Origin of the sequence: Blastococcus haudaquaticus (assembly GCF_900230285.1) — a bacterium.
Lineage (GTDB): Bacteria > Actinomycetota > Actinomycetes > Mycobacteriales > Geodermatophilaceae > Blastococcus_B > Blastococcus_B haudaquaticus.
Genome location: NZ_OCNK01000009.1, coordinates 1 through 54,165, shown reverse-complemented (window position 1 = coordinate 54,165; position 54,165 = coordinate 1). Strand labels below are relative to the sequence as shown.

Annotated in this window: 61 protein-coding genes and 1 pseudogene; 33 read left to right on the top strand and 29 right to left on the bottom strand. The window is 73.5% G+C overall.

The features are described 5' to 3' along the window. Nucleotides 1-330: cbb3-type cytochrome c oxidase subunit I (locus tag CRP30_RS21935; RefSeq protein ID WP_200814914.1), on the bottom strand; the 330-nt coding region annotated here is incomplete at its 3' end. A gap of 227 nt (nt 331-557) precedes the next feature. Here CRP30_RS21935 and CRP30_RS21930 point away from each other — a divergent pair. Then, on the top strand, nt 558-836 hold the full coding sequence (locus tag CRP30_RS21930) for a GlsB/YeaQ/YmgE family stress response membrane protein (RefSeq protein WP_097186157.1): 279 nt from the start codon (nt 558-560) through the stop codon (nt 834-836). A gap of 78 nt (nt 837-914) precedes the next feature. On the opposite strand, the gene CRP30_RS21925 is transcribed toward CRP30_RS21930, so the two are convergent. Both CRP30_RS21925 and CRP30_RS21920 read right to left on the bottom strand, forming a co-directional pair. Continuing rightward, complete coding sequence (locus CRP30_RS21925; RefSeq protein ID WP_439647029.1) at nt 915-1,727, bottom strand: putative RNA methyltransferase; 813 nt, start codon at nt 1,725-1,727, stop codon at nt 915-917. Nucleotides 1,728-1,762: 35 nt separating this feature from the next. Continuing rightward, nucleotides 1,763-2,272 carry a metallophosphoesterase family protein gene (locus tag CRP30_RS21920; RefSeq protein WP_200814913.1) on the bottom strand — a complete coding sequence of 170 codons (510 nt, stop codon included), beginning with the start codon at nt 2,270-2,272 and terminating at the stop codon, nt 1,763-1,765. A 76-nt stretch (nt 2,273-2,348) separates the two neighbouring features. Here CRP30_RS21920 and CRP30_RS21915 point away from each other — a divergent pair, with 76 nt between their 5' ends. Then, entirely contained in the window at nt 2,349-3,947 is a 1,599-nt protein-coding gene (locus CRP30_RS21915; protein ID WP_097186154.1) for an MFS transporter, read from the top strand. 49 nt (nt 3,948-3,996) lie between these two features. On the opposite strand, the gene CRP30_RS21910 is transcribed toward CRP30_RS21915, so the two are convergent. The 3 genes from CRP30_RS21910 to CRP30_RS22875 form a co-directional block, all read right to left on the bottom strand. After that, nucleotides 3,997-4,959, bottom strand: a complete 963-nt coding sequence (locus CRP30_RS21910; protein ID WP_235003616.1) for a cytochrome c oxidase assembly protein — start codon at nt 4,957-4,959, stop codon at nt 3,997-3,999. 98 nt (nt 4,960-5,057) lie between these two features. Then, nucleotides 5,058-5,975 carry a cation diffusion facilitator family transporter gene (locus CRP30_RS21905; protein ID WP_097186153.1) on the bottom strand — a complete coding sequence of 306 codons (918 nt, stop codon included), beginning with the start codon at nt 5,973-5,975 and terminating at the stop codon, nt 5,058-5,060. A gap of 108 nt (nt 5,976-6,083) precedes the next feature. Further along, on the bottom strand, nt 6,084-7,814 hold the full coding sequence (locus CRP30_RS22875; protein ID WP_200814912.1) for a M23 family metallopeptidase: 1,731 nt from the start codon (nt 7,812-7,814) through the stop codon (nt 6,084-6,086). Between the two features lie 288 nt (nt 7,815-8,102). Between CRP30_RS22875 and CRP30_RS21890 the strand changes: the two genes are divergently transcribed. The 3 genes from CRP30_RS21890 (at nt 8,103) to CRP30_RS21880 (ending at nt 11,622) form a co-directional block, all read left to right on the top strand. Continuing rightward, nucleotides 8,103-9,284, top strand: coding sequence for a zinc-dependent alcohol dehydrogenase (locus CRP30_RS21890; RefSeq protein WP_097186151.1), 1,182 nt, complete (start codon nt 8,103-8,105; stop codon nt 9,282-9,284). 204 nt (nt 9,285-9,488) lie between these two features. After that, nucleotides 9,489-10,700 (top strand): MFS transporter, encoded by a 1,212-nt coding sequence (locus CRP30_RS21885; protein ID WP_097186150.1) that lies wholly within the window; start codon nt 9,489-9,491, stop codon nt 10,698-10,700. A gap of 28 nt (nt 10,701-10,728) precedes the next feature. Then, nucleotides 10,729-11,622, top strand: coding sequence for an oxidoreductase (locus CRP30_RS21880; RefSeq protein ID WP_097186149.1), 894 nt, complete (start codon nt 10,729-10,731; stop codon nt 11,620-11,622). 3 nt (nt 11,623-11,625) lie between these two features. Here the strand turns inward: CRP30_RS21880 and CRP30_RS21875 are convergent, their stop codons facing one another. From CRP30_RS21875 to CRP30_RS21865, 3 genes and pseudogenes are all read right to left on the bottom strand, one after another. Then, nucleotides 11,626-12,876 carry an MFS transporter gene (locus CRP30_RS21875; protein ID WP_235003614.1) on the bottom strand — a complete coding sequence of 417 codons (1,251 nt, stop codon included), beginning with the start codon at nt 12,874-12,876 and terminating at the stop codon, nt 11,626-11,628. After that, complete coding sequence (locus tag CRP30_RS21870) at nt 12,873-13,475, bottom strand: TetR/AcrR family transcriptional regulator (RefSeq protein ID WP_097186148.1); 603 nt, start codon at nt 13,473-13,475, stop codon at nt 12,873-12,875. Before CRP30_RS21870 ends, CRP30_RS21875 begins: the two co-directional genes overlap by 4 nt. 1 nt (nt 13,476) lies before the next feature. Then, nucleotides 13,477-14,715: pseudogene (locus tag CRP30_RS21865) on the bottom strand (D-arabinono-1,4-lactone oxidase); the annotation flags it as partial. A 210-nt stretch (nt 14,716-14,925) separates the two neighbouring features. On the opposite strand from CRP30_RS21865, the gene CRP30_RS21860 reads away from it, so the two are divergent. Continuing rightward, entirely contained in the window at nt 14,926-16,155 is a 1,230-nt protein-coding gene (locus tag CRP30_RS21860; RefSeq protein WP_097186146.1) for an amino acid deaminase/aldolase, read from the top strand. A gap of 57 nt (nt 16,156-16,212) precedes the next feature. Here CRP30_RS21860 and CRP30_RS21855 read toward each other — a convergent pair whose 3' ends face one another. The 4 genes from CRP30_RS21855 to CRP30_RS23255 all read right to left on the bottom strand — a co-directional run bounded on the left by CRP30_RS21855 (nt 16,213) and on the right by CRP30_RS23255 (nt 18,844). Beyond that, the gene (locus tag CRP30_RS21855) at nt 16,213-17,832 is read right to left on the bottom strand and encodes an ABC-F family ATP-binding cassette domain-containing protein (protein ID WP_097186145.1); all 1,620 of its coding nucleotides are present in this window, start codon (nt 17,830-17,832) and stop codon (nt 16,213-16,215) included. Between the two features lie 48 nt (nt 17,833-17,880). Further along, nucleotides 17,881-18,090, bottom strand: coding sequence for a three-helix bundle dimerization domain-containing protein (locus tag CRP30_RS21850; protein ID WP_097186144.1), 210 nt, complete (start codon nt 18,088-18,090; stop codon nt 17,881-17,883). Between the two features lie 193 nt (nt 18,091-18,283). Next, the gene (locus tag CRP30_RS21845; protein ID WP_097186143.1) at nt 18,284-18,709 is read right to left on the bottom strand and encodes a DUF1801 domain-containing protein; all 426 of its coding nucleotides are present in this window, start codon (nt 18,707-18,709) and stop codon (nt 18,284-18,286) included. Nucleotides 18,710-18,718: 9 nt separating this feature from the next. Continuing rightward, nucleotides 18,719-18,844 carry a hypothetical protein gene (locus tag CRP30_RS23255; protein WP_255407398.1) on the bottom strand — a complete coding sequence of 42 codons (126 nt, stop codon included), beginning with the start codon at nt 18,842-18,844 and terminating at the stop codon, nt 18,719-18,721. A gap of 98 nt (nt 18,845-18,942) precedes the next feature. Here CRP30_RS23255 and CRP30_RS21840 point away from each other — a divergent pair, with 98 nt between their 5' ends. Further along, complete coding sequence (locus tag CRP30_RS21840; RefSeq protein ID WP_097186142.1) at nt 18,943-20,007, top strand: winged helix DNA-binding domain-containing protein; 1,065 nt, start codon at nt 18,943-18,945, stop codon at nt 20,005-20,007. Nucleotides 20,008-20,010: 3 nt separating this feature from the next. Here CRP30_RS21840 and CRP30_RS21835 read toward each other — a convergent pair whose 3' ends face one another. Beyond that, complete coding sequence (locus CRP30_RS21835; RefSeq protein WP_097186141.1) at nt 20,011-20,457, bottom strand: nitroreductase family deazaflavin-dependent oxidoreductase; 447 nt, start codon at nt 20,455-20,457, stop codon at nt 20,011-20,013. Between the two features lie 103 nt (nt 20,458-20,560). Between CRP30_RS21835 and CRP30_RS21830 the strand changes: the two genes are divergently transcribed. The 13 genes from CRP30_RS21830 (at nt 20,561) to CRP30_RS21775 (ending at nt 30,619) form a co-directional block, all read left to right on the top strand. Further along, nucleotides 20,561-21,250, top strand: coding sequence for an SIMPL domain-containing protein (locus CRP30_RS21830; RefSeq protein WP_159961867.1), 690 nt, complete (start codon nt 20,561-20,563; stop codon nt 21,248-21,250). Beyond that, nucleotides 21,247-22,167, top strand: coding sequence for a KPN_02809 family neutral zinc metallopeptidase (ypfJ, locus tag CRP30_RS21825; protein ID WP_097186139.1), 921 nt, complete (start codon nt 21,247-21,249; stop codon nt 22,165-22,167). The genes CRP30_RS21830 and ypfJ overlap by 4 nt, the downstream gene beginning before the upstream one ends. 16 nt (nt 22,168-22,183) lie before the next feature. Further along, nucleotides 22,184-23,002, top strand: a complete 819-nt coding sequence (locus tag CRP30_RS21820; RefSeq protein ID WP_235003613.1) for an enoyl-CoA hydratase/isomerase family protein — start codon at nt 22,184-22,186, stop codon at nt 23,000-23,002. A 263-nt stretch (nt 23,003-23,265) separates the two neighbouring features. Then, nucleotides 23,266-24,087: a hypothetical protein gene (locus CRP30_RS21815; RefSeq protein ID WP_097186138.1), complete on the top strand. Its 822-nt coding sequence runs from the start codon at nt 23,266-23,268 to the stop codon at nt 24,085-24,087. Nucleotides 24,088-24,090: 3 nt separating this feature from the next. Then, the gene (locus tag CRP30_RS21810; protein ID WP_097186137.1) at nt 24,091-24,609 is read left to right on the top strand and encodes a phage holin family protein; all 519 of its coding nucleotides are present in this window, start codon (nt 24,091-24,093) and stop codon (nt 24,607-24,609) included. Between the two features lie 20 nt (nt 24,610-24,629). After that, entirely contained in the window at nt 24,630-25,298 is a 669-nt protein-coding gene (locus CRP30_RS21805; RefSeq protein WP_097186136.1) for a DUF3618 domain-containing protein, read from the top strand. 203 nt (nt 25,299-25,501) lie between these two features. Continuing rightward, nucleotides 25,502-25,924, top strand: coding sequence for a response regulator transcription factor (locus CRP30_RS21800; protein WP_200814911.1), 423 nt, complete (start codon nt 25,502-25,504; stop codon nt 25,922-25,924). Next, nucleotides 25,921-27,234, top strand: coding sequence for a sensor histidine kinase (locus CRP30_RS21795; RefSeq protein WP_200814910.1), 1,314 nt, complete (start codon nt 25,921-25,923; stop codon nt 27,232-27,234). The genes CRP30_RS21800 and CRP30_RS21795 overlap by 4 nt, the downstream gene beginning before the upstream one ends. Nucleotides 27,235-27,467: 233 nt before the next feature. Further along, complete coding sequence (locus tag CRP30_RS21790) at nt 27,468-28,073, top strand: TasA family protein (RefSeq protein WP_097186135.1); 606 nt, start codon at nt 27,468-27,470, stop codon at nt 28,071-28,073. A gap of 32 nt (nt 28,074-28,105) precedes the next feature. After that, nucleotides 28,106-28,714, top strand: a complete 609-nt coding sequence (locus tag CRP30_RS21785) for a signal peptidase I (protein WP_200814909.1) — start codon at nt 28,106-28,108, stop codon at nt 28,712-28,714. Then, nucleotides 28,711-29,187, top strand: a complete 477-nt coding sequence (locus CRP30_RS22380) for a hypothetical protein (protein WP_143278531.1) — start codon at nt 28,711-28,713, stop codon at nt 29,185-29,187. Before CRP30_RS21785 ends, CRP30_RS22380 begins: the two co-directional genes overlap by 4 nt. After that, nucleotides 29,181-29,858, top strand: a complete 678-nt coding sequence (locus CRP30_RS21780) for a response regulator (RefSeq protein WP_143278530.1) — start codon at nt 29,181-29,183, stop codon at nt 29,856-29,858. Before CRP30_RS22380 ends, CRP30_RS21780 begins: the two co-directional genes overlap by 7 nt. A gap of 44 nt (nt 29,859-29,902) precedes the next feature. Then, complete coding sequence (locus tag CRP30_RS21775) at nt 29,903-30,619, top strand: response regulator (protein ID WP_097186133.1); 717 nt, start codon at nt 29,903-29,905, stop codon at nt 30,617-30,619. A 92-nt stretch (nt 30,620-30,711) separates the two neighbouring features. Here CRP30_RS21775 and CRP30_RS21770 read toward each other — a convergent pair whose 3' ends face one another. The 3 genes from CRP30_RS21770 to CRP30_RS21760 all read right to left on the bottom strand — a co-directional run bounded on the left by CRP30_RS21770 (nt 30,712) and on the right by CRP30_RS21760 (nt 32,861). Beyond that, a complete protein-coding gene (locus CRP30_RS21770; RefSeq protein WP_097186132.1) occupies nt 30,712-31,419 on the bottom strand; it encodes a response regulator in 708 nt (235 codons plus the stop codon). A 135-nt stretch (nt 31,420-31,554) separates the two neighbouring features. After that, complete coding sequence (locus CRP30_RS21765; RefSeq protein ID WP_235003612.1) at nt 31,555-32,070, bottom strand: class I SAM-dependent methyltransferase; 516 nt, start codon at nt 32,068-32,070, stop codon at nt 31,555-31,557. 8 nt (nt 32,071-32,078) lie between these two features. Continuing rightward, nucleotides 32,079-32,861 (bottom strand): isocitrate lyase/PEP mutase family protein, encoded by a 783-nt coding sequence (locus tag CRP30_RS21760; protein ID WP_097186131.1) that lies wholly within the window; start codon nt 32,859-32,861, stop codon nt 32,079-32,081. A gap of 142 nt (nt 32,862-33,003) precedes the next feature. Here CRP30_RS21760 and CRP30_RS21755 point away from each other — a divergent pair, with 142 nt between their 5' ends. Together CRP30_RS21755 and bfr are read left to right on the top strand one after the other, a co-directional pair. Then, a complete protein-coding gene (locus CRP30_RS21755) occupies nt 33,004-33,234 on the top strand; it encodes a (2Fe-2S)-binding protein (RefSeq protein ID WP_097186130.1) in 231 nt (76 codons plus the stop codon). Next, entirely contained in the window at nt 33,221-33,703 is a 483-nt protein-coding gene (gene bfr / locus CRP30_RS21750; protein WP_097186129.1) for a bacterioferritin, read from the top strand. Before CRP30_RS21755 ends, bfr begins: the two co-directional genes overlap by 14 nt. Before the next feature lie 106 nt (nt 33,704-33,809). Here bfr and CRP30_RS21745 read toward each other — a convergent pair whose 3' ends face one another. Beyond that, nucleotides 33,810-34,760: an ABC transporter substrate-binding protein gene (locus tag CRP30_RS21745; RefSeq protein WP_097186128.1), complete on the bottom strand. Its 951-nt coding sequence runs from the start codon at nt 34,758-34,760 to the stop codon at nt 33,810-33,812. A 131-nt stretch (nt 34,761-34,891) separates the two neighbouring features. Here CRP30_RS21745 and CRP30_RS21740 point away from each other — a divergent pair, with 131 nt between their 5' ends. Both CRP30_RS21740 and CRP30_RS21735 read left to right on the top strand, forming a co-directional pair. Next, nucleotides 34,892-35,830: a siderophore-interacting protein gene (locus CRP30_RS21740; protein ID WP_097186127.1), complete on the top strand. Its 939-nt coding sequence runs from the start codon at nt 34,892-34,894 to the stop codon at nt 35,828-35,830. A 59-nt stretch (nt 35,831-35,889) separates the two neighbouring features. After that, nucleotides 35,890-36,114 (top strand): hypothetical protein, encoded by a 225-nt coding sequence (locus CRP30_RS21735; RefSeq protein ID WP_143278529.1) that lies wholly within the window; start codon nt 35,890-35,892, stop codon nt 36,112-36,114. On the opposite strand, the gene CRP30_RS21730 is transcribed toward CRP30_RS21735, so the two are convergent. After that, nucleotides 36,092-36,880 (bottom strand): MerR family transcriptional regulator, encoded by a 789-nt coding sequence (locus CRP30_RS21730; RefSeq protein ID WP_097186125.1) that lies wholly within the window; start codon nt 36,878-36,880, stop codon nt 36,092-36,094. The two genes, CRP30_RS21735 and CRP30_RS21730, sit on opposite strands and share 23 nt — an antisense overlap. A gap of 104 nt (nt 36,881-36,984) precedes the next feature. On the opposite strand from CRP30_RS21730, the gene CRP30_RS21725 reads away from it, so the two are divergent. The 4 genes from CRP30_RS21725 to CRP30_RS21710 all read left to right on the top strand — a co-directional run bounded on the left by CRP30_RS21725 (nt 36,985) and on the right by CRP30_RS21710 (nt 41,112). Further along, nucleotides 36,985-38,832, top strand: coding sequence for a hypothetical protein (locus CRP30_RS21725; RefSeq protein WP_200814907.1), 1,848 nt, complete (start codon nt 36,985-36,987; stop codon nt 38,830-38,832). Nucleotides 38,833-38,867: 35 nt separating this feature from the next. Next, nucleotides 38,868-39,317 carry a cupredoxin domain-containing protein gene (locus CRP30_RS21720; protein ID WP_097186124.1) on the top strand — a complete coding sequence of 150 codons (450 nt, stop codon included), beginning with the start codon at nt 38,868-38,870 and terminating at the stop codon, nt 39,315-39,317. Further along, nucleotides 39,314-40,618, top strand: a complete 1,305-nt coding sequence (locus CRP30_RS21715; RefSeq protein WP_097186123.1) for a hypothetical protein — start codon at nt 39,314-39,316, stop codon at nt 40,616-40,618. Before CRP30_RS21720 ends, CRP30_RS21715 begins: the two co-directional genes overlap by 4 nt. Before the next feature lie 143 nt (nt 40,619-40,761). Beyond that, nucleotides 40,762-41,112: a flagellar FlbD family protein gene (locus CRP30_RS21710; protein WP_097186122.1), complete on the top strand. Its 351-nt coding sequence runs from the start codon at nt 40,762-40,764 to the stop codon at nt 41,110-41,112. A 21-nt stretch (nt 41,113-41,133) separates the two neighbouring features. Here CRP30_RS21710 and CRP30_RS21705 read toward each other — a convergent pair whose 3' ends face one another. Both CRP30_RS21705 and CRP30_RS21700 read right to left on the bottom strand, forming a co-directional pair. Then, a complete protein-coding gene (locus tag CRP30_RS21705) occupies nt 41,134-41,826 on the bottom strand; it encodes an MIP/aquaporin family protein (RefSeq protein WP_235003611.1) in 693 nt (230 codons plus the stop codon). 198 nt (nt 41,827-42,024) lie between these two features. Beyond that, on the bottom strand, nt 42,025-42,585 hold the full coding sequence (locus CRP30_RS21700) for a gluconokinase (RefSeq protein ID WP_097186120.1): 561 nt from the start codon (nt 42,583-42,585) through the stop codon (nt 42,025-42,027). Nucleotides 42,586-42,694: 109 nt separating this feature from the next. Between CRP30_RS21700 and CRP30_RS21695 the strand changes: the two genes are divergently transcribed. After that, nucleotides 42,695-43,942 carry an aminoglycoside phosphotransferase family protein gene (locus CRP30_RS21695; protein ID WP_159961864.1) on the top strand — a complete coding sequence of 416 codons (1,248 nt, stop codon included), beginning with the start codon at nt 42,695-42,697 and terminating at the stop codon, nt 43,940-43,942. 95 nt (nt 43,943-44,037) lie between these two features. Further along, nucleotides 44,038-44,442 carry a hypothetical protein gene (locus CRP30_RS21690; protein ID WP_097186118.1) on the top strand — a complete coding sequence of 135 codons (405 nt, stop codon included), beginning with the start codon at nt 44,038-44,040 and terminating at the stop codon, nt 44,440-44,442. A 51-nt stretch (nt 44,443-44,493) separates the two neighbouring features. Here CRP30_RS21690 and CRP30_RS21685 read toward each other — a convergent pair whose 3' ends face one another. From CRP30_RS21685 to CRP30_RS21665, 5 genes are all read right to left on the bottom strand, one after another. Continuing rightward, entirely contained in the window at nt 44,494-45,156 is a 663-nt protein-coding gene (locus CRP30_RS21685) for a response regulator transcription factor (protein ID WP_097186117.1), read from the bottom strand. Beyond that, nucleotides 45,153-46,688 (bottom strand): sensor histidine kinase, encoded by a 1,536-nt coding sequence (locus CRP30_RS21680; RefSeq protein ID WP_235003610.1) that lies wholly within the window; start codon nt 46,686-46,688, stop codon nt 45,153-45,155. Before CRP30_RS21680 ends, CRP30_RS21685 begins: the two co-directional genes overlap by 4 nt. Further along, a complete protein-coding gene (locus CRP30_RS21675; RefSeq protein ID WP_097186116.1) occupies nt 46,681-46,986 on the bottom strand; it encodes a hypothetical protein in 306 nt (101 codons plus the stop codon). The genes CRP30_RS21680 and CRP30_RS21675 overlap by 8 nt, the downstream gene beginning before the upstream one ends. Before the next feature lie 73 nt (nt 46,987-47,059). Then, nucleotides 47,060-47,680, bottom strand: a complete 621-nt coding sequence (locus CRP30_RS21670) for a hypothetical protein (protein ID WP_097186115.1) — start codon at nt 47,678-47,680, stop codon at nt 47,060-47,062. A 119-nt stretch (nt 47,681-47,799) separates the two neighbouring features. Continuing rightward, nucleotides 47,800-48,414 (bottom strand): LysE/ArgO family amino acid transporter, encoded by a 615-nt coding sequence (locus tag CRP30_RS21665; RefSeq protein WP_097186159.1) that lies wholly within the window; start codon nt 48,412-48,414, stop codon nt 47,800-47,802. Between the two features lie 76 nt (nt 48,415-48,490). On the opposite strand from CRP30_RS21665, the gene CRP30_RS21660 reads away from it, so the two are divergent. Next, nucleotides 48,491-49,363, top strand: coding sequence for a LysR family transcriptional regulator ArgP (locus CRP30_RS21660; protein ID WP_097186114.1), 873 nt, complete (start codon nt 48,491-48,493; stop codon nt 49,361-49,363). A 15-nt stretch (nt 49,364-49,378) separates the two neighbouring features. Here the strand turns inward: CRP30_RS21660 and CRP30_RS21655 are convergent, their stop codons facing one another. From CRP30_RS21655 to CRP30_RS21645, 3 genes are all read right to left on the bottom strand, one after another. Further along, nucleotides 49,379-49,648, bottom strand: coding sequence for an ANTAR domain-containing protein (locus CRP30_RS21655; protein ID WP_097186113.1), 270 nt, complete (start codon nt 49,646-49,648; stop codon nt 49,379-49,381). 104 nt (nt 49,649-49,752) lie between these two features. Beyond that, nucleotides 49,753-50,940, bottom strand: a complete 1,188-nt coding sequence (locus CRP30_RS21650; RefSeq protein WP_235003609.1) for an RNA polymerase sigma factor — start codon at nt 50,938-50,940, stop codon at nt 49,753-49,755. Nucleotides 50,941-50,947: 7 nt separating this feature from the next. Further along, on the bottom strand, nt 50,948-51,358 hold the full coding sequence (locus tag CRP30_RS21645; protein WP_097186112.1) for a YciI family protein: 411 nt from the start codon (nt 51,356-51,358) through the stop codon (nt 50,948-50,950). A 581-nt stretch (nt 51,359-51,939) separates the two neighbouring features. Between CRP30_RS21645 and CRP30_RS21640 the strand changes: the two genes are divergently transcribed. Both CRP30_RS21640 and CRP30_RS21635 read left to right on the top strand, forming a co-directional pair. After that, a complete protein-coding gene (locus CRP30_RS21640; protein ID WP_097186111.1) occupies nt 51,940-53,430 on the top strand; it encodes a SulP family inorganic anion transporter in 1,491 nt (496 codons plus the stop codon). Nucleotides 53,431-53,815: 385 nt separating this feature from the next. Beyond that, nucleotides 53,816-54,165, top strand: a 350-nt coding sequence (locus CRP30_RS21635; RefSeq protein WP_143278528.1) for a SulP family inorganic anion transporter, incomplete at its 3' end; no start/stop codon positions are given.

Below are 54,165 nucleotides of genomic sequence, written 5' to 3'. Positions count from 1 at the left end.
GGGCGCGCCGATCTGCAGCGGCATGATCAGGTTGCCGAAGGCGAAGAACAGCGGCGTCGCGAACATCAGCAGCATGACCGTGCCGTGCATGGTCAGCAGCTGGTTGTACTGCTCCGGCGAGAGGAACTGCAGCTCCGGCCGCGCCAGTTCGGCCCGCATCAGCAGGGCCATCAACCCGCCCGCGATGAAGAACGCGAACGAGGTGACCATGTACATCAGGCCGATGGTCTTGTGGTCGGTCGTCCGCAGCAGGTTGGACAGCCGCGAACCCTTCTCCGCCACGTGGACCGGACTCGGCCGACTCACGATGGGCGCCGGTGCAATCGTCACGCTCCGGAGCTTAGACGGTGCTCGCGCAGCACCTCCGACCGACGAGGCGGGCGCGCCGGTGGTCCTGCCCGCTTCCCGGGCGACAGGCGACGCGGAGGCCGCTCATCGACGTCCGACCGTGATGTCCTGCGAGTTTTCGATCATGGGATCGAGGGAATCCCCACCCCGTGCCCGGAGATCCCGGGTGCCGGTCCGCCCCGGCGGACCACCCACTCGGAGGTCCACACATGTCCATCGGTGGCATCATCATGGCGATCGTGATCGGCCTGGTCGCAGGCCTCATCGCCCGAGCCGTCATCCCCGGCAAGCAGGACCTGGGCATCGTCGCCACGATCGTCCTGGGCATCATCGGGTCCGTCGTCGGCAACCTGCTCGCCGGCCTCATCTTCCGCGGCGAGGCGGAGTTCGACCTGGGCGGCTGGTGGGCCTCCATCATCGGCGCGATCATCGTGCTCGGCATCTACGTGGCCGTGGCCGGTCGCGGTCGGCGGTCGGTCAGCCGCTGACGCACCACCCCCGCGATCGCGGGGGCTCGCCCGAGGGGCCCGGCCGGAAGGCCGGGCCCCTCGGCCGTCCCGGGCCGGTCAGCGGGCCCGGCGGTAGGTGGTGACGTCGACCGACACGGTCACCCGGATCGGCTCCGGGAGGCGGGTCAGCGCCGCCGCGACGGCAGCGGGCGTCGTGTGCCGCGCGTGCGGGCCCATCCCTACCAGCGTCGCGACGGCTGCGCGCGGGAGGAGGAGCTCCGCACGGTGCCCCCCGGTCCCGACCGGCCGGAGGTCGGGCTCGAGCGACGCGGCCAGGCGCGCCGCCTTGTCCGGATCCACCCGCAGCAGGTCGAGTGGTCCCACCAGCTCGCCGAGATGGTCCGGCGCCGGGGTGACCACGACCAGCCGGCCGTCCGGCCGGAGGACCCGCGCGATCTCCGGGCCGTTGCGCGGCGCGAACACCACGAGCACCGCGTCGACGACGCCGTCCCCGACCGGCAGCCGGGCCCAGCTGTCCGCGACGACGGCCACCGCGCGCGGATGCGCACGGGCCGCCCGTCGGGCGGCGTAGGGCGAGGAGTCCAGGACCACCCCGGCCGAGTCGGGCAGCCGGTCGAGCACGCCCGCCAGGTGGTGGCCCGTCCCTCCTCCCAGGTCCAGCAGGCTCGCCGGACGTCCGGCAGCGTCGGCCAGCGCCGCGGTGATGCCGGCGTAGTGCCCGGCGTCCAGGAAGGCCACCCGGTCGGCAACCATCTCGGCCGAGTCCCCCGACGGGGGGCGGTGCCCGGGCGGCAGCAGGGTCACGTGCCCCTGCCGCGCCCGGTCGAACGAGTGGCCCTGGGGGCAGCGCAGGCCCGTCGCCCCCGGCAGTCCGGCCAGGGGCCCGCCGCACACCGGGCAGGCGAGCAGGGCGAGTGCCCGCCCGTCCCACGAGGGGCGTCCGCTCACGGACGCGCGGGGACGGCGTGGAAGACGACGTCGCGCAGCTCGCCGCCGTCCGCGACGGCGGTGACGAAGGTGCCGTGCGGCTGACGGCGCCGGTCCGTCGGCGAGCCGGGGTTCAGCAACCGCAGCCCGGACGGCGCGGTCGTGTCCCAGGGGATGTGGCTGTGCCCGAAGACCAGGACGTCGGTGTCCGGGAACCGGGCGGCGCAGCGCAGCTCGCGGCCCTTCGCGTCCCCCGTCTCGTGGACGACGGCGAAGCGCATGCCGGCGATCTCCGCGCGCGCCACCTCGGGCAGCCGTCGGCGGAAGTCGCCGTGGTCGTTGTTGCCGTACACCGCCACGAGTCGCCGGGACCGGGCCTCGAACAGGTCCAGCAGCGCCAGGTCGACCCAGTCACCGGCGTGCACGACGACGTCCGCCTCGGCGATCGCCGCCCAGAGGGAATGAGGTAGCTCACGTGCCCGCCTGGGGACGTGCGTGTCCGAGGTGAACACCAACGAAACAGGCACGACTCCATGATCGCAGGCCGATACGTTCGCTCGCGGCCGGCGATCCGGTCCATCCGCACGACATGAGGACTTCTCTGTGACCGAACCCCGTCCCACGACCACGGCCGACGGCGCGGCGACCCCCGCCGACGAGCCGTACGAGAGGCGCTGGCTGGCACTCGGCATCATCGCGATGACCGTGCTGCTGGTGATCCTCGACGCCACCATCGTCAACATCGCCCTGCCGGCCGTCACCACGGACCTGGGCATCAGCGCGGCGTCCCAGCAGTGGATCGTCACCGCCTACACCCTGACCTTCGGCGGGTTCCTGCTGCTCGGCGGCCGGATCGCCGACTTCTGGGGCCGCAAGCGCACCTACCTCGTGGGTGCCGCGGGCTTCGCGGTCGCGTCGGCCCTGGGCGGCGTCGCCCAGAACGAGGCGATGCTCTTCGGTGCCCGCGCGCTGCAGGGTGTCTTCGGAGCCCTGCTCGCCCCCGCGTCCCTGGCGCTGCTGACCGTCCTGTTCACCGACCCCAAGGAGCGCGCGAAGGCCTTCGGCGTCTACGGCGCCATCGCCGGCGGTGGATCGGCGATCGGCCTGCTGCTCGGCGGAGTGCTCACCGAGTACGCGGACTGGCGCTGGTGCTTCTGGGTGAACCTCCCGGTGGCACTGCTCGCCATCGCGCTGGCCATCCCCTTCGTGCCCGAGAGCAAGGCTCCCGGCGACACCAGCTACGACATCCCGGGCGCGATCCTGATCACCCTGGGCCTGGCGTCGATCGTCTACGGCTTCACCCGCGTCGCTGAGGCGTCGCAGACCAACGCGGCCGAGGCGGCAGCGGCCAACGCCCAGTCGGCGGCCCAGGGCACGGCCGCCCTCGTGACCCCGGACAGCGGCTGGACCGACGGCCCGGCATGGCTGTTCATCGTCGCCGGCCTGGTGCTGGTCGCGCTGTTCGTCGTCCTGGAGCTGCGGACCCGCAACCCGCTGCTGCCCATGCGGATCGTCCTGGACCGCAACCGTGGTGGCGCCTACCTGACGTCGACCCTCGTGGGGGCCGGGCTCATCGGTGCGTTCTTCTTCCTGAGCCTCTACTTCCAGCAGGTGCTGGAGTACGAGCCGATCGCCGCGGGCCTCGCCTCGCTGCCGACCACGCTCGGCGTCTTCATCTCCGCCGGCGCGGCCAGCGCCCTCGTGCCCCGGGTCGGACCGAAGCCGCTGATGGTGCTCGGCGGGCTGCTCGCGGCCGCCGGGCTGTTCACGCTGTCGTTCGTGGGGCTCGAGACGGACTTCTGGGAGGTGCCGTTCCCGGGTCAACTGCTGCTGGGGCTGGGCCTCGGGTTCACCTTCGTGCCGCTGTCCAACCTGGCCCTGGTCGGTGCGGGCGTGCACGACGCCGGCGCGGCCAGCGCGATGCTGAACGCGACGCAGCAGGTGGGCGCCTCGATCGGCACCGCCGTCCTCGCCTCGCTGTCGGTGGCCGCGATCAGCACGTACACCGCGGACGCGCTGTCGTCGGGTGCGGACCCGCAGGACCCGACCGTCGGGCTCGCCGCGCAGGTGGAGGGCTACACCACGGCGTTCACCTGGGCCGCCGTCCTGCTGGTGCTCGGCGCGGTCGTCGCCGGTGTGCTGATCAAGGCGACCAAGGAGGACCTGCCGGCGGAGGGCGACGCCGTCGCCCACGTCGGATAGCCGACCACGTCTCGGGCCCGTCTCCCTCCGGGGAGGCGGGCCCGTTCCGTCAGCTCTTGCTGTGCTCCGCCAGGGCGCGGAGACGGGCGTTGTACGCCACCAGCTCCGCGTCACCGGTGCGGTCGGCGGCCCGGTCCAGCGCCTTGGCCCGGCGGTCGTCCGAGTTGGCCCACGAGAAGAAGACGACGGCCAGGACCAGCACGGTGGGGAGCTCGCCGAACGCCCACACGATGCCGCCGGCCTCGCCCTGGTCCCGCAGCGGGTCGATGCCCCAGCCGGCCGGCGGCTGCGCGAACGTGTCGACCACCAAGGATCCGGCCATCATGATCGCCACGCCGAAGAACGCGTGGAACGGCACGGGCAGGAAGAGCTCGAGCATGCGGCCCGGGTGGCTCAGCGTCCGCGGCCAGGGATCCTGCGCCACGATCGGGCCGAAGAAGAGCAGACCGGTGACGACGAAGTGGGCCAGCATCAGCTGGTGACCGGCCGGGTTGCTCATCAGGGCGTCGAACAGCGGCGTGAAGTAGACGCCGTACAGGCTGGCGATGAACAGCGGGATCGAGAACAACGGTGAGGCCAGGAACCGCGCGACCCGGCTGTGCAGGCCGTTGAGCAGCAGAGCCCTGGGCGCTCCGGCGGCGCCACTGCCGCGGGGCAGCGTCCGGAGGGCCAGCGTCACCGGTGCCGCCAGCAGCAGGAGCAGTGGGGTGATCAGCGACAGCACCATGTGCTGGGTCATGTGGACGCTGAACAGCACCATGCTGTAGCCGTTGAGCCAGGTGCCGGTGACGGCGAACAGGGACGCCGTCCCGCCGATCCAGGCGAGCACACGCCACCACGGCCAGGCGACGCCGGAGCGTCGGAGCCGCACGACGGCGCCCAGGTAGACGAGCAGACCGACGACGCTGAGCACGGCCAGCACCGACCACGCGTCCAGGTGCGGGACGAACATCCGTGCCCACGTGGGTGGCTGGTCCGGCACCCACATGCCCGAGTGGTGCCCGTGGTCCACCAGTTCCTCCTCGATCCCCGTCGCTCTCCCCCACTGTCCCACTCGGCCCCGTCCAGAGGCTCGAGCTGAGCCTGCGAAGAGTGAGGGGGACGGGGTCCTTATTCGTGGACGGGCGCCTCGTGGCCGGCGTGCGCCTGCGCCTCCAGCTGGAACGTGCAGTGCTCCATGTCGAAGTGGGCGCCCAGGCACTCGCAGAGTGCGTCGAGGACCCGGCCGCCATGACCGGCGGCCAGCGCCGCGTCGGTGACGACGACGTGGGCGGACAGGACGGGCAGGCCCGAGGTGATCGTCCACGCGTGCAGGTCGTGGACGCCGATGACGCCGTCGACACCGAGGATGTGGGTGCGCACGTCGGCGAGGTCCACGCCCCGGGGGGCGGCCTCGAGCAGGACATCGAGCGCCTCCCGCAGCAGGTGCCAGGCGCGGGGCACCACCAGGACGCCGATGACCGCCGACGCGAGGATGTCGGCCGGCGTCCAGCCGGTGGTGAGGATGACCACGGCCGCCACGATGACGGCGACCGACCCGAGCGCATCGGCGAGGACCTCGAGGTAGGCCCCGCGGACGTTGAGCGACGTGTCCCGCCCGCGGTGCAGGACGGCGAGGGAGGCCAGGTTGACCACCAGGCCCACCGTCGCGACGGCGAGCATCAGGCCGGAGCCGATCTCGGGCGGCTCACCGATCCGGCGGACCGCCTCGACCAGGACGTAACCGGCCACCACCAGGAGCAGCAACCCGTTGGCCACGGCGGCGAGGATCTCGACGCGCTGCCAGCCGAAGGTGCGCCGTCCGCGGGCCGGCCGCTGAGCGAGGGTCACGGCCCCCAGGGCGAGGGCGACGCCCGCCGCGTCCGTGGCCATGTGGCCGGCGTCGGCCAGGAGAGCCAGCGAGCCGGAGAGGAGACCGCCGACGATCTCAGCGGTCATCACGGCCAGCGTCAGACACAGGACGACGAGCAGCCGCCGCCGCTGGCCGCCGGCCGCGGTCACCGGCGCGTGTGCGTGACCGTGCCCCATCGCCGCCTCCCGCCTGGGCCGTTCCCCGTCAGCTTCCCCCGGCGCAGTGTGCCCCAACGACGACGCCCCCCGCCGGAGTCCGGCGGAGGGCGTCGACGGTGCGGGAACTCAGATCTCGACGCCGCGCTCGCGCAGCCACGGCAGCGGGTCGATCTTCTCGCCGTTGAGGCCGCCGACGTGCACCTCGAAGTGCAGGTGCGGCCCGGTGGACTGGCCGCGGTTGCCGAGCAGCGCGATGGTGTCGCCGGCCCGGACGACCTGACCGGCCTCGACCAGGATCGAGTCCATGTGGCCGTAGACGGTGACGTCGCCGTTCTCGTGCTGGATGTAGACCGCGAGCCCGTAGCCGCTGGCCGGCCCCGCCTCGAGGACGACACCGTCCATGACGGCGTACTCCGGGGTCTGCATGGGGGCGGCGAGGTCGATGCCGGCGTGCAGCGTGCCCCAGCGGGCGCCGAAGCCACTCGTGAGGCGAGCGCCCTGCACGGGGAGGACGGCCTTCGGGCGGGCCGCCTCAGCCGCCGCCGCGGCGGCGGCCTCGTCGGCCTGCGCCTGCACCTCGACTGCCGCGGCCTGCTCGGCGTCACGGACGTTGCGGCTCGCGGCCAGCTCACCCAGCAGCTCGGTCGCATCGGTCTCGGTGAAGGCCTCGACCGGGGTCGCCTCGATGCCCAGCTCCTCGGCGACGCTCACCGAGTGGCTCATCGTGTCGGTCGCCTGCGCGGCGGGATCCTCGGAGACGATCCCGCTGACGCCCAGCGCACTGATCAGCGCGGCGGCCAGGTAGAGCGAGGGACGACGGCCGATCGACGGCGGTCGACGGCGCAGGAGCCGGGACACGCGCCCGTCGACCACTGCAGGGACGGCGTGCGAGGTGACGGCGACGGCGACGGCGGGTGCACCGGCCTGCTCGGCGATCGCCGCCAGGATCTGGGCGGCCGGGACGGTGCGCTTGTGGGGCGTGGGCCGCACGCGCGGCTCGACGGCCTTGGCCGGCTGCGCGGCAGACGCCGTCGCAGCGGCGACATCGGTGGCGGCCACCTGCTTGGCGGCCGGCTTGGCGGTCGCGGGCTTTGCGACCGGAGCCTTGGTGGCCACGGGCTTGGCGGTCGCGGGCTTGGCGGTCGCAGCCTTCGCGACCGGAGCCTTCGCGGTCGCGGCCTTGGCGACCGGAGCCTTGGCAGCCACAGGCTTGGCGACCGGAGCCTTGACGACCGGAGCCTTGGCGACCGGAGCCTTGGCGACCGGAGCCTTGGCGACCGGAGCCTTGGCGACCGGAGCCTTGGCGACCGGAGCCTTGGCGACCGGAGCCTTGGCAGCCACGGGCTTGGCGGTCCCGGGCCTGTCGGTCACGGCCTTCGCAGCCGGAGCCTTCGCGGGCGAGGCCGGTGCTGCCGGCGAGGTCTTCGCCGTCGCGGTGCTCGGCCGGGCCGCCGCCCCGCGCGAGGTCGCCTTCGCAGTGGCGGCGGCCTTGGCGGCGGTGGCCGCCTTCGCGGTCGCCTTCGCCGTCGCGGACGTGGCCGTCTTCACCGTGGCGGCCTTCGCGGTGGCGGCCTTGCGGGTCGCGGTGCCGGCAGCCTTGGCGCGGGCGGCCAGCGCGCCGGCAGCCTTCGCGGTGCCAGGGCGGCGCGTCCGGGTCCTGGGCGTCCCGTCAACGGTCGAGGTCTCGGCGGTCCCGGTGCGCTGCGCCGTCCCCAGGCGCTGCGTCGGAGCCGTGCTGGTCGCCTTCCCCGCAGCCGGCGTGCGCGAGGTTCCGCGGGCCGGGGCGAGGGTCGGAGCGGACCCGTTCAGGGGTTCCGATCCCTCGGCGAGGAGGGGTTCCTGGTGGAGCGAACTCATGCACCTGACTTCCGTTGGCGGGCATTCCACATGCACTCCCGGGGAGAGGAGCGGGGCCCATGTAAACACGCCGTGACCTCTTCGTGATGTGCACAACGGGGTTTTGACCTGCATATCTGTGGCCTGGCCCACAAGAATCCACGCATGTAATTCAGCGCCGCGTGATACTCAAACTACGGAGCGTGATCGCCGCGCAGCAACTTGTTGAAAGTCGCGCGATCCAGGTCACGAAGGGGCAGGACTACCTCTGAACGGCCGGAACACGACCCCTCGTAGGGAGATCCAGACATGCGCGCAGTGACATGGCACGGCCGTGCGGACGTCCGTGTGGACACCGTGCCGGACCCGGTCATCCAGGAACCGACCGACGTGATCGTGGAGGTCACCTCCAGCGGCATCTGCGGGTCCGACCTCCACCTCATCGAGGTCATGGCGCCCTTCATGAGCGTCGGTGACGTGATGGGCCATGAACCGATGGGCATCGTGCGCGAGGTCGGCTCCGAGGTGACCGAGGTGAAGCCGGGCGACCGGGTCGTCGTCCCCTTCAACATCTCCTGCGGCACCTGCTGGACCTGCTCGCAGGGCCTGCAGTCGCAGTGCGAGACGACGCAGAACCGGGAGCAGGGCTTCGGCGCCTCGCTGTTCGGCTACACGAAGCTCTACGGGCAGGTCCCCGGCGGCCAGGCCGAGTACCTGCGGGTGCCCTTCGGCAACACGCTGCCGATCAAGGTCCCTGAGGGTCCGGCCGACGACCGCTTCGTCTACCTCTCCGACGTCCTGCCCACGGCCTGGCAGGCGGTGCAGTACGCCGGCATCCCGAAGGGCGGCACGGTGCTCGTCCTCGGCCTCGGCCCCATCGGCGACATGGCCGCCCGCATCGCGCTGCACCTGGGCGCGGGCACGGTGTTCGGCTCCGACGTGGTCCCCGAGCGCCTCGCCCGGGCCCGCGCCCGTGGGGTCACGGTCATCGACTCCACCAAGCAGGACGACGTCGTCCAGGCGGTCCGGGACGCCACCTCCGGGCGCGGACCGGACGCGGTCATCGACGCCGTCGGCATGGAGGCACACGGCTCACCGCTCGCGTCCTTCGCCCAGAAGGCGACCGCGGTCGTCCCCGACGCGGTCATGGAGAAGGTCATGCAGGTCGTCGGCGTCGACCGGCTGGCCGCGCTCAACACCGCTCTCGAGGCCGTCCGCCGCGGCGGGACCGTCTCGCTCTCCGGTGTCTACGGCGGGGCGACCGACCCGCTGCCGCTCATGCGGATGTTCGACAAGCAGATCCAGCTGCGCATGGGCCAGGCCAACGTGTGGCGCTGGGTGCCCGACATCCTCCCGCTGCTCACCGACGAGGACCCCCTGGGCGTCGACGACTTCGCCACGCACCACGTCCCCCTCGCCGACGCCACGCAGGCGTACATGAACTTCCGGGAGAAGAAGGAGGGGACCGTCAAGGTCCTCCTCCAGCCCTGACCCGGTCCTGACCCGCCAGGGCGCCGGCCGCACCGGCCGGCGCCCTGGTTGCGCGTTGTGAGCAGACCCACGCCCCGCCCGGGCATGGCACGTCCCACGCACCGCTTGCCCATGAGCAGAGTGACGAGCCCGGTCCTGCCAGGACGACGACGTCCGCCGGCCGCTCCCCCGCCCGCGCCCCCGCGTCCCCTGGAGTTCCGCCCCGTGCCCCGCGCCCTGCTCGCCCTCGCCATCGGCGCCTTCGCCATCGGCACCACCGAGTTCGTCGTCATGGGCATGCTGCCCGAGATCGCCGACGGCCTCGGCGTCTCGGTGTCCGCCGTCGGCATCCTGATCTCGGCCTACGCCATCGGCGTCGTCATCGGGGCACCCACCCTGACCGCCGTCGGCCTCCGCTTCACCCCGCGGCAGACACTCGTGGCGCTGATGGTCGTCTTCGTCGTCGGCAACGTCCTCTCCGCGCTCGCCCCGAGCTACGGCCTGCTGGTGGCCGCCCGCGTCCTCACCGCCCTCGCGCACGGCTCCTTCTTCGGTGTCGGCGCGGTCGCCGCCCGTCGGCTGGTCCCGCCGGACCGCGCGACCCGGGCGATCTCGCTGATGATCACCGGCCTCACCCTGGCCAACGTCATCGGCGTCCCGCTGGGCACCTTCGTCGCCCAGCACGCCAGCTGGCGGATCGTGCTGGGCGCGATCGCCGTCATCGGGATCGCCACCATCGCCGGGCTGCTCGCGTGGATGCCCTCGGACGCCGGGGAGCCGACCGATCTGCGGGTCGAGCTGCGCGCCTTCCGCCGCGCCCAGGTCTGGCTGGTCCTGGCACTGACGATGGTCGGGTTCTCCGCCCTGTTCGCCGTCTACAGCTACGTCAGCCCGATCCTCACCGAACTCGGCGGGATACCGACGGCCTGGGTCACTCCGGTCCTCGCCTTGTTCGGCGCCGGGACGACGGTCGGCACACTGGCCGGCGGGCGGCTCGGTGACCGCTACGGCTTCTCCTTCGTCGCCGTGGGCCTGGTGGCGATGGCCGGCGTCCTGGTCGCCTTCGCCTTCCTCGCGCGGACCACCGTCGCCGCCGTCGCCCTGCTCGTCCTGTTCGGCACCCTCTCGTTCGCCCTGGGCCCGGTGGTGCAGAACGCCGTCATCGATGCCGCTCGCGTCCCGGGCGGCAGCCTGGTGTCCGCGGCCAACCAGGCCGCGTTCAACGTCGCCAACGCCCTGGGCGCCGCACTCGGCGCGCTGGTCATCTCCCAGGGGCTGGGCTACACCGCGCCCATGTGGGTCGGCGCCGTGCTCGCCCTCGTCGGGGCGGTCCTGGCCCTCTTCGCCCGCGCCGCCGGCCGGCGCGCCGCCGCCGCCGACGTCGTCGCGGTCGCGCCGCGCCGCCGGGACACGCTGCAGGAGACCGCAGCCGCCTGAGCGGGCAGCGGCTGGGTAGGGGGCCCGCATGACGGTCATCAGCGCGGAGCGTTCCGGCCAGTACCCCCTCGGCGACCGCCCGGTGCACCGGCTCGGGTACGGAGCCATGCAGCTCGCCGGACCACACGTGATGGGGCCGCCGGCCGACCGGGACGCCGCCGTCGCGGTGCTCCGCCGCGCGGTGGAGCTGGGCGTCGACCACATCGACACCAGCGACTACTACGGACCGCACGTGACGAACGAGATCATCCGGGAGGCGCTGCACCCCTACCCCGGCGACCTGGTCATCGTGACCAAGGTGGGCGCCCGCCGTACACCGGACGGGCACTGGCCCGAGGCGCTCTCCGCCGACGAGCTGCGCAGCGCCGTGCACGACAACCTCGACCATCTCGGCGTCGACGTCCTCGACGTGGTCAACCTGCGGATGCCCGGCTTCGCCGCACCGGAGGAGCGCTCGCTCGCCGAGCCGTTCGAGGCGCTGGCCCAGCTGCAGCAGGAGGGCCTGGTCCGCCACCTCGGCATCAGCAACGTGACGACGCAGATGGTGGCCGAGGCCCGGGCGATCGCGCCGGTGGTCTGCGTGCAGAACCACTACAACCTCGTGCACCGCCACGACGACCCGCTGATCGACGCGCTCGCCCGCGAAGGCATCGCCTACGTGCCGTTCTTCCCCCTCGGCGGCTTCACGCCCATCCAGTCCGCGGCTCTGGAGACCGTCGCCCGCCGACTGGGGACGACGCCCATGCAGGTGGCGCTCACCTGGCTGCTCGCCCGTTCGCCCAACCTGCTGCTGATCCCGGGGACGTCATCGGTGGCCCACCTCGAGGAGAACCTGGTGGCCTCGGCCCGGGAGCTGGGCCCCGTCGAACTGGAAGCTCTGGACCGGATCGGTGGCACGGGCGAACCCGACCCGGATCTCTGAGGCTCAGCGGACGGAGCGGATCCGGCCCACCGTGAGCGCACCGAGAACGGTGGCCAGGCCCGCGACGGCGAACAGCACGTCGTAGCCACCGAGCTCGGCGATGACCAGGCTCGCGAGCAGGGGCGCCAGCGCCTGCGGACCCACCACCGCCACGTTCATGACCCCCAGCTCCCCGGCCACCGCCCGCGAGTCCGGCAGCACCTGGGTGACCAGGGCCTGGTCGACCGACGTGTAGGCGCCGTAGCCGAGCCCGAGCAGCAGGCCGGCCACCAGCGCGCTCGGCCAGCTGGGCGTCACCACGAGCACCGCGCAGGCCAGCGCCCGCAGCACTGCGGCCCCTGCCACGAACACCCGGCGCCGGCCGGTGCGGTCGGACAGGATGCCGCCGCCCCACGTCGCGGCCACCGTGGCGACCAGATAGATCAGCGTCAGGACCAGCAACGACCCCTCCGGGTCCTCGACCCGCAGCCCGTCGGTCAGGAAGTAGAGGAGGTACGTCGTCCCCAGCGCGTTGCCGAGGTTGACCAGCAGCCGGCCGGCGAAGGCCCAGGCGTAGTCGGGATGCCGCCCGGGCGCCGACCACGTGGCGGCGAGCGCAGCGGGGACGGAGGGCGGACGGTCCTCCGGTGCCGTGGACTCGCGGGTCCGCAGCAGCCACGGGAGCGCGACGACGACGAGCAGGGCGGCGAGCAGCGGGTAGCCGAGCCCCGGGTCGGCGCCGACGGCGGTCACCAGGCCGAGGCCCACGACGATCCCCAGCGCCTGCGGTCCGTAGACGGCGGCGGAGACGGTGCCCCGCTGCCCCGGCGGGACGTCGTCGGCGATCGTCGCCGTCAGTCCGGCCATGGCCGCGTACATGCCGAGCTGGGCGATCAGCCAGGCGCCGGCCACCTCCGCCCACGATCCGGCGGCGCCGGTGAGCAGCAGGCCTGCCACGTAGACCGTCACCCCGCCGGCCACCCAGACCCGTCGGCGACCCCACCGGCTGGTCGTCCGGTCGCAGAGCGCGCCGAACAGCGGGAGGGTCACCAGGGCTGCGACTCCGGCCAGCCCGTTGACCAGACCGAAGTCACGGACCTTGTGCACCGGGTCGAGGTCCTCGAGCTGGAGCGGCAGCAGCAGCTGGATCGGGGCCAGCTGCGCCGCCCAGAGACCCAGCCAGATGAGACCGAACCGCGTGGTCCACGCCCGGCCGACCGGTGCGGTGGGCCCACCGCTCCCGGCCGTGGTCACCGGCCCGGCTGCGCTGTTCACGCCGGGCGCACGGCGGCGCCGGCCACGAAGGCCTCGATCCCCGCGTCCAGCACCGCGCGGGTGGCCGCGGTGTCGCGGTCGACCAGCCAGGTGGTCGTGGCGCCGTCCACCAGCGTGATCAGCAGCCGGGCCAGCTCCGGCACCGGCCGGGCCCACTGCTCGCCGGTGAGCTCCGCGACCTGGTCGAGCAGGTGCGTCGCCGCCTCCGTGTAGGCGCGGTACTGCTCGCGGGCCAGCGGCCGCAGCGTGGGACTGCGTAGCGCGTGCATCGTCAGCTCGAGCATGAGCTGCTCGTGGCCGGGCTCGCGCGCGAGGTGCTCCAGGTAGCCGGCAGCGGCGTGGCGCAGGCAGCCGAGGAGTCCGGCGTCCGCGGGCATGCCGGACGTGGCCGCGGCGAACTCCCGGCCGACGACCCCCCGCACCAGCTCGCGCAGCAGGTCGTCGCGGGAGGCGAAGGCGTAGTGGAAGCTGGCCAGCGACATCCCGGCCTCGCTCACGATCGCGCGGGTGGTGCCGGCGGCCAGCCCGTTCCGCACCATCACCCGCAGGGCGGCGTCCACCAGCGCAGCGCGCCGCTCCTCCACCGGGAGTCGGGTCATCTCAGCCGCCCGCCCGTCCGAGCACGCGCTCGAGATGGGTGTTGGTGAAGGTGCCGGCCGGGTCCAGCCGATCGCGCAGCCGCGTGAACTCCCCGAACCGGGGATACCGGGTCCGCAGGACGTCGACGTCCAGACCGTGCAGCTTGCCCCAGTGCGGACGTCCGCCGACCGCGCCCGCGATCGACTCCAGGGCGCCGAACCAGGCCCCCGGTTGCGTTCCCGCGGGAACGTGCGCGGCGATGTAGGCGCTGTCGCGCCCCTCGGCCGTGGACAGCGGGATGTCGTCGGCGGCCGCGACCCGCACCTCGACCGGGAACGCGACCCGCCAGCCGCCGGCCTCGTGCACCCGCCGGAGCTCGGCCAGCACCGCCGGGGCGTCCGCCCGGGGGACGGCGTACTCCATCTCCAGGAAGCGGACCCTCCGCCGGCTGACGAAGACGCGGTGGGAGTGGTCGGTCCAGGTCCGCGGGCCGAGCGCGCCGGCGGACACGCGGGCGAGCGGCGGGATCAGCGACGGCACCCGGCGACCGGCGGCGACCACCCCGCCGAAGACGGCGTTGGCGAGCACCTCGTCGTCCCAGACGGCGCGCCAGCGGGGCAGCGGTCCGAGCCCCTCGCTCAAGGGGACCCGGGTGTTCCGCTTGCTCAGGCAGCGGTCGGTGTGCGGGAACCAGTAGAACTCGACGTGGTCCGCGGAGCCCATGAACTCCGCGAACCCCTCGATCAGCTCCGGCAACCGCGCCGGGCCTTCCTCCGCCCGCAGGGCGAAGGCCGGTTCCGCTTGCAGCGTCACCGTCGCGAGCACCCCGAGGGCGCCCAGCCCGATGCGCCCCACCGCGAAGACGTCGGCGTTCTGGGTCGCCGAGCAGCGCAGCGTGGAGCCGTCGGCGAGGACCAGTTCGAAGCCGCGCAGCTGGGTGGCGAGGCCACCGAAGCGGGCCCCGGTGCCGTGCGTCCCGGTCGACAGGGCACCGGAGACGGTCTGCCGGTCGATGTCGCCGAGGTTGGTGAGCGCCCAGCCGCGTGCGCTCAGCTCGGCGTTGAGCCGGTGCAGCGGCATGCCCGCCTGCACGGTGACCAGACCGGTCGCGTCGACGTCTACCAGGCCGGCGTGCCGGTCGAGGACGAGCTGGACGTCCTCCGGGCGGCCGATCGCGGAGAAGGAGTGGCCGCTGCCGATCGGCCGCACGCGCCGGCCGCTGCGGGCGGCGCCGACGACCGCGGCGGCGATCTCGTCGGCACCGACGGGGTGGACGGCCTCGATGCCCGCAGCGCGCTGGTTGCGACCCCAGTTCCGCCAGCTGTCGGACGCCGAGCCGGGCACCGCTCCCCCTCGGGTCCGGTCGCGACGCACGCTGCGACGTCCGGGGCAGCCTCGCGGGTGGCGCACCCTGGGTCAAGCGTCTGGGACGGTTGACCCAGTACGTGTCGGCCCAGGATGCTGCGGGCCATGACATCCGTGGCGTCCACCCGGTCCGGCGCCGACGACGGCGCCCGCCTGGACCGGGCGACCGCGTCCCTCGACCCGCCGCTCGCCGTCCTCGACCTGGACGCGCTGGACGCCAACGCCGCCGACCTGGTCCGCCGCGCCGCGGGCAAGTCGATCCGCGTCGCCAGCAAGTCGGTGCGCAGTCGCGGCGTCCTCCGCCGGGTGCTCGCCCGGCCCGGCTTCGCCGGCGTGCTCGCGTACTCCCTGCCGGAGGCGCTGTGGCTCGCCGAGGGGGACGACGCGGTCAGCACCGACGTCGTCGTCGGGTATCCCTCGGCCGACCGGGCGGCGCTCCGCCGGCTCGCCGCCGACGAGACCACCGCCGGCAGGGTGACGCTCATGGTCGACTCGGTCGCCCAGCTCGACTTCCTCGACTCCGTCGTCCCCCCGGGCCGGCGTCCGGACCTCCGCCTGTGCGTGGACGTGGACGCCTCGCTGCGCGCGGTGGGCGGCCGGGTGCACGTCGGCGTCCGGCGCTCGCCCGTGCACTCCCCCGCCCAGGCGGCGGCCCTCGCGGAGGAGATCGCCGGGCGGAAGGGCGTCCGCCTCGTCGGCGTGATGGTCTACGAGGCGCAGATCGCCGGGGTCCAGGACGCGCCCGCGCACCGGCCCGTCCGCGGCCTCGCCGTCCGCCGCATGCAGGCACTGTCGGGCCGGGAGCTCGCCGGCCGGCGGGCCGCGGCGGTGGCCGCCGTGGCCGAGGTGGCCGACCTCGAGTTCGTCAACGGCGGGGGGACCGGCAGTGTCGAGCGCACCGCCGCGGAGGACGCCGTCACCGAGGTCGCGGCGGGATCGGGCCTCTACAACCCCGTGCTCTTCGACGGCTACCGCGCCTTCACCGGCCGGCCCGCCGCCTTCTTCGCGGCACCCGTCACCCGTGTCCCCGCGCCCGGCACGGTGACCGTCGCGGGCGGTGGCTGGATCGCCTCGGGTCCGCCGGGCGCCGACCGGCTGCCGGTTCCCACCTACCCGGCCGGTATGCGCTGGTTGCCCGCCGAGGGCGTGGGCGAGGTACAGACCCCGCTGCGCGGACCGGCGGCCTCGCGGCTCTCCGTCGGCGACCGCGTGTGGTTCCGCCATGCCAAGGCGGGCGAGATCTGCGAGCACGTCGACGAGCTGCACACCCTCGTCGGCGACGAGCTCACCGGGGCGATGCCCACCTACCGCGGCGAGGGCAAGGCGTTCGGCTGAAAAAGGACCCCCTCCTCCCCACCCCTCGCAAGCTCGCGGCGGGACCCGGGAGGGGGCCTAACGGGCGCGCTGGACCCGGGCCTCGTCGAAGACCGGCTCGCCCGACTCGTAGACCCTGCCGTCCGCGCCGAACACCACGAACCGGTCGAAGGACCGGGCGAACCAGCGGTCGTGGGTGACGGCGAGGACGGTCCCGTCGAACGCGTCGAGCGCCTCCTCCAGCGCCTCCGCGGAGAGGACGTCGAGGTTGTCCGTCGGCTCGTCGAGCAGCAGCAGCGTCGCGCCCGACAGCTCCAGCAGCAGGATCTGGAAGCGCGCCTGCTGACCACCGGACATGGTCCGGAACGGCTGCTCCCCCGCCTCCGCCAGCCCGTACCGCCGCAGCGCCGCCATGGCCCGGCCGCGGTCGACCCCCGGCCGCCCGGGCTCGCCGTGCCAGAGCAGGTCCACGGGAGTCCGGTCCTGCCACTCCGGATGGGCGTGCGTCTGGGCGAAGAACCCCGGGACGACGCGCGCGCCGAGCCGCCAGTCACCGGTGTGCGCGACCGACTGCCCCGCCAGCAGCCGCAGGAAGTGCGACTTCCCCGCACCGTTGGCCCCGAGGACGCCGACCCGGTCGCCGTAGAAGATCTCCAGGTCGAACGGCTGCATCAGGCCGGTCAGCTCCAGCTGCTCGACGATCACCGCCCGGACGCCGGTCCGCCCACCGCGCAGCCGCATCGACACCTTCTGCTCCGGCGGGCGCTCCGGCGGGGGCCCGGCCGCCTCGAACTTGGCCAGCCGGGTCTGCATCGCGTGGTACCGGTTGGCCATGTCCGGAGAGTTGGCCGCCTGCTGCTGGAGGGTGCGCACCAGGTCGATCAGCCGCTGGTGCTCCTCGTCCCAGCGCCGGCGCAGTTCGGCGAGCCGTTCGTGCCGCGCCGTCCGGGCTGCGTGGTAGCTGACGAAGCCGCCGCCGTGCACCCACGCCGTCCCGCCCTCGACGGTGACGACGCGGTCGGCCACCCGGGCCAGCAGCTCCCGGTCGTGACTCACGAACAGCACGGTCTTGCGGGTGTCGAGCAGCCGCTCCTCGAGCCACCGCTTGCCGGGGACGTCGAGGTAGTTGTCCGGCTCGTCGAGCAGCAGCACCTCGTCGGGCCCCCGGAGGAGGCACTCCAGGGCCAGCCGCTTCTGCTCGCCCCCGGAGAGCGTGTTCAGCTCGCGGTACTTGCAGCGGTCGTAGGGAACGCCCAGCGCGGCGACCGTGACGGTGTCCCAGGTGACCTCGATGTCGTACCCGCCGACGTCGCCCCAGTGCGCCAGTGCGTTCGCGTAGGCCATCTGGGTGGGCTCGTCGTCGGTCTCCATCATCGCCAGCTCGGCGGCCTCGACCGCGTGCCAGGCCTCCCGGACGGCGGGCGGCGCCAGGTCGACGAGCATCCGCTGGACGGTGGTGTCGTCGCGGACCGAACCGATGAACTGCCGCATGACCCCGAGGCCACCGGTGCGGGCGATCGAGCCTGCCTCCGCGGCCAGATCGCCGGAGATGATCCTCAGCAGCGTCGTCTTCCCCGCGCCGTTCTCCCCGACCAGGGCCGCACGTGCCCCCTCCCCGATGCGGAAGCTGACGTCGTCGAGCAGCACCCGCCCGTCGGAGAGGGTGTGCCGGACCGCGCTGACATCCACGTAACCCACCCGGACATCCTCCCGGCCCGGGCAACCGCTTTCCGCGGCGCGTCCGTGTCAGCCCAGCGACACCCGGAGGCGCTGACGTGCCAGGCGCTCCACGAGCTCGGGAAGGGCATCGGTGGGCGAGCCGCGCAGCTCCTCGCGGCAGGTGCGCACCACCAGCACGATCGATCGGGGGCGGAGCTCGGGGAACTCCTGGCTGAGCCGGCAGACGGCGGAGCGGACGGACGGGTCGGGGACGGTGGGCGGGACTGCCAACGTCATGGACGGTCCTTCGGGTGCGCGTGCCGCGAGCGGCAGTGGATGTTCCCCCCGGGGGCCACCCGAGGGGGCGGCCGATGTCGTGCTGGAACACCGTGACCCGCGCCGCGTCCGTCGGCCAGGGACCTAGGTCCCCACCGCTGTTCGCCCTCGGCGTGGCGCGCCGTCGGGTGGTGGCTCGTCAGGTGGTGGCCGGTCAGGCGCTGGCGTAGCTGTTGTCGCCGGCCGCGGTGGCGGCCACGGCGTCCCGGACCAGGGCACTCAGCTCGCCGGCGTCGAGCTTGTCCAGGGACGTGAACCGGATGCAGCTCTTGCCGCACGAGACCTTGCCCAGGCGCTCCGCGCGCTGCTCGGCGATGTACTCCCCGTCGACGACGGCGCACACGTAGAGGGACAGGTGCCGCTTCTGCGCCGCCAGCGAGATCAGCGGCCACGTCGTCGTCTCCTTGGCCGAGCGCGGCCGGTAGGGCATGAGCCCGTACCCCAGCATCGCCGAGGACCCCATCGGCACCAGCTGCCGGTCGATGCCGGGCGCCGCCGCCCGCACCAGCTCGTCGATCCGGCGCAGCTCCCCGGCCCGTGGCCCGGCGGCGTCGAACCAGGCCTCGATCGCGTCGGGCACGGCGTCCTCCTACCCCAGCATCAGGGAGATGATCGTCGCCGCCGCGGCCAGGATCATCCCGAACACGAGCACCATCGCCACGAGCCGCCTGCGTCGTTCTGCGCGGGAGCCGCGGGTACCGCCCATCCTCGTCATGGCGGCACGCTACCTCCGGATCGGCCGGTTCAGGAGGCCTGCGGCCGGGACCCTCTGCGGGGCTGGAGTCTGTCGTACCGGCCTGCGACGGTGGGCGCGTGACGACGCTGCGCGACATCGGCCTGCTGCGCCTGGCCGCCCTCCGGCTGGTGGGCCCACCCGAGCCGACGGCGGCCGACGCGGTCCGCCGGCTGGGAGCCGTGCAGGGGCAGGACTACCCCGGCGCGCTGCTGTCGGTGGCGCTGCGCACGGCGGGCCGACGACGCACGGACGTCGAGGCGGCACTCGACGCGGGCCAGGTGGTCCGCTCCTGGCCGATGCGCGGCACCCTGCACCTCGTCGCGGCCGAGGACCTCCGCTGGTTCCTCGACACGGTCGGCGTCCGCGCGCTGAACGGGATCGGCAAGCGATGGGAGTACCTGGGCCTCGACGAGCCCCAGGCGGAGAGGGCGCGGGAGGTGGTCGTCGAGGCGCTCGCCGATGGCGGCCGGGCGTCCCGCGCGGACCTTCTGACCGCGATCGGCGCGGGCGGTGTCGACGTCTCCGGACAGCGCGGCTACCACCTGCTCTGGTACCTCTCCCAGACCGGCACCCTGGTGCTGGGCCCGACCGACGGTGCCGGCGAGCAGCAGTTCGTCCGGCTCGACGACTGGATCCCCGAGCCGTGCCGGCTCGACCGCGACGAGGCGCTGGCCGAGCTCGCGCTGCGGTTCTTCACCGGCCACGGGCCGGCGACCCTCCAGGACCTCGCCCGGTGGGCCGGTACCACCCTGCGCGACGTGCGCGCCGGCGTCGCGACGGTGCGCGACCGCCTCGAGGCGGTGACGGTCGAGGGCACCGAGTACCTGATGGATCCGTCGACGCCCGACCGGCTGGCGGCCGCCCGCACCGAGGCCGAGGGCGTCCTTCTCCTCCCCGGCTTCGACGAGTTCGTGCTCGGCTACGGCGACCGCACGGCTGTCGTCCCGGCGGAGTTCGCCGACCGGATCGTGCCGGGCAAGAACGGCATGTTCCGCGCGACGGTCGTGCACGGTGGTCAGGTGGTGGCCGTCTGGCGGTGGAACGGACGCGGCCAGAAGCGCACGGTCGACGTCGAACCGTTCACGGAGCTGACCCCCGAGGTGGCCGCCGCCGTCCCTGCGCTGGCGGCCGACCTCCCCTGAAGCTCAGGCGCTCCGCTCGAAGAGGAAGACGGGGATCTCCCGGTCGGTCTTGACCTGGTAGTCCGCGTAGTCCGGGTATGCGGCCACCGACCGCTCCCACCAGACCGCCCGCTCCTCGCCGGTGATCTCGCGGGCCACGCCGTCCCACGGCTCCGGCCCGTCCTGCAGGGTCACCTGGTCGGGGTGCGCACGCAGGTTGCCGACCCACGCCGGGTCCGTGGGCGCGCCACCCTGCGAGCCGACCATCGCATACACGCCGTCGTGCTCGACGCGCATCAGGCCCAGCTTGCGGACCTTTCCGCTCTTGGCCCCGCGCGTGCTCACGATGACGATCGGCAAGCCGGTGTCGCGAAGGGTGTTGGCCTCCCGCCCCCCGCTCGCCTCGTAGCGCTCGACCTGCTCCCGGACCCAGCCGGCGGCACTCGGCTCGTACTCCCCCTGCAACGGCATGAAGCGAACCTAGGGCGCCTGCTGGCCCGCCGCACGGGGAGCCCCGTCGGCGCCCCACGCGGCATCTGCCAGAGTCCGGGCGCCGATTCGTCCGGAGGTCATCGTGAGCAGCTCCACCCCCGACCACCCCTCTCCCCAGGTGCTGGTCCGCGGCGAGGCCGTGCTCCAGGTCGAGCCCGAGGTCGCCGACGTCTGGGTGACGGTCCGCGTCCGCGCCCGGGACCGGCAGACGGCCCTCGAGCGGTGCCGCGCCGTCCAGGACCAGGTCGCGGCAGTGGCGGCGGCGGCGGGCGACGCGGTCGAGTCCGTCGAGACCACCAGCGTGTCGGTCCACCTGGAGGTGCGCGACCGGCGCGCCCCGGGCGAGCCCGTCGCGTCCGTGCAGACGCGCCTCACCGTCGGCCGGCTGGACGCGGTGGGCGATCTCGTCGTCGCGCTGGGCCGGCTGGACGACGTCGAGGTCTCCGGCCCGGGATGGCGGCTGCGACCGGACAGCCCCGCCGTGGAACGCGCCCGTCTGGAGGCGGTGCACGACGCGGTGCACCGGGCCCGGCAGTACGCGACGGCGTTCGGCGCGCGCCTCACGGCACTGCTCGAGGTGAGCGACGCGGGCATGGGCGGAGGCGGCCTCCGAGTCGCGGGGGCCATGACGGCGATGGCACGGTTCGAGAGCAGCGACATCCAGTTCGACCTCGCCCCGCCGCAGCAGGAGGTGCACGGCGCGGTCGAGGTGCGGTTCGCGATGTCGACACCGGACGGCAGTCTCTGGAGCGCGGAGGTCAACGGCACATGAGGTACCGGGAGGGCGGGCGCCTCGACACGTCGTCGGTGCAGGACCGCCGCGGCCGCGGCGGCATGAGCGGCGGTCGCGGCATCGCCGTCGGCGGCGGCGGCCTCGGGATCGTCGGGCTGCTCATCGTCGTCGTCCTCCAGCTGGCCGGTGGTGGTGGCGACGGCGGCACGGGCGCGGGGCTCGGGGGGCTGGCCGGCCTCGGCCAGGGCGAGCAGGCGGACAACAGCGCGCTCGAGCAGGCCTGCGACGACAGCGGCGACGCCAACACCTCGGTCGACTGCGCCGTCGTGGCCGACATCGACTCCGTCCAGGACTACTGGACGGCCACCCTCGGTGCGGACTACCGGCCCACGGACACCGTGTTCTTCTCCGGCCAGGTGCAGACCAGCTGCGGCGGGGCGACCAGCGGTTCCGGGCCGTTCTACTGCCCCGCGGACGAGCTCGTGTACATCGACCTGACCTTCTTCGACCAGCTGCAGAGCCAGTTCGGCGCGGAGGGCGGACTGTTCGTCAACGCGTACGTCATCGCGCACGAGTACGCGCACCACGTGCAGAACCTCCTGGGCACCAACCGGCAGGTGACACCGGGCGAGGCCGGTCCGACGAGCGGCACCGTGCGCCTCGAGCTGCAGGCCGACTGCTTCGCCGGGGCCTGGGCCAACCACGCCGAGACCGTGCCCGACGAGTCGGGCGCACCGCTGATCGCGGAGATCAGCCAGGACGACATCGACCGCGCGCTCGACGCGGCCGGCCGCATCGGCGACGACTTCATCCAGGAGAACCTCGGCAGCGGCACCGTCGACCAGGACGCCTTCACCCACGGTTCGTCGGAGCAGCGGCAGCAGTGGTTCATGACCGGGTACGAGACCGGCGACCCGAGCCGGTGCGACACCTTCGCGACGGACGACCTCGGTTGATGGACGAAGGACCCCCATGCCCCCCAACGCTCGCGAGCTCGCGTCGGGTTCCTGCATGAATGCCGACCTGCACCTCTCGAGGGAGGGCCACGTCGCCGTCCTGACGATCGACCGGCCCGAGAAGCGCAACGCGATGACCGCGGCCATGTGGGCCGCGCTGCCCGGCGTCCTGGCGCCGCCGGCCCGCGACCCGGACGTGCGCGTCCTCGTCGTCACCGGGGCCGGCCCGAGCTTCTGCGCGGGCGCCGACATCTCCGACCTCCTCGGCGGCACCGACCCCGACGACCCGATGGCCGACCTCCGGCGGGACAACCTGGCGGCCCAGGCGGCGCTGCGCGACTTCCCCAAGCCGACGGTCGCCATGATCCGCGGCCACTGCGTCGGTGGCGGCATGGAGATCGCGGCGTCGTGCGACCTGCGCTTCGCCGATCCGACGGCCGTGTTCGGCGTGACCCCGGCGAAGGTCGGCATCGCCTACCCGCCGTCGTCCACGAAGGCACTGATCGACCTGATCGGACCCGCGATGACCAAGTACCTGCTCTTCAGCGGCGAGCTCGTGGACACCGCGGCGGCGCTGCGGGCCGGCCTGATCGACCGGGTCGTGCCGGCGGACGATCTGGAGGCCGAGGTCCGCCGCTTCGCCGACGTCGTCGCGAGCCGTTCGGCCCTGGCGCAGCGGGCGACCAAGGAGGTCGTCGCCGACCTCGTCACGGGCGGGGACGGCGAGGCCGTTGCGGGCCGGTGGTACCGGGAGACGATCAGCGCGGGAGAGCTCGCCGAGGGTGTCTCGGCGTTCGCGGAGCGGCGCGCGCCACGCTTCCGCTGGTCGGGCTGAACGTCCGCCGAGATCATCTCGACAGGTCGTTCCCGTTTCGATCACGGTGCTGCGGGGGTATCAGGGTCCTGCGGCGCTCCCCTCCGGAGACGGGCTCGGCGCGGTGTGCACCCGCGCCGCCGACCGTCTCCCCGCCCGCCCGTGACGCATGGATGCGCCGGGCGGAAAGCCCCCGTCTCCATCACTCTGCCACTGACGGCAGGTGTCGCGGAACGGCGTGGGGGTAGCGCCCATCCGACCCCGAACACTGCCGAGGAGGACCGATGACTCACAGCATCGACGCCCCATTCCCGCCCCCCGCCACCAGCGGGGCCACGTCACCGTCGAGCACCACCCAGTCGACCGGTACCAGCAAGGCGCAGGAGACGAAGGACGCCGCGCTCGGCGAGGCCAAGAACGTCGGCCAGACCGCCGCCGAGGCCGGCAGCCAGGTCGCCTCCGTCGCCACGGACCAGGCCAAGCAGGTCGTCCAGGAGACCCAGCGCCAGGCGAAGGACCTGCTCGACCAGGGCCGCAGCCAGGTCAAGGACCAGGTCGTCTCGCAGCAGCAGAAGGCGGGCCAGAGCCTGTCCTCGCTGGCGCAGGAGCTGCGCAGCCTGGCCGACGGAACCAGCGAGGGCGCTCCCGGCCCGGCCCGTGACCTGCTCCAGCAGGCGTCGAGCTCGGTCGAGAGCTTCGCCTCGATGCTGCAGAACCGCGAGCCGGCCCAGCTGCTCGACGACGTCCGCAGCTTCGCCCGCCGCAAGCCGGGTCTGTTCCTGCTCGGCGCCGCCGCTGCCGGCGTGCTCGCCGGCCGGCTCACCAGCGGTGTCAAGGCCGCGCACAGCGACACGAGCTCGACCGACGGCTTCAGCGGCCAGTCGAACTACGTGGACCCCGCGCCGACCTACTCCGGTTACTCGGCGCCGACCACGGACTACGCCGCACCTGCGACGAGCACCTACGCCACGACCGGAACGGCCACCGGCGGGGCACCCCTGCCGCCGCCGCCGTACGGCACCGTGCCCCCCGAGGGCAGCATGGTGCCCCCGGCCAGCCCCGCAGGCTGGGACGACCCGGCTCGCCGTCCCGGTGGGGTGGGCTGACGCATGAGCACCCCCTACTCCGGGGCGACCCCGGCCGGGGCGCAGCAGGGCTACGCCGCTCCCCCGGTCGACCCGAACCCGCAGAACTACGCCGCTGACTACAGCGGCGGCATGGGGACGCCGACCACCGAGGCCGGCCGTCCCGACGTCGAGGGCACCTCGGTCGGGCAGCTGCTCGGCGAGGTGAGCAAGGACCTCTCGACGCTCATGCGCCAGGAGCTCGAGCTGGCCAAGGCCGAGCTCAAGGTCGAGGCCAAGAAGGCCGGTCAGGGCGCCGGGATGTTCGGCGCCGCCGGCTTCGCGGGCTACATGGTCCTGATGTTCCTCTCCTTCGCCCTCTGGTGGGCGCTGGCGAACTTCATGGACATCGGCCTGGCCGCGCTCATCGTCGCGATCCTCTGGGGCGTCGTCGCCGCCGTGACGTTCGTGATGGGCAAGAAGAAGTTCCAGCAGGTCAACCCCAAGCCCGAGCGCACCGTGGAGACCCTGCAGCAGGTCCCCGGCGCCATGAAGCCCAACTGACCCCCCAAGGAGGCGCACCAATGACCACCAGTGACCCGGACGTCATCCGGCGGCAGATCGAGGACACCCGGCGCGAGCTCAGCTACGACGTCGACGCCCTCAACGAGAAGGTCAACCCGGCCCGCGTCGTGGACCGTCGCGTGACGGCGGCCAAGGGCAAGATGAGCAACCTGAAGGAGCGGGTCATGGGCAGTGCTCAGGACACCACCTCGCAGGCGCACGGCATGGCGTCCAACGCCGCCGGCTCCGTGCAGGGGGCAGCCTCCAACGCGGCGGACAGCGTCTCCAGCGCTGCCTCCTCCGCGGTGGGCGCCGTCCAGCAGGCTCCGGACGCCGTCATCCGTCAGGCCCAGGGCAACCCCCTGGCCGCAGGCCTCATCGCCTTCGGTGTCGGCTGGCTCGTCTCGAGCCTCCTGCCGGCGTCGGAGAAGGAGAAGCAGCTGGCCCAGCAGGCCGAGTCTGCGGTCAAGGAGCACAAGGACACGCTCCTCGAGCCGGCCAAGCAGGCGGCCCAGGAGATCGGCGACCAGCTGAAGCCGGCCGCTCAGCAGGCCGTCGAGTCGGTCAGGTCCACCGCTCAGGACGCCGCCACCACGGTGACCGACGAGGGCAAGTCCGCCGCCGCGGATGTGCAGGGCCAGGCCCAGCAGTCCAAGGAGACCGTGCAGAGCAAGGCGACCAAGTCCTGATCCTCGGACCGCCCTGAACGACCCCGCACGACTGCGCCCCGCCGGGATATCCCGGCGGGGCGCAGTGCTGTCCGGCCGGCCGGCTCACCCGCCCGGGTGAGTCCCCCGCCCGCGCCCTGCAGGCCCCTGCCCGGGAGGCCGTTGTCCACCGTGACGACGCCGTTCGGCTCCCCCGGAGCCGCCTGACCGACAGGAGCTCCACCGTGGACGAGGCAGTGTCCGTCCCGGTGCCCGCCGGTGCTCCCTCCCCCGTCCGCGTCCTCGTCGCTGACGACGAGGACGACATCCGCGCTCTCGTGTGCCTCGCCGTCGCCAAGGCCGGGTGCACCGCCACCACCTCGGTGGCCGACGGCGGCGCTGCGCTGGCCCATGCCCGGGCAGGGCAGCCCGACATCGCCGTCCTCGACGTCTCCATGCCCGGGATGACCGGGCTCGACGTCTGCACGGCGCTGCGCGCCGATCCCGCGACCGCGGGGATCCGCATCCTGCTGCTGTCGGCCGGCGCCTCCTCCGACGACGTCGCCCGTGGTCTGGCCGCCGGTGCCGACGCCTACCTCGCCAAGCCGTTCGGGATCGCCGCCCTGGTCCGCCAGGTGCGCGCGCTCAGCGCGGGGCAACCGGCGTGACGACGATCGACCCACGCCCGGCCCCCGTCCGGGCGGTCCGGGTGCCGCGGCCGAGGGCCGGCAGCCCCGACCCCCGGGACGCCGAGCTGGACCGGTTGCGGAAGGAGAACGCCGCGCTGCTCGCCCAGGAGCGGACGCGGGCCGACGAGCTGGACGTGGCCACCCGCATGCTCGCCGCTCGCGCGCAGACGATGACCAGCGTCATCGACGCCGTCACCGAGCAGTCGATCATCGGCACCGACCGCGACGGGGTGATCCGCGTCTGGAACCCCGGGGCCGAGAAGATGCTCGGGCTCCCCCGCAGTGAGGTCGTCCGGCAACGCTCGATCGTGGACTTCCACCTCGCCGAGGAGCTGGATGCCCAGGCGGAGACCTGCGGCTCTGCTCCGGGGCTGGCGGCGCTCGTGCACGCGGCGCACGCACACGGCAGCGACGTCCGCGACTGGACCTACGTCGCCGCCGACGGGCAGCAGCGCACGGTGTCCGTCGCGGTCACGCCCCGTACGGACGACCGCGGCGTGCACGCCGGCTGGAACTTCGTAGGCACCGACATGACGGAGGCGCGGGCCACCGAGCGGATGAAGGACCAGTTCGTGAGCTTGATCAGCCACGAGCTGCGCACCCCGCTCACCTCGATCCTGGGCTACCTGGAACTCGTCCTCGAGGACGAGCAGCCGCTGACCGACGAGCAGCGCAAGTACCTGACCACGGTCGAGCGCAACGCCGACCGGCTGCTGCGCCTGGTGGGTGACCTGCTGTTCACCGCGCAGGTGGACGCCGGCCGATTCAGCCTGGAGCCGCACGACGTCGACCTCGCCGGCGTCGTCCGCGCCGCGGAGGAGACCGCACGGGTCGCCGCCGCGACCGCCGGGGTCCGGCTCGTGGTCGACCTCCCGGCGAGCGGTCTCGTCGTACCCGGTGACGCCGTCCGGCTGGGACAGGCCTGCGACAACCTGGTGTCCAACGCGGTCAAGTTCACACCGGCCGGGGGAACGGTGACCCTGTCGCTGCGCTCCGCCTGGGCGGCCGCCGACGGCACGGTGAGCGCGGAGGGCCGTCCCGGGGCCTCCCCCGTGGCGCAGCTGGCCGTCACCGACACCGGCATGGGCATCCCGACCGGTGAGCAGGGCAAGCTCTTCACGCGCTTCTTCCGCTCCTCCACGGCCCAGCGGGCAGCCGTTCCCGGGGTCGGCCTCGGTCTCGCCATCACCAAGGCGATCACGACGGCGCACGGCGGCACGCTCGACCTCGTGAGCGCCGAGGGCGCCGGCACGACCTTCACGCTGACGCTCCCCCTCGCCGCCGCGTAGGCCGTCCGCACTCCTGCGCATACCGGCTCGGCGCCCGTTCCGGTGCCCGGCGGAGCGGGCCGGGCGCGATCGCGGCGGAGCCCGGGCCCGGGCCATCGCGCCGATTGCGGTGGGTTCGCCGATTCCTTGCGGATTCCTTGCGGATCGCTGGCGGGTGCCCTGCGGTAGGGCCTCCAGAGTTCTCCTTGTCGCCGGAACGCCGGTCGACGCACCGGACACAGGGAGACACGGACATGAGCACCAAGACCATCGCCACCAGCTCCACCGCCCGCAAGGTCGTCGGCTCGCTCGGCGTCATCGGCGCCGCTGCCGCGGTCGCCGGCATGGGCACCTTCGGTAGCTTCACCGACAGCACCACCCCGGTCACCACGACCGTCGCGTCGGGCACGGTCAGCATCGACCTCACCGGTGGCGAGGCCCTCAACATGACCGCCGCCGGCTTCGTGCCCGGTGACTCGCTGACCCGCCCGGTCACGCTGAAGAACGACGGCAACTCGGCGCTGTCGTCGGTCGTGCTCCGGAGCACCACCACCGGCTCGAGCGTCCTCACCTCCGACGTGACCAACGGCCTCCAGCTGGCCGTGAAGTCCTGCGCCGTCGCCTGGACCGCCGGCGCCAACAACTCCTGGACCTGCTCGAGTGGTGAGCGGACCCTCGGCTCCGGCCCGGCTGTCATCGACATGACGCTCAACAACCCGGCCTCGCTGGCCGCCGGCGCGAGCGACAACCTCGCCGTCTCGATCGCGCTGCCCACGTCGGCCGACAACACCTTCCAGGGCAAGAGCGCCGCGCTGACCCTCACCTTCATCGGTTCCCAGCGCACCGCCACCACCCGCTGAATCCGGCCTGACGACCACTCGGAGATCTCGCCATGACCGCCGTCCTCCCCGTCCGTCGCCCGGGGGCAGCCCTCCAGCTGCCCCTGGCCGAGGACACGCGCTCTCGCGCCGCCCGGATCGTGGGCCGCGTGGCCCCGTGGCTGGTCCGCGGAGTCATGGGCCTGGCCGTCCTGGTGTTCCTCGTCCTGGCCGTCGGCCCGCACCTGCTGGGCTACCGCACGATGACCATGCTGACCGCGAGCATGGCGCCGGGGATCGACCCGGGTGACGTCACCGTCGTCACGCCGATCTCGGTCTCCGAGGTCACCGAGGGCATGGTGATCACGTACCACAAGCCGATCGACGACCGCAGCCTCGTCACCCACCGGGTCGTCTCGGTCGAGACCGGCCCCGACGGGGCCGTGCAGATCCAGACCAAGGGCGACGCGAACGCCGCCGTCGACCCCTGGACGGCGACCCTCCAGGGCGACACCGCCTACGAGGTCCAGGCCGTCATCCCCGAGCTCGGCCACCTAATCCAGGCGCTGCGCGCCCCCGTGGTGACCCAGGTGCTGCTCTACGGCGCCCCGGCACTGCTGGCCGGCTGGCTGCTCCTGACCATCTGGCGCCCCACGACCACCGAAGAGGAGGGCACGGCATGACCACCATCCGTCGGGTCCTGATCCTGATCGGCCTCACGCTGGCCGTCACGGTCGCCGCCGCCATCCCAGCCTCCGCCGCCTTCCAGGACACCTACACGGCCAGGACGACCGTCGGCACCGGCACCGTCGCCGCCCCGGCGTCGGTCACCGTGAACGACTACTGCGGCCAGACCGCCAACGGCGGCTACTACGACGCGAACGGCACGTGGGTCACGACCTACTACTACTGGTACGACGCCACCGTCACCTGGCCGGCGAGCACCACCGCACGCGGCGTGACCGGCTACCGCGTCATGGCCCACCTGAACAACGGCACGTCGGTCGTCATGGCCGAGACCGACGCCGTCAACCGCACCGTGAACGCCCGCGTCGACCGCGGCTACCTGAACTACCAGCCGCGCGTCTCGGTCATCACGCTCACCAGCTACGGCTGGACGGCGGAGACGCCCCGGACGGCGGTGCTGGCGTGCTGACCGCCCTCGTCGTCGACGACGACTCCCACGCCCGCCGCCGGGTCGTCGGCCTCCTCCGCCTCGGCGGCTGGCAGGTGCGCGAGGCGGCCGACATCACCACCGCGCACCGCGTCGCCACCACCGCCGACCCGGACCTGGTCGTCACCGACGTGACCGTGGCCGGCGGGAACGGGATCGCGATGCTCCGCCGGATGCGGCACGAGGGTTCCCTCGCCCGCTTCCTGGTGGTCACCGCCGAGCCGACCGACGAGGACCGGGCCGGCGCCGTCACCGCCGGCGCCATCGCCTGCCTGGCCAAGCCGATCGGCGCCCGCATCCTCCTGGACTTCCTGCGCAGCCGGACCACGGGGCCGGCTGCGCAGGTCGAAGAACCGACCGAGCTCCGCGAGTGGGCCCACCTGCACGACGACGACGTCGACGCAGAGCTGATGGACCGGCTGCACGGCATGTACCTCGACGCCCTGCCGCACCGGCTCCAGGCCATCGCCTCGGGCACCCGGGCCGGAGATGCACCGGCAGTCGTCTCCGCGGCGCACACCCTCGCCGGCACCAGCGGCCAGTTCGGTCACCCGGACGTCGCCTCGGTCTGCCAGGCCATCGCCGCGGACGCCCGCCGCGGCGTCATGGCCCACGCCCGCGTCGTCGAACTGCAGGAACTCGCACGGGTCTGAGCCCGCCCGCACCCCGCACCACTCCAGAGACGGACCCCAGCACCATGTCGCACCACCCCCAGCACACCGGCGCACCCGCCGTCCTGACGGCCCTGGTCGTCGACGACTCCGCGGCCGCCCGGCACCGCATCTCCACGCTGCTGATCCTCGGCGGCTGGCGGGTGCACGAGGCCGCGGGCATGGACGCCGCCCTGCGCCTCGCGGCCGCCGTCGACCCCGACCTCGTGGTCACCGACATGGTCATGCGCAGCGGCCGCGGCACGTCGCTGATGCGCCGGCTCCGCGAGAACGGCAGCCGTGCCCGGTTCGTGGTGACCGCTGCCGCCCGCACCCAGCAGGTGCGGGCACTGGCCGCCTCCGCCGGGGCGGTGGCCTGCCTGGCCAAGCCCGTCGACCCCCGGCTGTTCGTGGACGTCATGAAGGGGCTGACCCCGGCGGGCACGACGGAGGTGCCGACCGCACCTGCCGCCGAGCCGGAGACGTCGCAGCGGGCCGAGGAGATGTACGCCAGCGCGCTGCCGCACCGGCTCGCCGCCATCGTGGCCGCCGCCCGGGCGGGCGACGCCGCCGGCGTCGCGGGCACCGCGGAGCTGCTGGCCGCCGTCAGCGCCCAGGTGGGACACGCGGACGTCGCGGCCGTCTCGACCGCTCTCGGCCGGGACGCCCGGCGGGGTGTCGTGCCGCAGGGACGGCTGATGGAACTGGTGCGGGTCTGCTCGCGGGCCGAGGGCCGCCGCTTCGCCGACGTCGCCCCCGCCTAGGGCCTCCGCTCAGGCCATCCAGCCGGCCTGACTCCGCGCTCCGGTCCGCTCCTCGCTCGCTGGCGCTCGCTGCGATGCTCCCGGAGCTGTCCTCAGGCGACGAGCCGGTAGCCCACTCCCCGCACGGTGCGGATCTCGGGAGAGTTCAGGCCGGCCGCGACGAGCTTGCGCCGCAGGTTCGACATGTGCGCCTCGACCAGCCGGAGGTTGCCCTCCCAGTCGGTCTGCCAGACCTCGCGCAGCAGGGTCTCCCGCTGCAGCACCCGGCCCGGCCGCGACGCCAGGGCGGCGAGCAGGTCGAACTCGGTCCGCGTGAGGTCGACGACCGAGCCGTCCACCCGCACCTCGCGGCTCTCCTCGTCCACCTCGAGCTCGGCGAGCCGGCGCACCGACTCCTCCACCGCCGCTGCGGGCTCGGCCGGCGCCGGGGCGGTGCGCGGGAAGCGCAGCATCGCCTGCACCCGCGCCACGAGCTCGCGCGGGGAGAACGGCTTGGCCATGTACCCGTCGGCGCCGACGGCCAGCCCGATGAGCAGGTCGACCTCCTCGGCGCGGGCGGTCAGCATCAGGACGTAGCACTGCGTCTCGGCCCGGATCTGCCGGCACACCTCGGTGCCGTCGGCATCCGGGAGCCCCAGGTCCAGCACGATCAGGTCGGGGGCGTCGCGGCGGACCTCGTCGAGGCACGCGGCTCCGGTGGCCGCCTCCCGGACGTCGAACCCGGCTCGGCGCAGCACCGTGGTGACGAGCTCGCGGATCTCGTCGGTGTCCTCCACGACGAGCACGGACTGTGCGGGCACGACCTCTCCTCCTCACCGACGGCGACGGTGCGGAGGACGAGCCCTCCGTTCACCTGTCCGGGTGATCGGCACCGGCGGGCCCGGGCTTGAGCCGAGCACCCGTGGGCAGGTCCTGCTCCCCCCGAGGAGTGAGGCTCAGCGGCGGTGGAGCTCCACCGCCACCGACTCCATCGGAGACGTGCCGCCGCGGTGCACCGCCGCGCACACGAGACCTCGCTCGCCGGCCAGCCGCTCGACCGCCTCCGTGATCTGCGCGTCCGATCCGGCCTTCATCACGGAGAACGCCACGAAGACCCGGCCACCCGGGGAGAGGATGCGGTCGACGACGTCCCACTCGGGGGCGGGCGGTGTCCAGAACGCGCGCACGTTGAACGAGACGACGAGGTCGAAGGACGAGGAATCGAGGTCCGCGGCGGTCAGCACGGCGGCCGCCAGGCGGACCCGTCCGGCGTCGACGGCCGCCCGGTTCCGCCGCGCGGCCGTCGCGATCATCGTGGCCGACCGGTCGACGCCGATCACGACGCCGTCGGTCAGCCGTTCGGCCAGCAGGGACACCAGCACGCCGTGCCCGCAGCCGACCTCCAGCACCCGGTCCGACGGGGACACCCCGACGACCTCGGCCGTCCAGGCCAGCCGCTCCGACGCGGGCACCGCCGGCCTCAGCTGAGCCCGCGGGTGGCCGGCGGGAGCACGCCACCCGCCACGAGTTCCGCCGCGGCGTCCTGCAGGGCCGTGAGCGCGACCCGCTGGGTGAACGGCCCGGTGGAGAGCCGGGCGACGCCCATCTCCTGGAGCTCCCGCACGGGCGGGGTCGCGCCGGGGACGGCCATGAGCGAGACCTTCCCGCGGCCGATGCCGTCCACCAGCGCGACGATCTCCTCGCGCTCGACCACGCCGGGGACGAACACCACGGGCGCGCCCGCGCCGAGGAACGCCCGACCGCGACGGACCGCCTCGGTGACCAGGTCGCTCCGCTGCGCCTCCGCGTCGGCGTGCAGGAAGGTGTCGGTGCGGGCGTTGAGCACGAAGTCGATCCCGGCGTCGCGACCGGCGCGCAGAACGGCCTCGACGGCCGCGACGGCGTCGTCGAGCGGCTGCATCCGGTCCTCGAGGTTGCCGCCGACGACACCGGCCCCTATCGCCCGGCGCGCGGTCTCCCCCGCATCGCCGTAGCCGGCCTCGAAGTCCATCGTCACCGGCAGGTCCACGGCCGCCGCGATGCGGCCGACCATGTCGAGGTGGACGTCCAGCGGGATGTTCTCGCCGTCCTCGTAGCCGAAGGTCGCGGCGATGGCGTGGCTCGCCGTCGCCACCGCCCGGACGCCGTCGGTGGCCGCGACCACGCGGGCCGACGCCACGTCCCAGACGTTGGCCAGCACGAAGATCCCGGGTGCGGTGTGCAGGTCGAGCAGGGTGCGCGCGCGGATGCTCAGATCGGTCATGATCGGAACCTAGGGCGCGGGTCCGACATCCTGACCAGTCCACTTGACGCCGATCGGTCAGGTAAGGCTAACCTGCATCCAATGCCCAGGGTTCTGCCTCTGGACGGCAGACCCTGCTCGCGCTACCGGTGAGGCGACCGTCATGTACGTGTGCCACTGCAACGTGGTGACCGACCGCGACATCCTCGAGTCCATCGCGAACGGCGCGCGCTGCGTCGCCGACGTCGCCCGCGAGACCGGTGCCGGGCGCACCTGCGGCAACTGCATCAGTTCCCTCCGCGAGCTCGTGTGTCAGCATTGCCCGGTCCGTGCCGAGCGCCGTGCCGATCAGGCCGCCGAGCAAGAAGTGGAAGTGGCTGGTGCAGCCCGTTAGCCCCCGTGTGGTCGAACTGCTCAACGACGCGCTCACCTTCGAGCTGACCGTCACCAATACGTACTTCCTGAACGCCCGCATGCTCGACGCCTGGGGTCTGCCCAAGCTCGGCAAGGTCTTCTACGACCTCTCGATCGACGAGATGCGCGACGCCGACGCCCTGATCCAGCGCGTCCTGCTCTTCGACGGTCACCCGAACGTCCAGCGGCTCGGCGCGATCCGCGTCGGCGAGACGGCCGAGGAGATGCTGGTCCTCGCGCTGGACAGCGAGAAGGCCGCCGTCGCGCAGTTCAACGCCTCCGCGAAGGAGTGCCACGAGCTCGGCGACCACGGCACCGCCGCCGTCTTCGAGGAGATGGTCCGCGACGAGGAGAAGCACGCCGACTGGTTCGAGGCGCAGCTCGGGGCCATCGAGCGGGTCGGCGCGCCGCAGTACCTCGCCGCGCAGATCAGCACCGAGACGCCCTGAAAAGGACCCCTCTGCCCCCCACGCCTCGCAGGCTCGGCGCGGGACCCTGCAGAGGGGCCGAACGCAGCGAGGGCCGCTCCCCGTTCGGGGAGCGGCCCTCGTCGTCCTACTCGACCAGCAGCTCGCGCAGCTCCTCGAGCTGCAGCGTCGCAGCGCGCAGACCGATCCCCGTGTAGAAGACGTCGTCCTCGACAGCGAATGCCCGGCCGTCGGTGACGGCGGTCAGCCGCGGCCAGAGCGGGCCGGCTACGACGGCCGCCTCACCGGAGTCGCCGGCCGCCCCGTAGGACGAGTACAGGACGATGTCCGCGTCCACCTGGCTGACCTCCTCGGCGCTGAGCTCGGCGAACGTGGGGACCTGGTCGGTGGGCAGCTGCAGGTGGTCCAGTCCGATGTCTGCCATGACCGTGCCGATGAACGACTCCGCGGTGTAGACGCGGATGGTGCCCTCGACGAAGCGCGCGGTGCTCACCGTCGTCCCGGCCGGGTCACCGATCTCCTCCCCCAGCGCAGCGGCGTCGGACTCGTACGCCTCGAGCAGTTCCTCGGCCTCGTCCTCCAGACCGAGCGCCTCGGCGTCGAGCAGGAAGTTCTCCTTCCAGACCGCTCCGACGCGGTCGGCGAAGACCGTCGGCGCGATCTGCGCGAGTTCCTCGTAGATGTCCTCGTGCCGGGTTCTGCTGGACAGGATGAGGTCCGGCTCGAGGGCGGCGATCGCCTCGAGATTGGGTTCGGCGATCGTGCCGACGACCTCGACGTCGGCGGCGTCGTCGGCCAGGTAGGTCAGGAAGTCCTCGGAGACAGCGGTGGTGACGGCGCCGACGGGGGTGACGCCGAGGGACAGCGCGGTGTCCAGCTCTCCGGTGTCGAGGACGACGACCCGCTCGGGTCGCTCGGGGATCTCCGTGCTGCCCATGGCGTGTTCGACGGTCCGGGGGAACGCCGCATCCTCGGTCGCCGACGGCTCGGACCCGCCGTCGTCGGCGCCGCCGCACGCGGTGAGCAACAGCGCGGCGGTCAGCGCCAGACCGGCGGTGGACAGGGCGGGGTGTCTCATCGTTCTCCTTCTGGGTCGGCACGCACATCGGTGGGTCGTGCCTCTGGAACCCTGCGCGACCGTGTGCAAGACTCCGGTCGAAGCCAGGTGAGGCTAGCCTAAGTCAGCCGCCGGCAACCGGGAGAGGGCGCATGACAGTCGAGGCACTGCAGGTCCCGGTCTACCGACCCTTCGCCGTCCAGGTCGCCCGGCTGCAGCGGCTGAGCCCGAGCTTCCTGCGGGTCACCTTCACCGGCGCCGACATGCCCGAGTTCTCGTCGAACGGGTTCGACCAGCGGATCAAGGTCATGCTGCCCCTACCCGGCCGCGGGATCGACGACTGCCCCACCGATCCCGACTGGTACGGCGCGTGGCGGGCGCTCCCGGCCGAACGCCGGATGCCGATCCGCACGTACACGATCCGCGCGCTGCGCCCGGAGCTCGGCGAGGTCGACGTCGACTTCGTGCTGCACGGCGCGACCGGTCCGGCCTCGGCCTGGGCCGAGACCGCCGCCGTCGGCGACGAGGTCGTCCTGATCGGCCCGAACGCCCGGTTCCCCGGACCCACCGGTGGGTTCGAGTGGCACCCGCCGCTCGACGCGTCCTGCCTGCTCATCGCCGGCGACGAGACGGCCGTGCCGGCGATCTGCGCGATCGTCGAGACGCTCCCGGCCGGCCAGCAGGCGCGCGTCCTCCTGGAGGTGCCGACCTCGGCCGACGCGCTGAACATCGTGGCGCCCGCCGGGGTGCAGGTCACCTGGCTCCCCCGCTGGCCCGACGACGGCACGCCGCCCGCCCCGCGCGGTGCGCGGCTGACGGCCGCCGTGGTCGCCGCGGTCGACGACCTGGCCGACGTCCTCGCCCCCACCCCCGGCGTCGAAATCGAGGACGTCGACGTCGACGCCGGGATCCTCTGGGAGGTGCCGCAGGAGGAGTCCCTCCCCCGCCGGTCCTCGGGCGTCTACGCCTGGCTGGCCGGCGAGGCGGGCGTCGTCAAGGGCCTGCGCCGACACCTGGTCCAGGAACGGGGCGTCGATCGCCGCGCCGTCGCCTTCATGGGCTACTGGCGGGACGGGAAGACCAGCGACTGACGCCCTCCGGTTGACACCGTGACAGCGGCCGGTGTCGCATGGACGCCATGAGCGGTGGCATGGTCGTCCCTGTGATCGACGTGCCGATGACCGACGTGCTGGCGACCGACGGGCTGAGCATCATCGGCACGGTCGGCTTCTTCGTCCCGGCCGCCGTCCTCATCGGCCTCGTCATCGGCGCCGTCGTCCGTGACCGCCGGCTCAGCGCCCGCGAGGACGCCGAGGAGGCCCGCCGCGCGGCGATGGCCCGCGAGGAGATCCCTACTCCCCCTGCAGCTGACTGAGCGCCGTCTCCACCGCGGCCTCCACGGCCGCGGCCATCTCCGTGCGGAACGCGGCCAGGACCGCCTGAGCAGCCACCGGCTGCAGCCGCGAGACCGTGTCCAGCACGGTCTCCAGCCGGTCGGCGGGCGCGCCGGCATCGACGAACGCCTGCCATCCGGTGGCCACGAACATCTGCACGTAGGTCTGCGCGATCGCGCGGACGTGCTCGTTGACCCGCGTCTGCGCGTCGATGAGGGCATCGGGCGGGACGCCGAGGCCGACCACCTGGAGCCCGGCCGCCAGCAGCGCGGGATCCCGCACCTCCAGGTCGCCGTCCCCCAGCCGACGGACCAGGCCCAGCTCGACGAGCCGGTCGACCAGCGCGGGGTCCTCCGGCACGCCGGCCCGCGTGGCGAGCTCGGCACCGGTGATGACCTCCGGCTCGGACGGCAGCCACGGCGCGAGCAGTGCCCGGTGCAGGGCGAGCGTCGCGGTGCTGGCGTTCACCGGCGCGGAGGCGAGGGTGCGTTCGATCATGGCCAGCGAGTAGCCCTCGGCGAGCATCTCGCGGACGAGCACCAGCCGGGTCACGTGCTCGCGGCCGTAGAAGCCGGTCCGGCCCACCATCCGCGGGGGCGGGAGGAGTCCGCGGGCGGAGTACGCACGGAGGTTGCGCACGGTGACGCCGACGCGCGCGGCGAGCTCGTCGACCGTCATCTCCCGGTCGACGTCTACCTCCGGACCTGGGTCCTCGTGCGGGCTCTCGCCGGGCGTGACCACGGACACCTCCTCTCCTCCGTGACGTTCCACGGTATGCGGTCGTTTATGTATCAGTTGTCTATGTCACCGTCATGGGTGTTCCATACCCCTCATGGCCCTTGGGAGTTTCCGTGCTGCTCGCCGCTGACACACGTCCCGCCGGAGGAGCCGCGATCGGCGAGGTGATCCTGGCGACCGGGATCGGCGCCGCGCTGACCGCGGTGCTGCTCGGTCTGGTGTTCCTCCACCGGACGCGCAGGTCCACCATCCTGACCCGCATCGGGAACCGACTGGGCAAGGCGACCGGTGTGCCGGCCTGGGTGGCGCTGCCGACGATCCTGACCACGATCTCGCTGCTGGTCGCGCTGCTCGGGATGCTGTGGGACATCGCGCTGCACATCGGCGTCGGCCGGGACGAGGGTCCGCTGGCCAACCCGGCGCACTTCCTCATCCTCTTCGGGCTGTTCGGCGTCTTCGCCGGTGGCGTCCTCGCCTGTTCGATGCCCCTCGACGAGAAGCCCGGCCCGTCCGCGGTCCGCTTCCTGCGCGGCTGGGACGTCCCGGTCGGCGGCATCCTGCTCACGGCCGCGGGCTTCTACGCCCTGCTCGGCTTCCCCCTGGACGACGTCTGGCACCGCATGTTCGGCCAGGACGTCACGCTGTGGGGACCCACCCACCTGATGCTCATCGGCGGCGCCGGGCTGTCCATCGTCGGCCTGCTGGTGCTCGAGCAGGAGGGCCACGGCGGGCTCTCCACCGACGACGGCGACCGCAAGGTGGGCCAGACCGCCCGGTTCATCCGCCAGGCCTCCGCGATGGGCGGGCTCCTGCTCGGTCTCTCGGTGTTCCAGGGCGAGTACGACTTCGACGTCCCGCAGTTCCGCCTGGTGCTCGAGCCGCTCATGATCGCCGGCGCCGCGGGGCTCGCGCTCGTCGCGGCGCGGCTGTTCATGGGTCGCGGCGGGGCGATCGCCGCGACCGTGTTCTTCCTGGTCATCCGCGGCGGCATCGCCCTCGTCGTGGGCCCGGGCCTGGGTGAGATCACCCCGGGCTTCCCGCTGTACCTGGGTTCGGCCGTCGTCGTCGAGCTGCTGGCCCTGTCGGTCGCGCTGGCGCGCAAGCCGCTCGTGTTCGGAGCCGTGGCCGGGGTCCTGATCGGCACGATCGGGCACGCGACCGAGTGGGGCTGGACGCAGTTCACCCAGGAGCTGTCCTGGACCAGCGACATCCTCGTCGAGGGCACCCTGATGGGCATCGTCGGCGGCGTCGCCGGCGGTCTGCTCGGCGCCCTCCTCGCCTCGGGCCTGCGCCGGCGGCTCCCGCGCCCGGCCGTGGCCCGGACCGTCCTCGTCGGTTCCCTCGTGGCCATCGCGGCAGCCGTCACCAACGGCCTGATCGCCACCGTGCCCGACGACCTCGAGGCCACGTTCGCCATCGAGGACGTCCAGAACGACCCGCGCACCGCGAACATCAGCGTCCAGCTGGAGCCCGCCGACTTCGTCGACGACCCCGCCTGGGTGCAGATCACCTCGTGGCAGGGCGACGGTCTGGTCGTGAACACCCTCGAGCGGACCGGTGAGGGCGCGTACCGGACGACGGAGCCCATCCCCGTCGACGGGACGTGGAAGGCACTGCTGCGGGTCCACGACGGTCGAGTCCTCACGGCCGTGCCGATCTACCTGCCCGAGGACCAGGCCCTGGGTGAGGAGGAGATCCCGGCCGAGGACGGGATGACGCGTGGGGCCATCCCCGAGGTCGAGATCCTCCAGCGGGAGCTCAAGGACTCCGGCGGCGGACTGTGGACCGTGGCGAACCTGGTCGTGCTCGCCTGCACCCTCGCCCTCGTCGCGGCGATCTCCTGGGGTGTGGGGCGGTACTCCCGCCGCGCGAGCAGCCGCGAGCCCTACCCCGACACCGCCGCCGATCCGCCGGCCGGGGACGATGCCGACCGGCCGACCAGTGACCTCGGCCGCCGCTGACCTCCTGCTCCCCCAGCCATCCCCGGAGAACACCTGTGTCCTTTCGTCCTGCCCGGCTCCGCGCTGCCCTGATCGGCCTGGCCCTCGCCACGGTCGTGACCGGCTGCGCCGGCACCGACCCGGAGGCCGCTCCCGGGAGCTCCTCGTCCGGTAGCGCCTCGTCGTCCGCGAGCAGTGCGGCGTCGTCCGCGCCCGCGACCTCCGCCACCCCGGCGGCGCCCGCCGGGCAGCGGATCGAGGTGACCGTCACCGGCGGTCAGGCCAGTGGGGACACCGGCCGTGTGCCGGTACCGGTCGGGGAGCACGTCGTCCTCGTCGTCACCAGCGACGCCCCCGACGAGCTGCACGTGCACGGCTACGACCTGGGTGCTGACCTCGTCCCGGGCACCCCGGCGACGATCGAGTTCGACGCGACGATCCCGGGGGTGTTCGAGGTGGAGCTGCACGACGCGGGGACGCAGCTCCTCTCGCTGCAGGTCGGGTGATCGTCCTCGCCCACGGGGTCGGCTCGCGGACCGACCTGCCGATCCCGATCGGTTTCGCGCTCTACGGCGCCGGCGCCGCGATCCTCGTGAGCTTCGCCGTCCTGGTGCTCTTCTGGCGCACGCCGAGGCTCGGCGGGTCGGGCTCGGGCCGCCCGCTGCCGGGCGGGGTGCAGCGCCTGCTCGACGGCGCCCCGTTCCGCCGCGGTCTCCAGGCCGCGGCGCTCGCCGTCGCCGCCCTCGTCGTCGCCGTCGCGCTGTGGGGTCCGGCGGACACCGACCGGAACCTCGCCCCCTGGGTTCTCTACGTCACCTTCTGGGCGGGACTCGTCCCGCTGAGCCTCCTGGTCGGCCCGGTCGCGCGGCTGGCCAATCCGTTGCGGCTCCTGCACCGTGGGCTGCGCGGACTGGTGCCCCGCGCGCCCGGCGTCGCCCGGCTGCCGGCCCTGGGTCTCTGGCCCGCCGCCGCCTCGCTGCTGGTCTTCGTCTGGCTCGAGCTGGTCTACCCGGGGCGCGCGGAGCCCGTCACGGTCGCGGTCTTCCTGATCGGCTACGCCGTCGTGCAGGTGGGCCTCGCCCTGTGGTTCGGCGAGGACTGGTTCGCGCAGGGGGACGGCTTCGAGGCCTACTCGACCCTGATCGCCAGGCTGTCCCCGTGGGGACGACGCGACGACGGCCGACTCGTGCTGCGCAACCCCCTCGCCAACGCGATCGCCACCCCGCCCTCCCCCGGGCTCGCCCCCCTCGTCGTGGTGCTGCTCGGCTCGACGGCGTTCGACGGGCTGTCGCGCACCGTCTTCTGGCAGACCGGTCCCGGGGCGGCGAACGACACGCTGTCCGGGACGCTCGGCCTGCTCGCCATGGTCGCGATCGTCGCCGTCCTCTACGCGCTGGGCACCCGGCTGTCGGGCCGGATGGCGGGCCAGGACCCCGCCGTCCAGCCGGCGCGGTACGCGGCCACGGTCATCCCGATCGCCCTCGGCTACACGGTGGCCCACTACTTCAGCCTCCTGGCCCTGGACGGGCAGACCACCTGGATCCTGATCAGCAACCCCTTCGGCATCGACGGGGTCGACCTGTTCGGCACCTACGGCAACCGCGTGGACCTCACCGCGGTCAGCTCCGACGCGATCGCGCTCGTCCAGGTGGGCGCGATCATCGTGGGCCACGTCATCGGGGTGACGCTCGCCCACGAGAGGGCCCTGCTGTCCGCCCGGCGGGCCCGGGCGTCGGACCAGCTGCCGCTGGTCGTCGTGATGGTGCTGTTCACCCTCGGCGGCCTGGGCCTGCTGTTCGGCTTCTGACCCGCCCGCCCGCGCCCGCCCGGCGCGGGGGTGAGACGTGGGTGATTCGGCTGGATCCCCACCTGCCGCCCGCCGATGCAGCAAGGGCCGGGAACCGGCGCCACCGGGGTCCGCTGCCCCGCCCGAGCGGAAGGACCGCTCCCGTGATCGCTGTCACCTGCCGCAACGGCCGGCACTTCACCATCGACCCCACGCTCATCGAGCGCGTGGAGATCGACCCGGACACCGTCGTCCACCTCGTGGACGGCACCAAGTACGTCGTCGCCGACAGCATCGACCACCTGCTCCTGACGATCCGCGACCACGGCGCGGCACTCACCGTCGCACAGAAGCGGCTCGCCGGTGGGACCGCGGAGCTCGCCGACCACGCGACGTCCGTCCGCAACGGCACGTTGCGCGTCGAACGCCGCCAGTACGACCGGAGCGTCGAGTCCGGCCGATCGGCCGCCGACCGCCGCCCGGCCGGAGACGTCCCGGACCCCGACGGGACCTGACCCCGGGCCAGCAGCCGCCCGTCACTCCGGCGGCTCGGCCGGTGCCAGGACGCGGTCGTAGAGGACGGCAGCCAGGACCCCGCCGATCGTGGGCGCCAGCAGGTAGATCCACAGCGAGCCGAGGTCCGCGGCCAGCAGGTTCGGGCCGAAGGCCCGGGCCGGGTTGACCGCGCCGCCGGTCAGCGGACCGGCGACGAAGATGCCGGCGGCCAGGGCGAAGCCGACGGCCACCGGCGCGATCGCGCTCTCGGCCCGGTCGTCGGTGGCCACGGAGACGACGACGAGCACCAGGACGAAGGTGACCAGGAGCTCCACGACGAAGGCCTGACCGGCAGAGACGCCGTCCATCGGATGGGTCGCACCGAGCGCCCCCTCGCTGCGCGCCCGGCCGCCGTAGCTGACCCAGGTGGCCAGCGCGCCCAGCACCCCGCCGGCCAGCTGTGCCAGCACGTACACGCCGGCCGCCGACCACGGGAACCGGCCGGTCGCCGCCAGACCGATGGTCACGGCCGGGTTCAGGTGGCAGCCCGAGACGTGCCCGAATGCCGCCACGAGCGCGACCAGGGTGACCCCGAAGGCGAGCACCACCGCCAGCGTGTCGTAGACGTCGACACCCCGGGCGGCCGTCGCCACGGCGGCGCTGGTCCCGACGAACACCAGGATCGCCGTACCGATGCACTCCGTCACCGCGGCCCGGATCGGACGTGGACCCACGCTGCTGCCGTACAACCCCGCCGCCGACGACCCCCGTGCAGCACCCGTCGTGCTCATCTTCAGTTCTCCCCGTAGCCCCGTCCCGCGCCGTCCGCGCCGGGGCACCGTCCATGCCCAGCCGGCGCGGGCCGGAAGCGTGGATGTCCGACGGCCTCCGGACCCGCGATGTGGACTGCGGGCGGTCCCGCGACGCAACCGTCAGGCGGAGGTCCGCGGACTCCCGGGGCGGACACCGCGCTCGGCGGCGAGTGCGGCCAGCAGCAGGGCGACGACGTCCTCCGGCGCGCCGTCACCCGGGACGGCGGCGCCGGGCTCGTCGTCCTGCAAGGGCTCCAGGGTCGCCAGCTGGCTGTCGAGCAGGGACGACGGCATGTAGTGGCCGGAGCGGTCCGCGACCCGCCGCCGGAGCACCTCGGCATCGGCGGTGACGTGCGCGAACCAGACCGAGGGGTGTCCGTCGCGCAGCAGGTCGCGGTAGCTGCGCTTGAGCGCCGAGCACGTGACGACGACGGAGGCGCCGGCCCGCTCGTGCTCCCCGAACCAGGCGGCCAGGGAGCGCAGCCAGGGCCAGCGGTCGTCGTCGTCCAGCGGCCGGCCGCTGCGCATCTTCTCGACGTTGGCGGGCGGGTGGAAGTCGTCCCCCTCGGCGAACTCCCACCCCAACCGCTCCACGAGGCCGGCCGCGACCGTCGTCTTCCCGGATCCGGACACCCCCATCACGACGATCGACGTGGGCGCCACCTGGGTCTCCGGCTGCATGGCGCGACCGTATGCCCCCCGCCGGTGCGCCGGCGCCCCGTGCCCCCGGATGAGAGCGGCCTCATCGAGAGCTCATCGGGACGTCACCGGACGCGTGCACCGTCCTCCGGTGACCTCTCCCGCCGTGCCGGCGCCCGTGGACCCCGACGTCGTGGCGGCGTGGCCGCCCTCGCTCCAGCTGCTGCTCGGGGAGCCGGCCGCCGACCTCTGGACCGCCGTCCTCGCTCCCCTGGGCGGCCGGCTGCGCACGCTGCGGGCCACCACGGTCTCCCTGCAGCCCGACGGCGCCGCGACGGCGCAGTACTCCGCCGCGGTCGCGTGGGCCGACGGCCGGGAGACGCGGGAGTCCCTGGCCGCGACGACCGGTACGCGCATCCCCGAGGGCGCCGCCGTGCTGGAGGGCGCGTCCGGGACGGATACGGTGCGGGTCGGCCTGTGGCGGTGGCCGCTGGACCCGGCGCTCCCCGGTCTGGCCTGGGCGTCGTCGTCGGCCGCCGTGGGCGCCCGACTCGGTGAGCTCGGGCTGGTCCCCGGGCCGCCGCGGTTGACGCTGCGCTCCTACCGCCCGGGCCGCCGGGCGGTGGTCGAGGCGCAGACGCCGGAGGGGCGGCTGTTCCTCAAGGTGGTCCGGCCCTCGGCGGTCGACCAGCTGGTGGCGCGGCACGAGCTCCTGGCCGGCGCCGTGCCGGTCCCGCCGGTGCAGGCCGCCACCCCCGACGGCGTGGTGGTACTGCCCGGGCTGCCCGGCAAGCCGATGCGGGCACTGCTCGCCGCGGACGGCTGCGGGTTGCCGTCACCCGACGAACTGGACCGCGTGCTGGACGCGCTGCCCCTCGGGGTGGCCGGGCTGGGAGCCCCGGGGCGGCGGCGACCGGGCGACGGGCCGGCGCGGGCCGGCGACCACGCGGCGGTGCTGGCCGCCGTCGCGCCACGGTTGCGCCCCCGGCTCGACGCCCTCACGTCCCGCCTGGCCGCGACCGACCCCGGCGAGCACGACCTCGTTCCGGTGCACGGCGACTTCTACGAGGCCCAGCTGCTCGTGGACGACGGCCGGATCGTGGGGCTGCTCGACGTCGACACCGCGGGGTGCGGCCACCGGATCGACGACTGGGCGACCCTGCTGGCCCATCTCGCCGTCCTGGAGCAGGTGCTCCCCGTCCCCGCGACGTCGGTGCGGTACCGGCAGGAGGTCGAGACGGCCGCCCTGCGGCGCTGGCCCGCCGCGCAGGTGCGGACACGGGTGGCCGCCGTGCTGCTGGGCCTGGCCACCGGACCCTTCCGGGTACAGCAGCCGGGCTGGCCGGCCGTCACCGCCGAGCGGGTCGCCCTCGCCGAGCAGTGGGCCCGCCCCGCATGAGAGGCCCTTCATCCGAGTCTCCCCGGGCTCTCACCCGCGGCGGACAACCTCAGTGGTGTCAGCGACACGACACCTCGACGGAAGGAACTCCTCCCATGACCCGCCGCCCCGCCACCTGGAAGATCGTCACCTTCGGCGCCGCCCTGACCGGCCTCGGTGTTACCGGCGTCGGCCTCGCCGCCGCCGACGACGACCGCTCCGGCCCGGTGCCCGACAGCGTGACGGTCGCCGCCCCGGTCGCTGACGCATCCGCGCAGTCCGCGTCGGACTCCCCCGACGCCTCCGTGGCCGCCGCTCCGGCCGACGCGTCCCCGGAGTCTGCCGACTCCCCCACCGAGAGCGTCACCGACAGCCCCGACGCCGCGCCGGTCGACGCGTCCCCGGAGACCGCCGACTCGCCCGCCGAGAGCGCCTGGGACTCGGCTGACGTGCAGAGCGCCGACGTCGACACCCCCGACGTCCAGACCCCGGACGTCGACAGCCCGGACACCGACGACTGACCCTCCGCGGAACGACCCCCCGGCGCACGGCGCCGGGGGGTCGTCGGCGTCTCAGGCCTCGAGCAGGCGGTAGCCCATCCCGCGCACCGTCTCGATGCGGTCGGCGCCGAGTTTCTTGCGGAGGTAGCGCACGTAGACGTCCACGACGTTGGAGCCGGGGTCGAAGTCGTAGCCCCAGACGTGGCTGAGCAGCTGCTCCCGGGCCAGCACCTGGCCCGGATGCCGCAGGAAGGTCTCGGCGAGGGCGAACTCCCGCGCGGAGAGGTCGACGGTGCGATCGCCTGCCCGCGCCCGGCGCGTGCGCAGGTCGAGGGACAGGTCACCGCAGCTGAGCACGGTCACCTCCGTGCCTCGGCCCCCGGCCAGGCGCAGCCGGATCCGGGCGAGCAGCTCCTCGAACCGGAACGGCTTGGGCATGTAGTCGTCGGCGCCACCCTCGAGGCCGGCGACGGTGTCCTGGACGCTGTCGCGGGCGGTCAGGACGACGACCGGGATGGTGCATCGCTCGGCCCGCAGCGACCGGAGGACCTCGAAGCCGTCCATCCCCGGCAGCCCGATGTCGAGTACCAGCAGGTCGAACTCGCCGCTGAGGGCTGAGGCCCGGGCCGTCCGGCCGTCACCGGCCACGGCGGTGGTGAAGCCGTGCGCCTTCAGCCCCTTCTCGATGAAGGAAGCGATGCGCGGCTCGTCCTCGGCGATCAGGACTCGGCTCACGGCCGGCCTCCTCGGGGTGCGATGGGTTCGTCGGTCGGGATGTCGGGCGTGGCGAGGTCGTCGTCCACGGTGTCGGTGCTGCCGTCGTCCGGCGGCGCGACCTGCGCCGGGATCACCAGCGTCACCGTCGTCCCGCGCCCGGTGACGCTGTCGAGCACAGCCGTCCCCCCGTGCGCCTGGGCGATGGCCGCCACGATGGCCAGGCCCAGCCCGGCGCCGTCGGAACGGCGGGCGCCGGCGGCTCCGCGGGCGAAGCGCTCGAAGACCCGCGCCCGGTCCTCCTCCGGGACGCCGGGCCCGGTGTCGGAGATCCAGAAGCGCAGCGCCCCGCCGCTGTACTGGCTGCCGACGGAGATGCGGACGCCGGGGGCGGTGTAGCGGACGGCGTTGTCGGCGAGGGCGACCAGCGCCTGGGTCACCCGCTGCGGGTCCAGCAGCGCGTCGACGCGGGCGGTCGTCTCCAGCGCCCAGTGCCGGTCGCCCAGCCGCCGCACCTTGTCGAACACCGCCGAGGTGAGCGCCTCGACGTCGACCGGCTGGGGGCGGACGAACCGCGGCTGCTCGGCCCGGGCGAGGAGCAGCAGGTCGGAGACGATGCGGTTCATCCGGTCCAGCTCGTCGTCCACGAGCGCCACGGTGTCCCGCACGTCGACCTGGTCGGTCGGGTCGAGGACCTCGAGGTGCCCGCGCACGATGGTGATCGGCGTCCGGAGCTCGTGGCCCGCGTCGTCGAGGAACCGGCGCTGGGCGGCGGCTCCCGACTCCAACCGGTCGAGCATCGCGTTGACCGACGTCGCGAGGTCGGTCAGCTCGTCGGCGGGACGCCCGTCCACGGGGATGCGCCCGGAGAGGTCGCGCTCGGTGATGCCCTGGGCGGTCGCGGCCACGTCGCGGACCGGACGCAGGATCCGGCCGGCCACCACCCAGGCACCGGCGGCGGCCAGCAGCACGGTGACCCCGCCGACGGCCAGCATCAGCCGCGCCGTGTGGTGGGCGGAGTCGCGCTCCTGGTCGGCGAAGTAGGCGACGACGGCGACCCCCGACCTCGGGTCGCCGGCGAGGGACACCGGGACGGCGAGGTAGCGGATCTCCCCGGCACCGCTCTCGTAGCGGCCGGCGACGGTCTCCTCGACCGAGCCCACCAGCCGGGTGAACTCGGCGTCCTCGCTGAGCAGGACCGGCGCCTCGATCCGGCTCTGGAACCGGTACGCACCGTCGACGTAGCCGAGGAACTTCTCGTTCGGCCGGGCCAGGTTGTAGGTGATGACGGTCTCGAGGACGGAGTCGACGGAGTCGAACGGCTCGCCGGTCCGTGGGTCGTTCCCCGACTCGACGATCTGCCGGAACTCGAACACCTCGGTGTCGAGGGTCAGGTCCATCCGCTCGTCGATCTCCCGGACGAGCAGCCGCCAGGTCACGAAGGTGAGGACGGCGAGGGCGAGGAACACGAGCAGCAGGACCCAGCCGATGATGCGGGTCCGCGCAGCGCGCGGCACCCAGCGTGAGCGGGTGGCGCCGCGCGCCTCAGTCATCGCCATCAGGGTCATCAACGTCATCCGGCCCGTCGTCGTCCCCGTCGTCCCCGTCGTCGTCGGGCAGCGGTGGGGGCGGGACGACATCGGCCGGCGCCGGCGCCGGGACCTCCGTGCTCGGGACCGGCGACGGCGAAGGCGCGTCCTGCGGTGTCCCGGGCGCCGGTGTCGTGGTGATCCGGATCGGCTCGGGCAGGCCCGGGCGCACGCTGCCCGCCGGCCCCAGCAGGGCCCATCCGCCCGCTGCGACCAGGACCAGCGCGACGGCGACCGCGATCAGGACGGGTCGCAGGCGCACCGGGCCAGCGTCCGTGCGTCACCGGTTCTGGAGGATGAGAGGACCGTGAGAGCTCTCTCATCCGACGCGCGCGTCAGCTGGTGGCGCCGTCGCGCTGCACGGCGGTGAACCGGAAGGCCATCTGACTGACCTTGCCCTGGTGCTCGTCCCCAGCGGTCTCCGGGAAGGAGATGGTCGCCAGCACGTGGTCGGTGCGACCGGGGGCCACGCTCACGGCGCCGGCGAGTGCCCGGTCCACCATGATCGGCCCCGCGTACAGCGGCGTCAGGTCGCCGCCGCAGGCGTACCCGCTGCCCGACACGGTCCACGACTCCGAGCAGGACTCGAGTGCGAGCTGCAGGCCGTGCAGGGGGTCGCTGTCGAGCACGCTGGACGTGGTCGCCCACGACGTGAAGGTCAGCGACTCCCAGGCGACGCTGCCGTCGTTGGTCACGTCGAACGGCGTCGCGCTGCTGTCACCCGGGAGGAACCCGCCGGTGGTGACGGGCACGGTGGCGTACGACGACGCCGGCGAGAGGTTGATCGAGACCGTGCCCGTGTCGACGGTGGGAACCACGGGGGTCGTGCTGTCGGTGAAGCTGCCGAAGGTGCCCAGGCCGGCGACGGCGGCGGCGGCCGCCACGACGCCGGCGGACGCGACGACCTTGGTGAGGGACGAACGGCGGGCAGCGGTGACGTCGGAACGGATCGACACGGATCTCCCCTAGCTGCGTGCCGGACGACGGTCGTCCGGGGTCAGCTCCCACCGTGGGCCCGGCAGCTCAGGATTCCCGCCGCTCAGCCGCAAGGGATCCGCAAGATGTGGCGCGTGCGTCAGATCGCGGACGCGAGGAGGCCGACCCCCAGGGCCGCCATGACGACCGCGATGACGACGTCGAGCACCCGCCAGGCCGCCGGCCGGGCGAACAGCGGGCGCAGCAGGCGGGCGCCGTAGCCGAGCGCGCTGAACCAGAGCACGCTGCCGACGGCGGCGCCGCCGGCGAACCACCACCTCCCGGCGCCACGGCTGTCGGCCACGGACCCCAGCAGCAACACGGTGTCGAGGTACACGTGCGGGTTCAGCCAGGTGAGGGCCAGGCACGTGGCAATGGTGGCGAGCAGGCCGTTCCGGGTGCCACCGGCGTCGACGGCGAACCACGCGGGCCGCAACGCCCGCCGGCCGGCGACGACTGCGTAGCCGAGCAGGAAGACGGCGCCTCCCACCCGGATGACGGTGATCGCGTCCGGGAGCCGGGCGCTGAGCCAGGAGTTGCCGGCGACCCCGGCGAGGATGAGGACCGCGTCCGACACCGCGCACACCGCCACGACCCCGGTCACGTGCTCGAGGCGGAGACCCTGCCGGAGCACGAAGGCGTTCTGGGCGCCGATGGCCACGATCAGGGAGAGGCCCATGCCCATGCCGGCGAGCGCTGCCAGGAGTCCGGTCATCACGGACACCGACGCTAGGAGGGGCTGCGCCGACAGTCCAGCTCATGTTCCTGCATCGCCATTAGCATCGCTGTTCGTGGACGTTGACCTCGCACAGCTGCGCACGCTCGTCGCCGTGATCGACGAGGGGACGCTGGAGGCGGCGGCCCGGCGGCTCCACGTGACCCCGTCGGCGATCTCCCAGCGTCTGCGGACCCTGGAGGTCGCGACCGGACGGGTCCTCGTTCAGCGGGGACGCCCGGCCACCGTCACCGCGGCCGGGGAGCCGGTGCTGCGGCTGGCGCGGCAGATCGGCCTGCTCGTCGCCGACGCCGACCGTCAGCTCGACCCTCCCGGGCCCGGCGACGTCCCGGTCGTCCCGATCGCGCTCAATGCCGACTCGATGGCCACGTGGGCGCTGCCCGCGCTCGCTCCCCTGGGCGCGACGGTCGCCCTCGACCTGCACAGCGCCGACCAGGCGCACACCAGCGCCCTGCTGCGGGCGGGCACGGTCATGGGGGCGGTGACCTCCGACGCCGAGCCGGTGGCCGGCTGCCGCGTGACGCCGCTCGGCAGCATGCGCTACCTGCCCTGCGCCGCACCCGGGTTCGTCCAGCGCTGGTTCGCGCACGGACCGGACACCGCCGCGCTGCAGCGGGCGCCGGTGGTCGTCTTCGACCGGCGTGACGACCTCCAGCACGTCTACCTGCGCCGGCGCCTCTCGACGACGTCGTCCGCTCCGATCCACTACGTCCCGTCGTCGGCGGACTTCCGCTCCGCGGTGGCGCTCGGGTTCGGGTGGGGGATGCTGCCGGAGGTCCAGCTCGACGGCGACCCCGCGGTCGTGCCCTTCGACCCGGCGGGCGCCGTCGACGTGCGGCTCCACTGGCAGCAGTGGCGCCTCCGGTCCGATCCGCTGGACCGGGTCGCCGACGCCCTGGTCCGGGCCGCGCACGACCAGCTCCGGTGACGCGGGCCGATCGCGTCAGGCAGGGGCGGCGGAGCCCGGCTCCACGATCGCGTCGGCGACCTCGCGCAGCTTGACGTTGCGCCGCTGGCTCATCTGCTTGAGCACCTGGAAGGCCCGGTCCGGAGCCAGGCGGTGCCGCTCCATGAGGATGCCCATCGCCATGCCGATCTGGCGGCTGGACTGCAGGGCCCGGCCCAGCTCCTCGACCTGCGCTCGGGCCGCGGCGAGGTCGAGCTGGGCCTGCGCCATCCGGCCGTCGGGCGCGACCTCGTCGGCGTCGCTCACGACGTCAGGGGCCCGGGCACGCGGGGAAGTCTGCCACGGGCGGATACAACGTAAACGCACACCGCAGGACGTCCGGCGCCGCGCCGCTCGCCACCCGGTGCGGGTCACCCCCGTGCGGCCGCCCGGGCCCGGGCGGCCGAGCGGATCAGGTGGTCGCGCTCGGCGACGTCCGTGGCCCGGGAGGCCGCGTCCGCGTACGCCCGCGCGGCGGCGGGCAGGTCGCCACCCAGCTCGTGCAGGTGACCGCGGACGGCGTGCCAGCGGTGCCGCTCGCCGAGCACCGCGCGCAGCCGCTCGGTCTCGCGCAACCCGGCCGCGGCGCCCAGGACGTGGCCGACCGCGACGGCGCGCCCCAGCACCCCGGCGGGGTCCTGGCGCACGGGGTCGTCGGAGAGGGCGACGAGGTCGTCGTACCACGCCAGGATCTGCGGCCAGTCGGTCTCCTCCGCGCGTTCGGCGTCGTCGTGCAGCGCCGCGATCGCGGCCTGGATCTGGTAGCGGCCGGGGCGCTGCACGGCCAGGGCCGACTGCAGGACGCGCACGCCTTCGGCGATGCGGCGGGTGTCCCACAGCCCGCGGTCCTGCCGGTCCAACGGCACGATCCGGCCCTCGCCGTCCAACCGCGCCGGACGACGGGCGTGGTTGAGGAGCATCAGCGCCAGCAGCCCACGGGCCTCCGGTTCCGCCGTGGCGAGGGTGAGCTGGCGGGCGAGCCGGATCGCCTCGGCCGCCAGGTCCACCTTGCCGGAATGACCGGCGTTGTAGACGAGGTAGAGCACGCGCAGGACGACAGCGAGGTCCCCCGGCTGGTCCAGGCGGCGACCCGCCAGGGCGCGCTTGGCCCGGCTGATGCGCTGCGCCATCGTCGCTTCCGGCACGAAGAAGGCATCGGCGATCTCGCGGGTGGTGAGGCCGCCGACGGCCCGCAGGGTCAGGGCGACCTGGGAGGCGGGCGCGAGGTCGGGGTGGCAGCAGCAGAACAGCAGGAAGAGGGTGTCGTCGCCCTCCTCAGTGTCGACCGGCTGCGGCTCGGCAGAGGTTCCCTCCTCGCGGCGGGCACGGGCCGCCGCGCTGCGCCGGGCGTCGACGAGCCGCCGGGTCGCCACCGTCGCCAGCCAGGCCCGCGGATCGCGCGGCGGGTGCTCCGGCCACACCCGCAGCGCCTCGAGCAGCGCCTCCTGCAGCGCATCCTCGGCGGAGTCGAAGTCCTCACCCCGCCGCACCAGGGCGGCGAGCACCCGGGGGACGAGAGCGCGCAGGGCGCCCTCGTCCAGGGGGTCGGCGTGCCCCACCGGGACCTCAGTCGTCCGCCGGGGCGTGGGACATGACCTCCCGGACGTCGATCCACTCGCACAGCGGCGCCCCGCCCGGGCCGGGCTCGGAGGAGATGTGGGCCGCGATCTCGACCGCCCGCTCCCGCGATTCGACGTCGACCAGGTACCAGCCGGCCACCAGATCGCTGGTCTCGGGGAGCGGGCCGTCCGTCGTGACCGGCGCGGCGTCCGGCCCGCCGTAGCGCACCCACGTCTGCGCCGGCGTCAGCGCCTGGACGTCCACCAGCTCGCCGCTCCCCTCCAGCAGCTCACCGACATGCGTGAGGAAGGCGAAGTGCGCCTCCACGTCCTCCGGGGCCCACTGGTCCATCGGGGGGAAGGGCCGGTGCTGCTCGGGGCCGCCGCGGTAGTGCTTGAGGAGCAGGTACTTCGGCATCGGATCTCCTGGTGTCGGAAGCCGCCTGTCGCGGCCGCTCACCAGGTGAGCGGAGCCGCTCGGAGCTTCTCGACATCCTGGCAGGAAAAAGATGCAGGCCGTCCTCCCGGCGGGAGAACGGCCTGGTCGTGCGGTGGAGCTGAGGGGACTCGAACCCCCGCACCCCCAGACCTCCAGGGTGGCTGGGAGGGGTCTGCGCACGTCCGCCGACATCCGTAAGGGCTTCGAGCGTGCGGCGGTGCTCGGAGAGAGCACGCCAGTCGGGTGTCGCGGTGATGCCCATGCCGGCTCCACGTCGGTGCAGTCGTGCCTCTTGTGACGTGGCCGAGCAGGTTCGACCCGGCAAGCGAGTGACGAACGACTCACCACTCGACCCTCACGTAACGGACGAGTTCCCGGCAAGCTGTGGTTGACACCAACGACGGCGCCCGCACCCACGATCCCCTGGTCGGCGATCCCGGCCGGACTCGGGGCGCGGAGCAGCCTTCCCCCACCGGTGCGACACCGCGCCCCCTCGAATTCGGCACCGCCTCCGGTGCTGCCCGCCTGCGCCGAAGACGCGCACCGAACGAGACGGACCCATGACTTCAGTCCTCCCCATCACCCCCGCGCCACGGTTGCGACGTCCCACCTGGCTCTCGCCGAAGGTCGCCCGCACCGAGATCCTCGCCGGCATCGTCGTCGCCCTCGCGCTGATCCCCGAGGCGATCAGCTTCTCCATCCTCGCCGGGGTCGATCCTCGCGTCGGGCTGTTCTCCTCCTTCGTGATGGCCGTGGTCATCGCCTTCACCGGCGGCCGCCCGGCGATGATCACCGCCGCCACCGGCGCGATCGCATTGGTCGTCGCCCCGCTCGCCCTGGAGTACGGCGTGGAGTACCTCCTCGCCGCCGTCGTGCTCGGCGGCGTCTTCCAGGTGCTGCTGAGCCTGACCGGGTTCGCCCGCCTGATGCGGTTCATCCCCCGCAGCGTCATGGTCGGCTTCGTCAACGCGCTGGCGATCATGATCTTCATGGCACAGCTGCCGCAGCTGATCGACGTCCCGTGGCTGGTCTACCCGCTGGTGGCCGCAGGACTGGCGATGATCTTCCTGCTGCCGAAGCTGACGAAGGCCGTGCCCGCCCCGCTGGTCTCCATCGTCGTGCTCACCGTCCTGACCGTGGCCGCCGGCTTCACCGTGCCGAACGTGGGCGGCGAGGGCGAACTGCCTGACGCCCTGCCCTTCTTCGGCCTCCCGGACATCCCGTTGACCTTCGAGACGCTCGGCATCATCGCCCCGTACGCCCTCGGCGTCGCCCTGGTCGGCCTCATGGAGTCGCTCATGACCGCCAAGCTCGTCGACGACCTCACCGACACCCACTCGAACAAGACCCGCGAGTCCTGGGGCCAGGGCGTCGCCAACATCGCCTCGGGCTTCTTCGGCGGCATGGGCGGCTGCGCCATGATCGGCCAGACGATGATCAACGTGAAGTCCGGCGCACGCACCCGGCTCTCCACCTTCCTGTCCGGCGCCTTCCTGCTCGTCCTGGTCGTCGCCCTGGGCGACGTCGTCGCCACCATCCCCATGGCCGCCCTCGTCGCGGTGATGATCTTCGTGTCGATCGCCACCTTCGACTGGCACTCCCTGCAGACCATCCACCGGATGCCCAAGAGCGAGACCGCCGTCATGCTCACGACCGTCGCGGGCACCCTGTTCACCCACAACCTCGCGATCGGCGTGGGCGCCGGTGTCCTCGTCGCCTGTGTCCTCTTCGCCCGCCGCGTCGCCCACCTCGCCGAGGTCACCAGCGTCACCGACCCCGACGGCGACACCCGGGTCTACTCGGTCACGGGGGCCCTGTTCTTCGCGTCCAGCAACGACCTGTACACCCGGTTCGACTACGCCGACGACCCGGACAACATCGTGATCGACCTGACCGACGCCCACGTCTGGGACGCCTCCACCGTCGCCGCCCTCGACGCCATCACCCACAAGTACGAGACCCGCGGCAAGAAGGTGGAGATCGTCGGCCTGACCGGCCACTCGGCGGATCGCTTCGACCGGCACACCGGCCAGCTCGCCGGCGCCCACTGAGGCACGGGTGACTCGCGGGACGACGTCCCGCTGACCGCCACCTCGAGTGCGCGGGCATGTCCGGGCCCCACCTCCGGGGCGTTCGCCGATGTCCGTCCGGCCGCCCCGGAGCACGCACCGGTGCGGCACTGACGGCGAGGGATGCGACGAGCGCGCGGACAGTGACCAACGGCTCACCGTGAAACCCTGACGTCAAGGATGAGTTCCCGGCAGACTTTCGTTGCTCACGCGTGACGGCGTCCGGCAACGGGCACCAAGGGTTGACACGCCCCACGGTCCGCACCGCTCCGCAGTCTCCTGGCGCGCTGATGCGCCACCCGGACGCGGCATCGCCCCCAGTACTGCCCACCTGCGTCGACGACGGCGCACCGAGAGATTCGGGTCCATGTCCTCCGCTGTCGCTGCTCCGCGCACCCCCCGCTTCCGTCGGCCGACGTGGCTGTCCCCGCGGGTGGCCCGAACCGAGGTCCTGGCCGGTCTCGTCGTCGCCCTGGCGCTGATCCCGGAGGCGATCAGCTTCTCCATCCTCGCCGGGGTCGACCCGCAGGTGGGCCTGTTCTCCTCGTTCGTGATGGCCGTGGTCATCGCCTTCACCGGCGGCCGCCCGGCGATGATCACTGCCGCCACCGGCGCCATCGCGCTGGTGGTCGCGCCCTTGGCGCTCGAGTACGGCGTCCAGTACCTGTTCGCCGCCGTCATCCTCGGCGGCATCTTCCAGGTGCTGCTGGGGCTGGT

Excerpts from the sequence above, each read along its gene's own strand:
- CRP30_RS21850 (WP_097186144.1), bottom strand. The coding sequence starts at position 18,090 with ATGACGTTGGCAGTCCCGCCCACCGTCCCCGACCCGTCCGTCCGCTCC.
- CRP30_RS21815 (WP_097186138.1), top strand. The coding sequence starts at position 23,266 with ATGACTCACAGCATCGACGCCCCATTCCCGCCCCCCGCCACCAGCGGG.
- CRP30_RS21820 (WP_235003613.1), top strand. The coding sequence starts at position 22,184 with ATGCCCCCCAACGCTCGCGAGCTCGCGTCGGGTTCCTGCATGAATGCC.
- CRP30_RS21665 (WP_097186159.1), bottom strand. The coding sequence starts at position 48,414 with ATGACCGGACTCCTGGCAGCGCTCGCCGGCATGGGCATGGGCCTCTCC.
- CRP30_RS22380 (WP_143278531.1), top strand. The coding sequence starts at position 28,711 with ATGACCACCATCCGTCGGGTCCTGATCCTGATCGGCCTCACGCTGGCC.
- CRP30_RS21860 (WP_097186146.1), top strand. The coding sequence starts at position 14,926 with ATGACATCCGTGGCGTCCACCCGGTCCGGCGCCGACGACGGCGCCCGC.
- CRP30_RS21890 (WP_097186151.1), top strand. The coding sequence starts at position 8,103 with ATGCGCGCAGTGACATGGCACGGCCGTGCGGACGTCCGTGTGGACACC.
- CRP30_RS21690 (WP_097186118.1), top strand. The coding sequence starts at position 44,038 with ATGACCCGCCGCCCCGCCACCTGGAAGATCGTCACCTTCGGCGCCGCC.
- CRP30_RS21755 (WP_097186130.1), top strand. The coding sequence starts at position 33,004 with ATGTACGTGTGCCACTGCAACGTGGTGACCGACCGCGACATCCTCGAG.
- CRP30_RS21640 (WP_097186111.1), top strand. The coding sequence starts at position 51,940 with ATGACTTCAGTCCTCCCCATCACCCCCGCGCCACGGTTGCGACGTCCC.
- CRP30_RS21870 (WP_097186148.1), bottom strand. The coding sequence starts at position 13,475 with ATGACCCGACTCCCGGTGGAGGAGCGGCGCGCTGCGCTGGTGGACGCC.
- CRP30_RS21680 (WP_235003610.1), bottom strand. The coding sequence starts at position 46,688 with ATGACTGAGGCGCGCGGCGCCACCCGCTCACGCTGGGTGCCGCGCGCT.
- ypfJ (WP_097186139.1), top strand. The coding sequence starts at position 21,247 with ATGAGGTACCGGGAGGGCGGGCGCCTCGACACGTCGTCGGTGCAGGAC.
- CRP30_RS21700 (WP_097186120.1), bottom strand. The coding sequence starts at position 42,585 with ATGCAGCCGGAGACCCAGGTGGCGCCCACGTCGATCGTCGTGATGGGG.
- CRP30_RS21740 (WP_097186127.1), top strand. The coding sequence starts at position 34,892 with ATGACAGTCGAGGCACTGCAGGTCCCGGTCTACCGACCCTTCGCCGTC.
- CRP30_RS21930 (WP_097186157.1), top strand. The coding sequence starts at position 558 with ATGTCCATCGGTGGCATCATCATGGCGATCGTGATCGGCCTGGTCGCA.
- CRP30_RS21905 (WP_097186153.1), bottom strand. The coding sequence starts at position 5,975 with ATGGGGCACGGTCACGCACACGCGCCGGTGACCGCGGCCGGCGGCCAG.
- CRP30_RS22875 (WP_200814912.1), bottom strand. The coding sequence starts at position 7,814 with ATGAGTTCGCTCCACCAGGAACCCCTCCTCGCCGAGGGATCGGAACCC.
- CRP30_RS21645 (WP_097186112.1), bottom strand. The coding sequence starts at position 51,358 with ATGCCGAAGTACCTGCTCCTCAAGCACTACCGCGGCGGCCCCGAGCAG.
- CRP30_RS21735 (WP_143278529.1), top strand. The coding sequence starts at position 35,890 with ATGGTCGTCCCTGTGATCGACGTGCCGATGACCGACGTGCTGGCGACC.
- CRP30_RS21810 (WP_097186137.1), top strand. The coding sequence starts at position 24,091 with ATGAGCACCCCCTACTCCGGGGCGACCCCGGCCGGGGCGCAGCAGGGC.
- CRP30_RS21775 (WP_097186133.1), top strand. The coding sequence starts at position 29,903 with ATGTCGCACCACCCCCAGCACACCGGCGCACCCGCCGTCCTGACGGCC.
- CRP30_RS21835 (WP_097186141.1), bottom strand. The coding sequence starts at position 20,457 with ATGCCGTTGCAGGGGGAGTACGAGCCGAGTGCCGCCGGCTGGGTCCGG.
- CRP30_RS21760 (WP_097186131.1), bottom strand. The coding sequence starts at position 32,861 with ATGACCGATCTGAGCATCCGCGCGCGCACCCTGCTCGACCTGCACACC.
- CRP30_RS21790 (WP_097186135.1), top strand. The coding sequence starts at position 27,468 with ATGAGCACCAAGACCATCGCCACCAGCTCCACCGCCCGCAAGGTCGTC.
- CRP30_RS21880 (WP_097186149.1), top strand. The coding sequence starts at position 10,729 with ATGACGGTCATCAGCGCGGAGCGTTCCGGCCAGTACCCCCTCGGCGAC.
- CRP30_RS23255 (WP_255407398.1), bottom strand. The coding sequence starts at position 18,844 with ATGACGAGGATGGGCGGTACCCGCGGCTCCCGCGCAGAACGACGCAGG.
- CRP30_RS21785 (WP_200814909.1), top strand. The coding sequence starts at position 28,106 with ATGACCGCCGTCCTCCCCGTCCGTCGCCCGGGGGCAGCCCTCCAGCTG.
- CRP30_RS21805 (WP_097186136.1), top strand. The coding sequence starts at position 24,630 with ATGACCACCAGTGACCCGGACGTCATCCGGCGGCAGATCGAGGACACC.
- CRP30_RS21745 (WP_097186128.1), bottom strand. The coding sequence starts at position 34,760 with ATGAGACACCCCGCCCTGTCCACCGCCGGTCTGGCGCTGACCGCCGCG.